Below are 54,636 nucleotides of genomic sequence, written 5' to 3'. Positions count from 1 at the left end.
AGCCCGGCGCGCAGGCACAGGTCTTCGACATCCCGCCAAGGGCGCTGCGCCCTCGCCTGCTCCAACCGGCGGGCATCCACCTCGCTGAAACCCCGGATCTGTCGCAGCCCAAGGCGGATAGCCAAGACACCGTGGCGATCGGGTTCCAGCGTGCAGTCCCATTCGCTGTGGAACACGTCCACCGGGCGTACCTCGATCCTTTGCCGCCGCGCCTCCTGCAGCAGTTGGTCCGGGCTGTAGAACCCCATCGGCCAGCTGTTGACCAGCGCGCAGGTGAAGATCGCCGGCTCATGGCACTTGAGCCAGCTGCTGGCATAGCACAGCAAGGCGAAGCTGGCCGCGTGCGACTCAGGGAAGCCGTAACTGCCAAAGCCTTTGATCTGCTCGAAAATACGCTCGGCGAACGCCAGGTCGTAACCGTTGCGCAGCATGCCCTCGACCAGCCGCTGGCGATGGGGTTCCAGCCCGCCATGGCGCTTCCAGGCTGCCATGCTGCGGCGCAACTGGTCAGCCTCGCCGGGGCTGTAGTCGGCGGCGACCATGGCCAGTTCCATCACCTGCTCCTGGAACAGCGGCACGCCCAGGGTGCGCTCGAAGACCTCCTTGAGTTTTTCCGAGGGGTAGGTCACCGGTTCCTGCTTGAGGCGCCGACGCAGGTACGGGTGAACCATGTCGCCCTGGATCGGCCCGGGGCGCACGATGGCGACCTCGATCACCAGGTCGTAGAAAGTGGTGGGCCTGAGCCGCGGCAGCATGGCCATCTGTGCCCGCGACTCGATCTGGAACACGCCCATGGTCTCGGCGCGGCTGATCATGGCGTAAGTCGCAGGGTCTTCACTGGGGATAGTCGCCAGGGTCAACTGCCGACCACGGTGGCGCTGCAGCAGGTCGAAGCAACGGCGCAAGGCGCTGAGCATGCCCAGGGCCAGCACATCGACCTTGAGCAGGCCGACCATGTCGAGGTCGTCCTTGTCCCACTGGATCACCGTGCGCTCGGCCATGGCGGCGTTTTCCACCGGCACCAGGTGGTCCAGCGGCTGTTCGGAAATGACGAAGCCACCCGGGTGCTGGGACAGGTGACGGGGGAAACCGATCAGTTCACCGGCCAGGACCAGGATGCGCCGCAGCGACGGACTGCCGGGTTCGAAGCCGGCCTCTGCCAGCCGCTGATCGTCCGGGATACGGTCGCTCCAGCGGCCGCAGCACTTGGCCAGGGCATCCACCTGATCGGCAGGCAAGCCCAGCACCCGGGCCACATCACGAACAGCGCCGGCAGCGTGATAGGTATTGACCACGGCAGTCAGTGCGGCGCGGTGCCGGCCGTAACGGCGGAACACATACTGGATCACCTCTTCGCGCCGGTCATGCTCGAAGTCCACGTCGATATCGGGCGGCTCGTTGCGCTCACGGGACAGGAAGCGCTCGAACAACAGGCGATGCGCCATCGGGTCGAGCTCGGTGATGCCCAGCACGAAACACACCACCGAGTTGGCTGCCGAACCACGGCCCTGGCAAAGAATGTGCTGGCTGCGGGCAAAGGCGACGATGTCATGCACGGTGAGGAAATAGCTCTCGTAGCCCAGCTCCTCGATCAACGCCAGTTCCTTGTCCAGCACCGCTCGTACCTTGCTGCTCGGCCCTGACGGCCAGCGCAGAGGCAAGCCCCGCTCGCACAATGCGCGTAGCCAGCTGGCAGGTGTATGGCCCTCGGGCACGAGCTCGCGTGGGTACTGGTAGCGCAGTTCACTCAGGTCGAACTGGCAACGCTCGGCGATGACCAGGCTCTCGGCCAGCAGGTCTGCCGGGTACAGCTCGGCCAGTTGCTCCAGCGCACGCAGGTGGCGCTCGCCATTGGCGAACAGATGGCGCCCTGCTTCGGCCACGTTGCAGTGCTGGCGGATGGCGGTGATGCAGTCCTGCAGGGCGCGCCGGCCGCGGACATGCATGTGCACGTCACCACAGGCCACGGCACGGATGCCCAACTGCGCCGCCAATTCGCGCATGCGGGACAGGCGCCGGTCATCATCACTGCCGCGGTGCAGGTGCACACCCAGCCACAATCGCTCGGCGAACAGGCCGCGCAGCCAGCGGCCGGTCGCCTGGTCATCGCAATCTTCGGCAATCCAGAGCGCCAGCAAACCCTCATGATATTGCTGCAGGTCGTCAGCGAACAACTGGTAGTCAACCTTCCCGGCCCGCCGACGGCCACGGGTAATCAAGGCGCAGAGGTTCTGGTAGCCCGTGAGGTTCTGCACCAGCAAAACCAGTTTGGGTCCATCCTGCAGGCGCACTTCGCTGCCGACGATCAGGCGCAACTGTTGCGCCTTGGCGGCCTGCCAGGCGCGCACGATACCGGCCAGGGTGCACTCGTCAGTGATCGCCAGGGCCTGGTAGCCCTGCTCGCGGGCGCGGCGGAACAGCTCTTCGGCGCTCGATGCACCGCGCTGGAAGCTGAAATTGGACAGGCAATGGAGCTCGGCATAGCCCGGCGCATAGCCTGGCGCGTTCATGCGAACCAACCCTGCAGCCACAGCGGGCCGGGTTGGGCCAGGTCCTGATAGGCCCAGCCACGCAGGCCATCGCGGGTTTCGATGCAGTAGTAGTCCCGGCGCACGTCGCCACCGTCCCACCAGCCAGACTCGATGCGCTCGGCATGCCCGAGCAGTATGTGATCAGTCGCTTCCAGGGCCTGCGGTGTGGGCAACAACCAGCCTGGGCGACTACCGGGCAAGGCTGGCAGGCTGCCCTGGGCGCCCTGCTCCGCTGGCTGCCAGGCGCACTCCGGGCGATGGTCGGCCTCGGCGCGCAGCCCTTTGACGGCTTCATCACCCAGGCGCGCGCGCAGCCGTTCGCGCAGTTGCTCCCAAGGCTGGGCCTGTTTGGCGCGAGGGTCGAACAGTGCCTGGTGCTGGGGCACGAAGGGCGGCAGGTCATCGGCGACCAGCCGCAGGTTACGCACCGGTGCCGGGATGCGCAGCGGCTCCAGGCGCCCACGGGCCAGCTCGAACAGCATGGCGGCGTCCCGCTCGGCGGCCAGCAGGCCTACCTGCAATTGAGTGTCCGGCCCTTCGACGTGCTCCAGGTACAGGCAAAAACGCTGCACGCCGCAGTCGCGTCCGGCGAGGAAGGCCGCCAGGTCATTGAGCATGCGCCGCAACGGGAACAGCAAGGCCTGGTGCGATTCGACGTCGAAGTTGAGTTCCAGGCGCGTTTCGAAGCGGTCCGGCGGCTGATAGAAGTTGAGCCCCATTGAGCGCAGCCCGAGCAACTGGTCCAGGTGCAATTGAACCTGGGCGGAAAAACGCCTGGCCAGCGCATCTCGCGGTAGGGTCAGCACCTGGCCCAACTGATGCAGACCCATGCGGGAAAAGGCTTCGGCAGCTTCCGCTGGCAACCCGACCCGCGCGATCGGCATGCGCGCCAGCGCCGCACGAGTCTGGTCGGCACAGGTCAGTGCCAGGCCATCATGGCCGTTGGCAAGCATGCGGGCCGCCACCGGGTTGGTCGCGAGCACGATGCGCTGGCGCAAGCCCAGTGCAGCCAGCTCCTCGCGCAGGCGGGCCTCGAACAGCGGCCAGGGGCCGAACAGCTGAAGGCTGGAGCCGACTTCAAGCAACAGGGCGCGTGGGTATTGAAGGCTCACCTGGGCACTGAAGCGGTAGGCCCAGGCCGCCAGCAACTGCTGCAACTGCTCGATGCGGGCCGGGTCGGCCTCGACACAGTGGAACCCGTCGGCCAGGGCCCGCGCGGCCGTCAGTGTCTGCCCCGCCCGCAGGCCAAGCGCCGCCGCGGCGGGATTGACGGCTTGCAGCAAGCGGCGCTGAACGGGGCCGCCGATCAGCACCAGTGGCGCATCGGCGTCGTCACGCTCGCGCAGGATCGAGTCCAGCGCCAGCTGGGGCAGGAGAATGCAGGCCCAAAGCATGATGCATCAGCCCCGCCCTGGGCAGGCGATTGGCATGGCCGGTGGCATGCCGCCACGGCACTTGAGGACGCGCCATTGCGCCGGGCGTGTATCCACGGCAATACGCAGCGCAGCGGGCGACGGGTTGTGTGCAGCCTGTTGCGGCCGACAGGCGAAGGCCAGTGCCTGCCCTGTCTCGGCGGCCACTTGCAGGCGACGCAGGGCGCGGTCATCGGCACGCTCCGGCCAGCACAGCACCGCTGCGCAGCTGCCGGAACGCAAGCACTGTTCAGCCGCCCACAGGGCATCGGCCTGCCCGGCATCGACCTGCACCAGCCAGCGCAGGTCCACGCCAGCGGCCTGCCAGGCCGGTGCATAGGGAATGAACGGCGGCGCCACCAGCACCACCCGCCCGCCTTCAACGGTCAGGCGTGACAGGGATGGCCAGAGCAGTTGCAACTCGCCACAGCCGGGGCTGGCCAACAGCAACTCGCTGAGAGCTGCGGCCGGCCAGCCGCCATCCGGCAGGCGCTGGTCGAGCATGGCATGGCCAGTGGGCTGCAACCCGGCCGGGCGCACCTGGCCCTGTCGTCCACGCCAGACCTGACGCTGGTCGAGCAGCCGATCGAGGTCGACCACCGCGCCCATCAGTCGCGCCTCAACAGGCCACAGAACACGCCTTCGATGAAGAACTCGCGCTCAGGCCCCACGTCGATCGGCGCATACGCCGGGTTGCGCGGCAACAACCGGTAACCGCCGGGCTGGCGCTGCAGGCGCTTGATGGTGACTTCGCCGTCCAGGCGCGCGACCACGATCTGGCCATCACCTGCCTCGCCCTGCTGGCGGATGCCGACTAGGTCACCGTCGAAGATGCCATCGTCGATCATCGAATCACCGCGCACCTTGAGCAGGTAGTCCGGTGTGCGACGGAACAGGCTGGGGTCGAGCAGCAATTGCTCGTGAATGCCCAGGTCCGGGCCGATCGGCGCACCGGCGGCCACCTGCCCCAGCACGGGAATTTCAAGGATTTCCGGCCGGCGCAGGGGCTCGGCCAGGCGAATGCCCCGCGCCTGATTGGGCGTGACGTCGATGTAGCCGGCCTGGCACAACGCGGTGATGTGCTTGCGCGCGACGCTGCGCGAGGCGAAGCCAAAGCGGCTGGCGATATCGGCCAGGCTTGGCGGCTGACCGTGGTCGGCAATGCGCTCGCGAATGTAGCCGAGGATTGCACGGCGTTTTGGGGTGAGTTTGTCCATGGAGTACATTTGTACTCTTTTCGGCGTACGCTGAACAGCCCCCTTTGTCGTCAGGTTTGGTTATCATCCCCGGGCTTTTGTTTTTTTGAATACCTGGATACCTGATGCTGACTGCCCTGCTGTTCGATCTCGATGGAACCTTGACCGACACCGACACCCTGCACTTGCAGGCCTTCCGTCAACTGCTGCATGACCATGACGGCCGCGAGCTGACACAGGAAAAATTCGATGCCCAGATCAGCGGCCGGGCCAATGGCGAACTGTTTGCCGAATTGTTTCCGCTTGCCGACACAATCGAGCGCCAAGCGCTGGCCGACCGCAAGGAAGCGCTTTTCCGTGTACTGTCACCTGTGCTGCAACCCATGCCTGGCCTGCTGCGCCTGATGGACCATGCGCGAGCCTGGGACATCGGCATGTGCGTGGTGACCAATGCGCCGCGGCTGAATGCAGAGCACATGCTCACGGCCATGGGGCTTGGCGAGCGCTTCGAACATGTGCTGGTGGCCGAAGAGCTGGAGCGGGCGAAGCCTGATCCGCTGCCCTATCTGACCGGCTTGCAGCGCCTGGAAGCTGTTGCGGGCGAGGCGCTGGCCTTCGAGGATTCGTTGCCGGGGGTGACTGCGGCGAGCGGGGCCGGGATCTTTACCGTGGGCGTTGCCACTACTCAGACACCGGAACGGCTGCTGGCGGCCGGGGCGAAACTGGTGGTGAAGGATTTCAATGATCCACAGCTGTGGGAGTTGATCGAGACCATGCACGGCTGAGGCAGCAATGTGTTCGCCGTGATTTTTTGATCAAGGCGGCAACCGAGCGCCGCCCGCGCGGCGCATCGCGAGCTACGCTCGCTCCTACGCTTGTTTCGGGCCAATTATTCCTGCGCGATTTGCGCGCGAACGCTTGGGCGCATGACGCGATATCGCGTCGTAGCAACAAGGCGGTCGCGCGCCGCTACCACAAGCGTTACTGGCCCGAAACAAGCGTAGGAGCGAGCGTAGCTCGCGATGCGCCGCGCGGGCGGCGCTCGATCTCGCAGGCGCCACAACCCTCCCGCCCTACACCCGCAGACCACTCGTCGGCCCTGCTCCAAGCCTGTCGATCCACCCCTCTTCGAATCGACCACTCACTGAATCCCCTCACGGAGTCAGCCCCAATGAGCACCCCCGATCCTAAACACCCGATCGCCTCGCGCGAGCAATGGCTGGCCGCCCGCCGTCAGCTGTGGCTGCACGAAAAAGCCTTCACCCACCAGCGCGATGAACTGGCCGTTGCCCGTCGTGCCCTGCCCTTGGTCAAGGTCGAGCAGCCCTACCGTTTCCAAGGCCCGGACGGCGAACTGAGCCTGGCCGACCTGTTTGCCGGGCGCAGCCAGCTGCTGGTCTATCACTTCATGTTTGCCGAGGGCTGGAGCGAAGGCTGCCCAGGCTGCTCGTTCCTTGCCGATCATTTCGATGGCGCCAACCTGCACCTGGCCCATCACGACGTCTCGCTGGTCGCCGTGTCGCGCGCGCCCTGCGCTGAATTCCAGGCTTTCCGCCAGCGCATGGGCTGGCGGTTCCCCTGGTATTCATCGAATGGCAGCGGATTCAACGAGGACTTCGGCGTCAGCGTCGGCACCGAGGGCCAACGCCAGTACAACTACGAGCCGTACACCGGCAACGAGGCCGAACTACCGGGCCTGAGTGCCTTCTACAAAGACCCGGATGGCACGCTCTACCATACCTACTCCACCTACGCCCGTGGCCTGGACATCCTGGTCAACACCTACAACTTCCTCGATATCGCGCCACTGGGGCGCAACGAAGCCGGGACCATGGATTGGGTACGGCACCACGATCGCTACGAGGGCCAGCCCGGCAAACCCCATTGCTGCCATGAGTGATCCGTCGCCGACGTGCCACTTGCAGCACAATGGCACGTGGGCAGCAGCCGGGCAAAAACCGGCCATACTTGAGCCCGTCGCCCTTGCCGGACAGGCCCGCCATGCCCAAGCGCTTACCCATGCTCGACCTGCGAACCCTGGTAGTCGGCATCGTCGTGCTGGCTTGCCTGGCCACCTTGTGCAACACCTTGTATGTCGCCTACCGGGTGCAACTGGCCACCCTGGTGCAGTTCTCCCTGCAAGCCAACCAGGCCTACGCCAGCAAGGTGGCCTCGAGCATCACCGAGTTCCTGCGCTCGGCCCGCAACCACCTGACCTACAGCGCCTGGCAGCTTGCCGCCGGTCTGGATGACCCGGCGTTACTGCAAGCCGAAGCCAGGCGCCTGCAAACCCAGGACGAGGACTTCAATTCGATCGTCATCGTCAATGCCCAAGGGCAAGTGCTGGTGGCGTACCCGGACATTCGCCAGATCGCCAGCCACCGCCAGCGTGCGTCGGAGATCCAGCAGGCCGTCGATGCCCGCAGGCCCCAGGTCAGCCCTGCCTATACCTCACGGGGTGGCGACCTGGTGGTGTTCATCTCCGAGCCGATCTTCGCCAAGGACGGCCGCTACCTGGGCATCGTCGGTGGCTCGGTGTTTCTCAAGAAAGAAAGCGAACTGCATACGGTGATCGGCCAGCACTACCAACATGACGGCACCTTTGCCTTTGTTGCCGACGCCAACGAACGCCTGCTCTACCACCCCAACCATGAACGCATCGGCGCCCTGGCCACCGGCAGCCCGACCATCGAGGCGGCGCTGCGCGGCGAAACCGGTAACCTGGATACGCCCAACTACATCGGCATCCCCATGCTCGCCGGTTTCGCCCCGGTACCTGGCGCGCACTGGGCCGTGGTCGCCCAGCAACCGCGCGCGCTGGCCCTGGCCCCCTTGCATGAGCTAATGCGCAAGGTGCTGCTGTACATTCTGCCGGCCAGCCTGATCGGCTTTGCGCTGATGCTGTGGACGACCTACCGGCTGATCAAGCCACTGCGCCAGCTGGCATACGGCGCCACGCACCTTTCAGCCAATGAGACCGCCGATGAACTGCGCGCCATCGCCGCCTGGTACGTGGAGGCCGCCGCCATTCGCCGCGCCCTGCTCACCGCCGAGCGCCTGATGCAGGAGAAATTCGGCAAGCTGCGCCAGGAAGCCCAGAGCGATGCGCTCACCGGCCTGGCAAATCGGCGGGCGCTGCAATTGGCACTGGCCGCCTTGATGGAAAGCCAGCAGGCATTCGCCGTGCTGGCCCTGGACATCGACTTCTTCAAACGGGTCAACGACACCTACGGGCATGACGCAGGCGATGACGTGCTAAAGCACCTGGCTGAAGTGCTGCAGCAGAACTCCCGCCTGCATGACCTGCCCTGCCGGGTCGGCGGCGAGGAGTTCACCATGCTGCTGCCGGACACCACCCTGGCCGATGCCCGGCGTATTGCCGAGCGCATCCGTGAGGCGGTCGAGCAGGCTGACACGCCCCACTGCGGCACCCTCACCCTGTCGGTCGGCGTGGCCTGCCGCCAGCCCGACACCGAGCTGGCCGAGACCGTGCTCAAGCAGGCAGACGAGATGCTGTACAAGGCCAAGCAGAATGGCCGCAACCGCGTCGAGATGCTGGACTTCAGCCCCTCACCCCCAGCATCCCCCGCTCCACGATGAAGTCGATCACCGCCTGCAAGCCTTCGCCCTTCTTCAGGTTGCTGAAGGTCCAGGGCCGCTGCGGGCGCATGCGCTGGGTATCACGCTCCATGACCTCCAGCGAGGCGCCGACGTATGGCGCCAGGTCGGTCTTGTTGATCACCAGGAAGTCCGACTTGGTGATGCCGGGCCCACCCTTGCGTGGGATCTTCTCGCCCTCGGCCACGTCGATGACGTAGATGGTCAGGTCGGCCAGCTCCGGGCTGAAGGTAGCGCTGAGGTTGTCGCCACCGCTTTCGACAAAGATCACTTCAAGGTTGCCAAACTTGCGCGCCAGCGCTTCGACGGCGGCCAGGTTCATCGAGGCATCCTCGCGGATGGCGGTGTGCGGGCAGCCACCGGTTTCGACACCGACGATACGCTCTGGCTCCAGCGCACCGGCTTCGGTCAGGATGCGCTGGTCTTCCTTGGTGTAGATGTCATTGGTTACCACGGCGATCTGGTAGTGATCGCGCATGGCCTTGCACAGGCATTCGAGCAGTGCGGTCTTGCCAGAGCCGACCGGGCCGCCGACACCGACGCGCAGGGGTTGCTGATAGCTTTGCATGGAGGCAGTCCTCAGGAACGGAACAAACGGGTGTATTGGGTTTCGTGACGCGAAGAAGCAATTGCCAGCAGCGGCAGGCCACCGCCGAGCTGGTCGTCGGCCAATGCCAGTGCCTGGTCCAGCACGCCGGGCAGTTCGGCGCCAAGGTCGCGCAGCAGGGTCTGCGCCGCCTGTTGGCCGAACGGCACCAGCTTGACCCCCGCCATCACCGCACCCTCAAGCCAGGCGAAGGCATGGCCGAGAGCGAGTTGACGCAGCGGGATGTGCCAGTGCGCGGCGAGCCAGGCCATGCCGCCGAGCTGGCTGAGTTCGAGGCTGGTGCGCCAGGCCGGGTCCTGGCCCAGCTGCCAGCCATCGAGCAGGCGCGCCAGGGCCGAGCCGCGCTGCTGTTCTTCCAGGCGCAGCTCGGCGGTTTCGCGGTTGGCCAGCAGAAAGTGGCTCCAGTGGCTGAACGCTTGTGCGTCGCCCGCCTCGCAGGCGCGGTACAGGCGCGCCAGCACCGGCCAGTCCAGGCAGGCCAGGGTGTCGTGCATCTGCTCGCGCTGCCAGGCGCTGAAGCCGGCAGTACCCTGCACCCAACCCGCCTCGACGGCCCACTCCAAACCTTGCGAGTAAGTGAAACCACCCACCGGCAGGCCGGGGCTGGCCAGCTGCAGCAGGCGCAGCAGTGCCAGGTCGCTGTTCATCAACCGGCCAGTACCAGTGCGGCGCCGGCCAGCATGCCGCCACCGAAGGCCTTCTGCAGGCCGCTGTGGCGGCGCAGCAGGCAGCCAACGCCAAAGCCGACGGCCAGCAGCAGGCCACTGACGGTGACGAAGCCAGCGCTGAACATCCAGAAGGCGCTCGGCGTGGCTTCCACACCGTGGGCCCAGCCATGGAACAGTGCGAACACCGGCATGGCCGCGGCCAACAGCAGCTGACGGCTTGGCAGCAGCACCGCAGTGGCCGCCACCAGCACGGACACGGCGATCAGGGTTTCCATGCCCAGCACATCGCCGAACAGGTGGCCGCACACGGCGCCGGCGAACATCGAGGCCAGGGTGGCCAGCGGCAGGGTCAGGTTGCGTCGGGTCAGTGCGGCCAGCACACCGGTACCCAGCAGCATCAGCAGGTGGTCGAGGCCGGTCAGCGGGTGCAGCAGGCCATCCTGCAACGGATTGCCGTCGTGACCAGGGTGGGCAAAGGCCGGCAGTGCGACCATCAGCAGGGCAACGGCGAAAATCTTTTTCATGGTGGGCTCCTTTGATGAAGGGTTCAGGAATGGGCTGGCAGGCGCACGAACGGATGGTCGTGGCCATGGCTGTGGCTGTGTGGCGCGCTCTGGTAGGCACCGGCTTCCGGCTCGAACGGTGCTTGCTCGGCTTCCACCGTCAGGCCCAGGCCGCGCAGCATGTCGTCGAGGACATGGTCATGCTGATAGCGCAGCAAGCCCGGATCGATTTGCAGGGGGACGTGGCGGTTGCCCAGGTGATAGGCGGCGCGGGCCAGCAAGTGCGGGTCGGCACAACGCACGGTCGATACCGCTTCAGCTGCAGCCAGCACGCGAATCACCTGGCCTGCCGAGGCATCGGCGAGCAGTTCGCCGCCGCGCAGCAGGTGGCCACGTTCGAGCATCAGCCCGGCTTCGCGGCCATCGTCCAGGGTCACGCGCAGGCGGCTTTTGATACGGCTGTCGACGTCCAGGGTCACGGTACCGGTGACGGTCTCGGATGCCTCGATCCGGCGGGTCAGGACAATCATCTTCACTCCTTCAGAACAGGAAATAGCGCTGGGCCAGCGGCAGCTCGCTGGCGGGCTCGCAGACCAGCAACTCGCCGTCGGCGCGTACCTGGTAGGTCTGCGAATCGACTTCGATCACGGGCTGCAAGGTGTTGTGAACCATGTCGGCCTTGCGCACCCGACGGCAGCCGTGGGCGACACCGATCAGGCTCTGCAGGCCCAACTCCTGATGCAGGCCGCGGTCCATTGCGGCCTGGGGCAGGAAGGTCATGCGCGTGGCGTGGCGGGCAGCCCCCATGGCGCCGAACATGGGCCGGTAGTGCACCGGCTGCGGGGTCGGGATCGAACCGTTGATGTCGCCCATCGGCGCAGTGGCGATCATCCCGCCCTTGATCACCAGGGCCGGCTTGACCGCGAAGAACGCCGGCGACCACAGCACCAGGTCGGCCAGCTTGCCGGCCTCGACCGAACCGACTTCATGGGCGATGCCGTGGGTCAGCGCCGGGTTGATCGTGTACTTGGCGATGTAGCGCTTGACCCGGAAGTTATCGCTGTAGCTCGTGTCCGGCGTCAGCGGACCACGGCGCAGCTTCATCTGGTGGGCGACCTGCCAGGTGCGCAGCACCACTTCGCCGACTCGGCCCATGGCCTGGGAATCGGACGAGGTCATGGCGAAGGCGCCCATGTCGTGGAGGATGTCTTCGGCGGCGATGGTCTCGCGGCGGATGCGCGACTCGGCAAAGGCCACGTCCTCGGCAATGCTCGGGTCTAGGTGGTGGCAGACCATGAGCATGTCCAGGTGCTCATCGACGGTGTTGACCGTGTAAGGCAGGGTCGGGTTGGTCGAGGACGGCAGCACATTGGCCTGCCCCGCCGCACGGATGATATCTGGCGCGTGGCCGCCGCCGGCACCTTCGGTATGGAAGGTGTGAATGGTGCGGTCGCCGATGGCGGCCAGGGTGTCTTCGATGCAGCCCGACTCGTTCAAGGTGTCGGTGTGGATCGCCACCTGGATATCCATTTCTTCGGCCACGCCCAGACAGCAGTCGATGGCAGCCGGGGTCGAGCCCCAGTCCTCGTGCAGCTTGAGGCCCACCGCGCCTGCGGCGATCTGCTCGCGCAGCGCTTCGGGGCGCGAGGCGTTGCCCTTGCCCAGCAGGCCGATGTTGATCGGCAGGCAGTCGGCAGCCTGGAGCATGCGCGCCAGGTACCAGGGCCCCGGGGTGCAGGTGGTGGCATTGGTGCCGGTGGCCGGGCCGGTGCCGCCGCCAATGAAGGTGGTGACACCGCTGGTCAGCGCTTCTTCCACCTGCTGCGGGCAGATGAAGTGGATGTGCGAATCGATACCGCCAGCGGTGACGATCTTGCCCTCGGCGGCGATCACTTCGGTGCCCGGGCCGACCGGCACGTTCACGCCCGGTTGCACATCGGGGTTACCGGCCTTGCCGATGACGGCAATGCGCCCGTGCTTGACGCCGATATCGGCCTTGACGATGCCCCAGTGGTCGATGATCAGGGCATTGGTCAGCACCAGGTCCATGGCCTCGGCCGCGAGCATCTGCCCTTGGCCCATGCCGTCGCGAATAACCTTGCCGCCACCGAACTTGACCTCTTCACCGTAGATTGTGAAGTCCTTCTCCACCTCCACCCATAGCGCAGTGTCAGCCAGGCGCACGCGGTCGCCGACGGTGGGGCCGAACATGTCGGCGTAGGCCCGACGAGAAATCCGGCTCATGCCCTGCCCTCCAGCGGGCCATTCACCTTGCCCTGGAAGCCGTACACTTCACGCTTGCCGGCATAGGCCACCAGCTGCACGGTGCGCGACTGGCCAGGCTCGAAGCGCACAGCAGTACCGGCTGGGATATCGAGGCGAAAGCCACGGGTTGGCTCACGCTCGAACACCAGCGCAGCGTTGACCTCGTAGAAGTGGTAGTGCGAACCGACCTGCACCGGCCGGTCACCATGGTTGGCCACGCTGACGCTGACCGTGTCACGGCCGACGTTGAGTTCGATGTCGCCGGCGGCGACCTGAATTTCACCTGGGATCATGCTGGGCTCCTGCTCCAGGTCAGACGATAGGGTCGTGCACGGTCACCAGCTTGGTGCCGTCGGGGAAGGTCGCCTCGACCTGCACGTCATGCAGCATCTCGGCGACGCCTTCCATGACTTGCTCGCGGCCGATCACTTCGCGGCCCAGGCTCATCAGCTCGGCCACCGTGCGGCCATCGCGGGCACCTTCGAGCACTGCGGCGCTGATCAGCGCGACCGCCTCCGGGTAGTTGAGCTTCAGGCCACGGGCCAGGCGCCGTTCGGCCAGCAGCGCGGCGGTGAACAGCAGCAGTTTGTCTTTCTCTCTCGGGGTCAGCTCCATGGCTCTCTCTCAAGTGGCCCAGATGCGCGGCGGGCATGCAGCCAGGCCGAGAACGGCCGGGCGAAGGGCATGCCAGAGGCGCTGCAGGGTGTGTTGCAGGTGTTGGTTGTCGTGGTCGAGCAGGCGGATCACCAGCAGCGAGCCGAGCAAGGTCGCGCCTGCGGGTGTGTCGAGTTCATCGAGTAGCGCGCGCACCTGCTCCAGCACAGCCGGGGTCGCCGGCGCTGCGCAGAAGGTGGCGACCAGCGGGTGGCCGCCGACCTTGGCCAGTTGCCCACCTGAAATGCGCAGCCGCTCGTGCAAACCGGGATCGCCCGGCAGGTCGATACGTAGGCGGCTATCCAGGGCGCCTTGCTCGAAACGCTCGTTCATCACCGGCCGGCCCAGACACAAGGTTTCCCAGGCCAGCAACTTCGCACCCGGCTCCAGCGTGAAGCGGCTGTCGAGGCTGGCGCGGGCGCCGTTGAAAAAGATGCTGTCCTGAGGCAGCCATTCCAGCGTGCTGCCAGCCTGCAGGTGAAAGCGCTGGGCCAGCCGCGCGGTGGGGCCGATGCTGCGGTAGAACTTGCTGGCCCCGGGCATGGTCAGTAACGCATGGCTGCCGGGTTCGAGGTGGATGTCCAGTTCCAGCCGGTCACCGGCAACGATGCCGCCGGGCGGGTGTAGCACATAAACGTGGCACGGAGCACCCTCCGGGTAGAACGGACGCTGCACCAAAAGCGGGCCAAAGTGACGACGCGCACCAAGGCGGGTCACGCCATTACGCTCGACGAAGCGCAATTGCAGGTGCGCACTCCAGCCTGCGTCCTGTTCCGTGGGTTCGATCTGCTCCGCGAGCGACATCCTGCGGCCCCTTGATATCTGTGGCCTGACGGCCGTTTAGAGGGTCATGTGCATCACCTGTGGGCGATAGCAGGCTGACCACTCGATCAAATTTCGCTGGCTGGATATAGCAGGTTGCGGGCCAACTACGCAGGTGAATGAAGATGAAACCTTCATGGCGATGGCTCTGGCATGGGGCATACGGGGTTGCAACGCACATTGCAGGGGCGGCACTTGGCCCTGTTTCGGTGCTGCGCTAAAGTCTTCGTTTGCCTTCGGCCAAGGAGTCGCCATGTCACTCGCCCCCGCCATCCCGATCCTGCGCATCTTTTCGGTCGACAAGGCCAAGGAGTTCTACCTCGACTTCATGGGCTTCAAACTCGACTGGGAACACCGCTTCAGTCCGGACCTGCCGCTGTACGCGCAGATTCACCGCGACGGCCTGATCCTGCATCTTAGTGAGCACCACGGCGATGCCTGCCCAGGCTCGACCGTGTTCGCCCGCACCGAAGACCTGCTGGCACTGGAGCGCGAACTGCTGGACAAGCAGTACGGCTATGCCCGGCCCCAGGCCGAACGCGTCGATTGGGGCCTGCAGATGCAGATCCGCGACCCGTTCGGCAATCTGTTGCGCTTCTGCCAGCAGATCGATGATGAGGATGCCCAGTGAAAGCCATGAGCAAGCGCGAGCTGGCGCGACTGGAGCGCGAGCTGGTCAGCTGCCTGACCGAAGCCTGCGAAACCGCAAAAGGCGAGATCGTCGGCTTCACCTGGCTGACCCATCAGCTGGACCCGGATGACTACCCGGCCAGCCTGCGCATTACCTGGGTGTTCGAGCGAGAAGCCGATAAAGCAGCGGCGCTGGCAGGTGAGGCCAAGGCGCGCATGCTGGCGTTGACGGCCCAGGCACTCGATGAAGCCGGTATGAAACTGGACCACGTTGCCTGGCATGTACGATTCGACAGTGAAGAAGCCTGCTCGCGCAGCCATGCAGGTGACTGGAGCAGGCGCTTGCGTTGAGCAGTGGCCTGCCGGGCCTTTACCCGCCCTCGCCGCTCGGTTAGGCTTTCACATCCACTTCCAAGAGGTATTCGTCCAATGCGCCATTGATGCCGCCGTCCTTTCGACGGCCAGTCTTCAGCCTCCGGCCCCCGGAGATGTCGCGGCATATGTGGAGTTGTGCATGACGAATACGTCGATTTTGACGCTGGACAGCGTCTGCCTGGCCTTGCCTGATGGCAGGCCCTTGTTTACCGACCTCAACCTGTCGCTCGACCAACGCTGTACCGGCCTGGTCGGGCGTAACGGCGTGGGCAAGAGCCTGCTCGGGCAGATACTGGCCGGCCGGCGCGAGCCCAGCAGTGGCCGCTGCCTGCGCCATGGGCGGGTCCATTACCTCGACCAGCGGGTGATCGAACACAGCCCGCGGCTGGCCGACCTGGCCCAGGTTGCCGGCGTGATCGCCGCGCTGGAGCGCATAGAGCAAGGCGGAGTCGACCCGGACGATTTCGAGGCCGTGGGCGAGCGCTGGAACATTCGCGAGCAGCTGCACCAGCACCTGCAACAGCTGGGCTTGGGGCACCTCGACCACCAGCACCCGATCACCCGCCTCAGTGGCGGCCAGGCCATGCGGGTCGCCCTGCTGGGTGCATGGCTCAGCGAGGCCGACTACCTGATCCTTGATGAACCCAGCAACCACCTGGACCGCGAGGGCCGCGCCGAACTGCTGCGCATGCTTCAGGCCTGGGACAAAGGATTGCTGGTCATCAGCCATGACCGCGAGCTGCTCAGGCACATGACGCGCATCGTCGAACTGTCTGGCCTGGGCCTGCAATCGTTCGGCGGCGATTACGACTTTTATGAACGGCACAAGGCTGAGCAGCGTGAGCAGGCCTTGCAGGCACTCGACCGCGCCAAACAGGAACGCCAGCACCAAGCCCGTGAAATGCAGCGCCAACGCGACCGCTTGGAACGCCACCAGGCACGCGCCAGCCGCCAGGCCAAGCATGCCAACCAGGCGAAAATTCTCGTCGACCGCCAACAGGAGCGCAGCCAGGCCACCGCCGGCAAGCAACGGCGCGACCATCGCACGGCCCTGCAAGGGCTGCAGACGCAGGTGTGCAAGGCGGCTCGCCAAGTCGAGCAGGACAGCCCGATCGTGGTTCACCCGCCAGCACCTCGACGCCATGCGGGAGGGGAAGTGTTGCGACTGAAAGGGGCGCGACTGCCCAGGGGCAGCGCCCAGGCGATTGACCTGCGCCTGTGCCTGGGCCAGCGGATGGCCTTGACCGGCGCCAATGGCAGCGGCAAGTCAACTTTGTTCAAGGTGCTGCTCGGCAATCTGCCGCTCACGGCGGGCGAGCTGTACCAAAACGGCGAAGTGGCGCTGCTCGACCAGCATTGCAGCGCCTTGCCGAGCCGGCACAGCGCACTTGACCACCTGTCAGCGGCCCATCCGGCGCAGGACCAGGCCACCCTGCGCACTCGCCTGGCCCAACTGGGCCTGGATGCTGCTCGCATCGAGCTCCCCAGCGGCCTGCTAAGCGGTGGCGAACGGCTCAAGGCCGCACTGGCAGCAATCCTGTATGGCGAACGACCGGTCGATCTGTTGCTGCTCGATGAGCCTGGCAATCACCTCGATCTGCCTTCGCTGGATGCCCTGGAGCGCATGCTGGATCAGTTCCAAGGGGCTTTGCTGGTCAGCTCCCATGATGCGGTGTTTCTCGAGCGCCTCAAACTTGACGGTTACCTGCATCTCGTTTGCAAGAGCGCCCCTGTGTCGCAATAGGGCTGCAACGTAGCCCTCCTGCCGGGGGGCTTCGCTGCCTTTCGCGACGCAAGGCCGCTGCCACGGTTCCCGATCCGCAAGGTTTGTATTATCGTGGCGTGGTGCGCATATAACAGCAGCCCGAGCGATCGGGCACTTGCAAGACAATCGAGGGTGTCATGAGTAACGAAAGCATTAACTGGGACAAGCTGGGTTTCGACTACATCAAGACCGACAAGCGCTACCTGTCCGTGTGGCGCAATGGTGAGTGGGACAAAGGCACCCTGACCGAAGACAACGTGCTGCACATCAGTGAAGGCTCCACCGCCCTGCACTATGGCCAGCAGTGCTTCGAAGGCCTCAAGGCCTACCGTTGCAAGGACGGCTCGATCAACCTGTTCCGCCCAGACCAGAACGCCGCCCGTATGCAGCGCAGCTGCGCGCGTTTACTGATGCCGCACGTGCCGACCGATGTGTTCATCGAAGCGTGCAAGCAAGTGGTCAAGGCCAATGAGAAGTTCGTCCCACCACACGGCAAAGGCGCCCTGTACCTGCGCCCATTCGTGATCGGTACCGGCGACAACATCGGCGTGCGCACCGCCCCCGAGTTCATTTTCTCGGTCTTCGCCATCCCGGTTGGCTCGTACTTCAAGGGCGGCATGAAGCCGCACAACTTCCAGATTTCCAGCTTCGACCGTGCCGCCCCTCAGGGCACTGGCGCAGCCAAGGTCGGTGGCAACTACGCCGCGAGCCTGCAACCAGGCGCTGAAGCCAAGAAGGCCAACTTCGCCGACGCCATCTACCTCGATCCGCTGACCCACACCAAGATCGAGGAAGTCGGTTCGGCCAACTTCTTCGGTATCACCGCCAACAACGAATTCGTCACCCCGAAATCGGCCTCGGTACTGCCAGGCATCACCCGCCTGTCGCTGATGGAACTGGCGCAATCGCGCCTGGGCCTGACCGTGATCGAAGGTGACGTCGAGATCAACAAGCTCGACCGCTTCATCGAAGCCGGCGCCTGCGGCACCGCCGCGGTGATCACCCCGATCGGTGGCATCGAGTACAACGGCAAGCTGCACGTGTTCCACGACCTGGAAAAAGTCGGCCCGGTCACCCAGAAGCTCTATAACGAGCTGACCGGCATCCAGAGCGGTGACGTCGAAGCACCGGCAGGCTGGATCGTCAAGGTCGCCTGAGCCGCTGCGCCACGCTGATCGACGGGGCATGCCAGACACTGGCATGCCCCGTTTTGTTTTACCCGGCGTAGATGAATTTTTCTTAAATCGCTGTTTGGCTATTCTTTGGCACAATCAAATCTCCAAATAGACGCCCAGGAACGAGCATGCCACGCGTACTGACCATCGAAGACGACGCCGTCACCGGCCAGGAAATCGTCGCCGAACTCTCCAGCCACGGCCTGGAAGTGGATTGGGCCGACAATGGCCGCGAGGGCTTGGCCAAGGCCATTGCCGGCGGTTACGACCTGATCACCGTAGACCGCATGCTGCCCGAGGTCGATGGCCTGACGATCGTCACCACCCTGCGCAACCTGAAGATCGCGACGCCAATCCTGATGATCAGCGCCCTGTCCGACGTCGACGAGCGCGTGCGCGGCCTGCGTGCCGGCGGCGACGACTACCTGACCAAGCCGTTCGCCTCGGACGAGATGGCGGCGCGGGTCGAAGTGCTGCTGCGGCGCAACAGCGTACCCATGACCCAGACCCGCCTGCAGGTCGCCGACCTGCAGCTGGACCTGATCAGCCACGAGGCCCGCCGCGGCGAACACACCCTCAACCTGCTGCCCACCGAGTACAAGCTGCTGGAATACCTGATGCGCCACAGCGGCCAGGTGATCACGCGGATGATGATCTTCGAGGAAGTCTGGGGCTACCATTTCGATCCGGGCACCAACCTGATCGACGTGCACATCGGCCGCCTGCGCAAGAAGATCGACTCCGCCGGCCAGTCGCCGCTGATCCGTACGGTACGGGGCTCGGGTTATGCCATTGCTGAACCCGTCTAAGGGCTGGAGTTCGTCGACCAGTCGCCTGTTGGCGCTGTACAGTTTCCTGTTCGTGGCTTGGAGCAGCATCCTCATGGGGGTGCTGTATTTCGAGGTCTCCAGCTACCTGAACAAGCTCACCCGCCACTCCATGCTGCAGCGCCAGCACCTGTTCGCGCACATGAGTGGCAAGCAGCTGGACGATGCCCTGATCGCCAGCCAGGCGTTCGAAGAGCGCAGTTTCGATGCCTACGGCCTGTTCGACGCCCAGTTCAACCCGGTGGGCGGGCGCATTCGCGCGATTCCCCCTGACCTTGGGCTGGACGGCAAGGTGCATGAGCTCAAGCGCTGCCTGGACGCTGACGACCCGCACATGCCACGTGACAGCTGTGATGCCGTGGCGATCCAAGTGCAGGATGGCCGCTGGCTGGTGCTGTTCCGCGACAATGGCTCGTTGTTCGTGGTCACCCGCATCATTCTGCATGCCTTGTTGTGGGGTATCTCGCTAACCCTGATTCCGGGGTTTGCCGGTTGGTACCTGCTGCGTCGCCGCCCGCTGAAGCGCATTCGTGCGATACAGGCCCAGGCCGAACTGATCGTCGCCGGCGACCTCACCCACCGTTTGCCGTTGTCGGCGCGCCGCGATGAGCTGGATATGCTCGCCGATATCGTCAACGCCATGCTCGACCGCATCGAACGGCTGATGCATGAAGTCAAAGGCGTTTGCGACAACATTGCCCACGACCTGCGCACCCCCCTCACCCGCCTGCGGGCACAGCTGTACCGTATTCGTCAGCAGAGCGCCCACGACTCGCCACAAGCCGAAGCGCTGGACCAGGCGATCGGCGAGACCGACACGCTGATGGCACGCTTCCGTGGCCTGCTGCGTATCAGCGAGCTGGAAGACCGCCAGCGTCGCGCCGGTTTCGTTCAGCTCGATCCGCACGACTTGCTGGTGGAACTGCACGATTTCTATCTGCCGCTGGCCGAAGATGGCGGCATCCGCCTGAATCTTGAACAGCCTGCCCAGTTGCCGGCGCTGCATGGTGATCGCGAGTTGCTGTTCGAAGCACTGGCCAATCTGGTGGGCAATGCCATCAAGTTCACGCCCGAAGAGGGTCGGGTTGCCATCAAGGCGACTCAGGATGAACTGGGTGTGCACATTGCCATCGAAGACAGCGGGCCGGGGATTCCCGAAGAGGAACGGACTGCGGTGTTGAAGCGGTTTTATCGTAGCGACGAAGGCCACCGCCATTCCGGGTTCGGCCTTGGGTTGTCGATCGTTGCGGCGATCGTCGACCTGCACGGGTTCGGGCTGGAGATTGGCGAGAGCGAGCTGGGTGGGGCGAAATTGGTGTTGCACTGCCCCCTGGCCGGTTTGGCCAAATAAAGTTGGGGCCGCTTTGCGGCCCCAATGACACCGATCAGTCAGCCAGGCGCCAGGTGGTGGCACCCTTGCTGTCTTCCAGCACCACGCCCATGGCAGTGATCTGGTCACGGATACGGTCGGATTCCGCCCAGTTCTTGTCCGCACGTGCCTGCAGGCGCGCCTGGATCAAGGCCTCCACCTCAGCCGCATCGACCTTGCCTTCCGCCCCTGCACGCAGGAAGTCGTCGGCCTCCAGCTGCAGCACGCCCAGCACATCACCCAGCTCACGCAGGCGACCGGCCAGGCCAGCCGCTGCGTCGACATCGCTGTCACGCAGGCGGTTGATCTCGCGCACCAGGTCGAACAGCACGGCGCACGCTTCCGGAGTACCGAAGTCGTCGTTCATCGCCACGCTGAAGCGCTCGACGAACGCTTCGCCACCCTTGGCGGCAACCCGCGGCAGGCCGCGCAGTGCATGGTAGAAGCGTTCCAGGGCGCCCTTGGCATCGCGCAGGCTGTCTTCGGAGTAGTTGATGGCGCTGCGGTAGTGGCTGGCCACCAGCAGGTAGCGCACCACCTCCGGGTGGTACTTGTCGAGCACGTCGCGGATGGTGAAGAAGTTGTTCAACGACTTGGACATCTTCTCGCCATTGATACGGATCATGCCGCAGTGCATCCAGCTGTTGGCGTACTGCTTGCCAGTGGCTGCCTCGCTCTGGGCGATCTCGTTCTCGTGGTGCGGGAACTCCAGGTCGCTGCCGCCACCGTGGATGTCGAAACTCTCGCCCAGGCAGCAGGTGGACATCACCGAGCACTCGATGTGCCAGCCCGGGCGGCCAGGGCCCCACGGCGAATCCCAGTAAGGCTCGCCCGGCTTGACGCCCTTCCACAGGACGAAGTCCAGTGGGTCCTGCTTGGCCTCGTCGACCTCGATGCGCGCACCAATGCGCAGGTCTTCGATCTTCTTGCGCGACAGCTTGCCGTAGCCGACGAACTTGCCGACCCGGTAGTACACGTCGCCGTTGCCCGGTGCGTAGGCATAGCCCTTGTCGATCAGGGTCTGGATCATCGCGTGCATGCCGGCGATATGGTCGGTGGCACGCGGTTCCAGGTCCGGCTTGAGGATGTTCAGACGGCGCTCGTCCTCGTGCATCGCGTCGATCATGCGCGCGGTCAGGGCGTCGAACGCCTCGCCGTTTTCGTTGGCGCGGTTGATGATCTTGTCGTCGATGTCGGTGATGTTGCGCACGTAGGTCAGGTCGTAGCCGCTTTTACGCAGCCAGCGGGTCACCAGGTCAAACGCCACCATGCTGCGGCCGTGGCCAAGGTGGCAGTAGTCGTACACGGTCATGCCGCACACGTACATGCGCACCTTGTTGCCATCGAGCGGCTTGAAGGCTTCCTTGGTCTTGCTCAGCGTGTTGTAGATGGTAAGCACGGCGGTTCCTTAGCTGCCCCAGGAGTCACGCAGGGTGACGGTGCGGTTGAACACCGGACGACCCGGCTGGCTGTCCTTGAGGTCGGCGCAGAAGTAGCCTTCGCGCTCGAACTGGAAGCGGTCCTCAGGCTGCGCCTGGCCCAGCGACGGCTCAGCGCGGCAGCCAGTCAGCACTTGCAGCGAATCCGGGTTGATGTTGTCGAGGAAGCTGCCGCCATCTTCGGTCTTCTCCGGATTGGCGGAGCGGAACAGGCGGTCGTACAGGCGTACTTCGCACTCGACGCTGCCTTCAGCGGGCACCCAGTGGATCACGCCTTTGACCTTGCGGCCTTCCGGGTTCTTGCCCAGAGTGTCCGGGTCGTACGAGCAGCGCAGCTCGACGATGTTGCCGTCAGCGTCCTTGATTGCCTCGTCGGCGCGGATCACGTAGCTGCCGCGCAGGCGCACTTCACCGGCTGGCTCCAGGCGCTTGTAGCCCTTCGGCGGCTCTTCCATGAAGTCGTCGCGGTCGATATACAGCTCGCGGGCAAACGGCAGCACGCGCACGCCCATGTCTTCCTTCGGGTGGCGCGGCAGTTCAAGCTGCTCGACCTGGCCTTCCGGATAGTTGGTGATGACCACCTTCAGCGGGCGCAGCACGCACATGGCGCGTGGTGCAGTGCGGTCGAGATCGTCACGGATGCTGAACTCGAGCATCGACATGTCGACCACGCCGTCGGAACGGTTGGTGCCGATCATTTCGCAGAAGTTGCGGATCGACGCCGGGGTGTAGCCACGACGGCGGAAGCCCGACAGGGTCGACATGCGCGGGTCGTCCCAGGCGCTGACGTGTTTTTCATCGACCAGCTGCTTGAGCTTGCGCTTGGAGGTGATGGTGTAGTTAAGGTTCAGGCGGCTGAACTCGTACTGGCGCGGGTGCGCAGGTACCGGCAGGTTGTCGAGGAACCAGTCGTACAGCGGGCGGTGGCCTTCGAACTCGAGGGTGCAGATCGAGTGGGTGATGCCTTCGATGGCGTCGGACTGCCCGTGGGTGAAGTCGTAGTTAGGGTAGATGCACCACTTGTCACCGGTCTGGTGGTGATGGGCATGGCGGATGCGGTACAGGATCGGGTCGCGCAGGTTCATGTTCGGCGAGGCCATGTCGATCTTGGCGCGCAGCACCCGTTCGCCGTCCTTGAACTCGCCGGCCTTCATGCGCGCGAACAGGTCGAGGTTTTCCTCGACGCCGCGCTCGCGGAACGGGCTGTTCTTGCCGGGTTCGGTCAGGCTGCCGCGGTATTCCTTGGCCTGATCAGGGGTCAGGTCGCAGACATAGGCCTTGCCACGCTTGATCAGTTCAACGGCCCAGTCGTGCAGCTGGTCGAAGTAGTTGGAGGCATAGCGCACTTCGCCGGCCCAGTCGAAGCCCAGCCACTTGACGTCGCTCTGGATGGCGTCGATGTATTCCTGGTCTTCCTTGGCCGGGTTGGTGTCGTCGAAGCGCAGGTGGCAGACACCGCCAAATTCTTTGGCCAGACCGAAGTTGACGCAGATCGACTTGGCGTGGCCGATGTGCAGGTAGCCGTTTGGCTCCGGCGGAAAGCGGGTGACGATGCTGCTGTGCTTGCCCGAGTCCAGGTCGGCCTGGATGATCGGCCGCAGGAAGTTCGCAGGAACAGCGGGGGCGCCTTTGGCAGCGGCGTTGGGCGCGTTGTCGGCAGTGGGCTTGCTCATAGGATCCTTGAATGCACGTGTCCGGCCTGGGTAGGCCGATTGAATCAAAGGGCCTATCATAGCCGAAGCAGTCAAGCTGCTGACAGCCGGGCACCGACAAACTGGCGCGTTTTATCGCGATCCGTGCAAAATGATCGCCGTGCAGCATGTGCCATGAACATGTGTCGCGGTTGCCCGATCTTGCGTCAGGTGACTACACGCGCCCTGCGCAACCTATTCCCGTATGCCTTGAAAGAGCGAATTTCAGCATGTCCAAAGTCAAACTGACCACCAACCACGGCGACATCGTCATTGAACTGAACGCTGAAAAAGCCCCGATTACCGTGGCCAACTTCATCGAATACGTCAAAGCCGGCCACTACAGCAACACCGTGTTCCACCGTGTGATCAACAACTTCATGATCCAGGGCGGCGGTTTCGAGCCAGGCATGAATGAAAAACGTGACAAGCGTGCCAGCATTCAGAACGAAGCCGACAACGGCCTGAAGAACAACAAGTACAGCATCGCCATGGCCCGCACCATGGAGCCGCACTCCGCTTCCGCGCAGTTCTTCATCAACGTCGCCGACAACGACTTCCTCAACCACAGCGGCAAGAACGTGCAGGGTTGGGGCTACGCGGTATTCGGCGAAGTGATCGAAGGTCGTGAAGTGGTCGACGCCATCAAGGGCGTTTCCACCGGCTCCAAGTCTGGCCACCAGGACGTGCCGAAGGAAGACGTGATCATCGAGAAAGCCGAGATCATTGAGTGATCCTGCTGATCTCCGATCTGCATTTGCAAGAAGAACGCCCGGACATCACCCGGGCGTTTCTTGATCTGCTCGACGGCCGCGCCCGTCACGCCAAGGCGTTGTACATCCTCGGTGACTTCTTCGAAGCATGGATCGGTGACGATGCCATGACCCCGTTCCAGCAGTCGATCTGCCAGGCCTTGCGCCAGCTCAGCGACAGCGGCACGGCGATCTACCTGATGCATGGCAACCGCGACTTCCTGATAGGCCAGGATTTCTGCAAGGCCGCCGGCTGCACGCTGCTGGCCGACCCGAGCGTGATCGAGCTGGGCGGTGAACAGGTGCTGCTGATGCATGGCGACACCCTGTGCACCCGCGACCTGGCCTACATGAAGATGCGCCGCTACCTGCGCAACCCGGTGAGCCTGTGGATCCTCCGGCATCTGCCGCTGGCCACCCGACAGAAACTGGCGCGCAAGCTGCGCAGCGAAAGCCGTGCGCAGACACGCATGAAGGCTACCGAGATTGTCGACGTCACGCCGGAAGAAGTGCCGAAAGTAATGGCGGAGCACGGCGTGCGCACGCTGGTGCATGGCCACACCCACCGGCCGGCGATTCACAAGCTGGTGGTGGATGGCGAACCGGCGCGGCGCATTGTGCTGGGGGACTGGGACCGAAGGGGCTGGACCCTGCAGGTCGATGGGCAAGGCTTTGCCTTGGAACCGTTCGAGTTCTCCTGAACGTCCAGGCCAACTTCTTCGCGGATAAACCCGCTCCCACATTAAGTACCGCACCAAAGCTACAGGCGGTGAGATTCCTGTGAGAACGGGTTTACCCGCGAAGAGGCCGTCGCAGGCTAAAGCTTCAAGGCCGGCTGACCACGGCCCCTTTGTCCCGCTCACTAATCACATACTGACGATACGCCGGGTCCGCCTTGATCTGCGCCTCGGTGAACGGCAGCGCTGCCAGCTGCTTGGCCGAAAATGCCTTGGTCTGGTCGTTGAAGTGCGCTGAGCCGGCTTCGCTGGACTGCGAGAACGCCAGCAGCCCACGCGCCTGTGGCCCATTTTCAGTGAAACTCACCACCTGCAGGTAGCTGGTACCGCTGACCACCAGACGCTTGCCCGGCCCGTGCGGCACGCTGAACATCGCATTGTAGACCCCCAGCTGCTGCGGCCCGCCAGGCACCGGCGTGCCATCGGCGGCCTGCTGGATCTGCCCCCAACGGCTGCCCTCCTCCACGCCCGCCTTGGCCACTTGCTGCAGTGACGCCAAGGCCGCCTCGCGCAACAGTTTGCGTACCGCCCCCTGCTCCACCGCCAAGCCACGCGGAGTGTGCTGAGGGTCTGCCGGGTCGAAGGCCACGCGCCAGCTTTGCGGGTGCTTGGCCATCGCTTCGACCATGTTCTGGAAATGCACCAGGCCGACACCACTGTTCAGATCGGCCTTGCCATTCCACTCGGCGAGGCTGGCGCACACGGCCTGCAGGTCTGCCTCGGCCCCTTTGCACCACTGCAGCAGATCGGGTAGCACCAGGCTGGCCAGGTACACGTCGTCATCCAGCACCATGCGCTGCAGGTCATCGACGCCCAACTTGGCGTTGCCTTGCAGGCGCTCGAGGGCGAAACGCCCGCGCATGCCCAGCGGCTGGTCGTTACGACTGATCAAGGGCGAGAACCCGGTCAACGGCTGGGCCGGGTTGGCCATCCAGGCCGGGTCGTTGGAATTCTGCACGAAGTCGTTGCGCTCCAGGCTTGGCAGCATCCGCGCCGGGAAGATACCAGGCTGTGCGGCCTGGGCATCGACCTTCCACTGGCAGGCGCTGCGCGACCCGTCAAGCACCACCAGAGAGCCTTGCGCCGCCGGGTTGCTGCATTCGCTCAGCAGTTGCTGATCGACATAAGGCACCACGGACTGGTTCAGGTACAGCGCCTTGCCTGCGGCATCGACCGCCAGGGTGTTGACCCATGGGATGCCCTGCAATTGCTCGATGGCCCCCTTGAGGGCATCCAGGCTGTCGGCTTGGTTGATGCGGAACCACTGCTGCAGCACACGCGTGTTGTCCAGGTTGGCATCGCGCAGGCTATAGGCCGCCTGGGTATCCCAATCCAGTCGACCGGGCCACTGCACCACCGGCCCGAAACTGGAGCTGTAGACCTGGCGCTCGACCTGGCTGAGCGAGCCATCGGCGGCCTTGACCGTGACGCTCACGGCCTGCTGTGCCATGGGGATCGACTTGCCATCCTGCAGGTAGTGGGTCGGGTCCTTGGGGTCCAGTTGCAGGCGATACAGGGTAAAGTGCTTCGAGGTGTCCACCGTGTGGGTCCAGGCCAGGTGGCGGTTGAAGCCGATGTTCACCACAGGCAGGCCAGGCAAAGCGGCCCCCATCACATCCAGCTTGCCTGGAATGGTCAGCTGCATCTGGTAGAAACGCATGCCTCCCACCCACGGGAAGTGCGGGTTGGCCAGCAGCAGGCCACGGCCGTTGGCCGAGCGCTGCGCCCCCACGGCCACGGCGTTGCTGCCGCGCTCGGAGGCAAAGCGCTGCTGCTGGGCCAGTGCCACGTCAAAGGCCGGGGCTGCTTGCTGGGCAGCCAGCTTGGGGGGCTGGGCGCCCGCCAGCGCTTCGGCGAACTGGCCCACACCGCCTTCGGCCAACAGGCGACGGGTCAGTTTGACCAGGTCCTGGCTGGTGATCGGGCGTACCCACTGGCCATCGCCACATTCCGCTGGCAGGCCTTGGCTGCGTCGCTCGGCCAGGGCGCGGTTGAAACCGCTGGCATACCCCTCCAGCAGTTCACGCACCTGCGTTGGCTGGGCCTGCATGAAGCCACTGACTGCCGCCGGCGTGTTGAGCCAGGTAAAGAACAGGTCGCTGGCCAGGTTATCGCGCTGTTCGACAGTCTTGCCCTGGGCGCCGAAATAGCGCGAGCGCTCACCGTTGACCGTCAACACTTCGTTGGCCAGCAGGCACAGGTTGTCCTGGGCATAGGCATAACCAATGCCATAGCCCAGGCCACGCTCGTCCTTGGCGACGATATGCGGCACGCCAAAACTGGTACGGCGGATCTGCGCACTGGCATCAGCGCTGGGTTCCCGCGCCTGCACGGCTACGCTGGAAGCGATCAGGGCAGCCGCCAAGCTGGCACAGGTCAAGGGACGCGAAATTGGCAACACGGGCACTCCTCGGATTCAGGGGGTCATTCCCGATCAGACGAATGGCTGGATGAAAATTTTACGCGCACGCGCGCCGCGAACCGTCTTTAAGGAAAACCGGCAGAAATCTTTTTTCAGGCGCAAGCTGCAGATTTGCCGTTCTCATTCGTCCTAATCAGTGAGGCACCCATATTTCGGGACAGTCCACGAAAAGGAGCATTCACATGTACAACCCGCAACCCTCAGTGCAGACCGGACGCGCCCCGGGCAAAGCAGCCGACGGAGCGGCCGCTTGCGTGGACGAGCGTGCCGGCAACGTGCAGATTCGCGAACTGCTGCGCGGATACGGCCTGCGCACCAGCCTTATTCGCCTGAAGGTGATCGATGCGCTGTACAGCGCAGACCGCACCGGGCGCAGCATTGGCGTACGCGGCGTACATGCGCAGCTGGAACAACTGGACATACCGCTGTCGTTCCTGAGCGTACGCGAGGTGCTCAAGCGGCTGTGTACGGAGGGTGTGATCAGCCTTGGCAGCGACAAGTGCTACAGCCTCAAGCCAGAAGCACGCGCCGTGCTCGAGCAGCCGTTGCCGCGCTGACTGAAGGCCGCCTGGCGTGGCCGGCCGGCAGGCGTCAGGGCTTGACCTTGCGCCGCAGAATCCCGTTGATCACCACCACGACCACCGCAATGGCAATGGCCAACATCTGGAAGGTCTGCTCACTGATCGTGCCTTGCTTCTGCAGATGCGACAGGCCCAGCATGAGGCCCAGCACCACCAGGATGATCAGAAGCGAGTATTTGAGGCGCTGCACGTGTGTCATCGAAAATTCCTTCAACATCGGGGGCATTTGGCTCGCAATGAGCAGGCGCAATGATACAACGGCCATGGCTTGCAGCGCTGTATTTCCTGCTTAGCGTGGCGAGCCAAGCCTGAAAGCATGGATTTCCCCAATCCATGCTGGAGGCACCATGCGCAATTTCGCGCTGTTCATCATGCTCCTCACACCCTCTTTTCCCATTCATGCCCTGGACACCCGTCAGGCCTCGCCTGAACAATTGCTCAAGCTAGGTAGCCAACTGGCGACTCACGCAGGCAGCAGCCAATGGCAACAACTTTGGCAAAGAACCCGTGCTGCAGGGCACCTGCAAGTCACATCCGGGAAAGCCCACTTCACGATCCCCCAGCCGCTGCTACCGGAATTGGCTCGTCAGACGCTGGTGCAAGCGGATCAGGTAGAAACCGTGGAGCGCACCTTCGCACGCTATCGGCGGACTTTCCCCGGCAGGGTCATCGGCCAGCTCGATGGTCAACCCTTGAACAGCCTTTGCCTGATCATCGACTGGCGCACCTTGCCGCAGGAGCAGGCCGATAAAGCCCATGCCTACCTCGGCAGTGCAAGCCTGATGAACAGCTATCCATGCAAGTAAGGGGGGTGGCACTTACAGACACGGTAGACAATGCAACCCTATGTGACATCGGGCCTGTACGGCAGCGCTGAGGCATCTTCCTACACCGCTAGGCATCGTTGCCTGCAAGCCCTGCTCATCAAAGCTACAACTGCCAGCCCACTTGGCGCCTAGCGACAGCGTTCGTCGCTCACCGAGAATTCCTCCATGCCAACGACAGGCATCGCGCTCCACCCACCGCGAGGAAGTCTCATATGGAACTGCCAGATCTCACAGCCATCGACATCGGCCAGTTACCGCATTCGTTGCAGGCCCTGATCGAATGCATCGGCCTTGAAAACGCCTACCAGCTGACTTGCGCCTACGGCGGCAGGCCCAAGTACATTCCCAAGCACCGAACGCGCACCAAGCTCGCCGACGTACTCCCAGCCGACGCCCTCGACGCCTTGATCAAGCGCTTCGCCGGTGTCGCTCTGGAAATTCCCAAGGCCGACCATTTCCTGAGGCAATTGCGCAACCTGCAAATCCAGAAAGAAAGCGCCGACGGTTTGTCACGCAGCCTGCTGGCGAACAAGTACGGCCTGAGCCTGCGCCAGATAGGCAACATTCGCCGTCAGGAGCATTGCGCTCGCTGAAGGTGCTCACGCGCGGCCACCCTGAGCGGCCGCCTCCGCTACCTTGCCAAAAGAGATAACCATCATGTCTATCAACAACAGCCTTATCGGTTCGGTCATCAATGCGCTGCCCATGGACCGCATGATCGCCGCACCGCTGCAAGCGATGGTCCAGGCGCAGGTCACTGCCAGCAAATCCTATGCAGACCCTCATGCAGGTCTGCGTGCAGGATGGAAAAGCGGTCGCCATCCAGTTCGACTACGACGAAACCATCGTTGACGAACAAGGCGAGTACAAAGGCATCGTCAGCAAGTCCACGCAAACCCGCAAGACCGATACCCGGGCACGCTATGCGTTCAATACCTCGCTGCGTAGCCAGGACCCGCCGGAAGCCATGATGCGGGTGATCGACTTCCTCACCGAAGCCGCCACCAAGCCGACCGTAATCAAGACTTCAACGCTGGAAAGTCAGGACACCCTCTCACAGGCCGAAACTCTGAAACCCACGCCCGCCGTAGAAAGCGACACTGGCAAGGGTTCCACTGATGCCTGATTGTCAGCGCGATGCTTGATTGCTCGCCCCGCACCTGCCAGCGGGGCCTCTTCCTGCCTCAGAAGCCAGCCCCTTGGACAACCCACCCGCGCCCATGACCGCAATCGACCTGCGGGATATCACTCGCGGCCTTCAGGAGGCCGCTGCTGCCGAATTCGTCGAGGCCGCCACCGTACGCTGACGCCCCCTCAGAAGTCTCGCTTGTAGAAGATATCCAGCGAGCTTGCCAGCCCGCTGGCGGCTTCCAGATACACCTTCTTACTCAGTTTGTAACGCAGCGCAACGGTATTGGCCGGCTCGAACACCCCGACCCCGTAGCGCAAGCTGAGCTTCTCGGTCAGGTTGCCACTGGCCACCACACTGGTGCTGTTACCGGAGTCTTCGGTGTCCAGCTGGAAGTCATCGATCCCCAGCCCCGATGCCAGGCTGCCGGTAATCCCGGCACTGCCTGCCAGGCCCAGGCCCAATGCCGCTTCGGCAAGCATGTTGTTGTCCTCACCGGAAGTCCCCAGTGGGCGCCCGAGCACCAGATAGGACAACGCCTGCTCCTGGCTCATGGCCGGTTCCGAGAATACGCTGGTGGTCGGCTGCTCGGCACTGCCACTCAGGCGGATACCGGCAATCACATCGTCGACCTTACGGATGGCCTCGATATCCAGATAGGGCTGGTCGATCGGCCCGGCGAACAACAGCCGTGCGCGGCGAATGGTCAGGCGCTGGCCATAGGCACGGTAGCGACCATCAGACAGGCTCAATTCGCCACGGGTGTCCATGTTGTCACCGATGTGCACATGGCCAAGCAGGTTGGCGGTCAGGCCAAAGCCGCTGAACGACAGGGTGTCCTGCCCTACGACCACGTCGATATCCATGGCCATTGCCATGGGCGGTTTGCCCTCTTCGGTCTGGTGGCCGACTATGACGGTGTCGTCCGAGACCTTGACTGTAGAGGGTGGCAACTCGCGCACAACGATCTTGCCCTTGGGCACCAGCACTTTACCGGACACCGCCAGCTTGTCATCAATCAGGCGCAGGTTCAGGTCTGGCGCGACTTCTAGCGTGGCGTAGGGCTCGACGGTCACCGGCAACTGCTGGCCCTGCAGGCGCAGGTCCATGCCCAGGGCCTGGCCCCAGGTCAGGTGGCCGTTGAGCTTGCCGCGGCCGGCTGCCCCGCTGCGCCAGCCGCCGTTGAGCTGCACCTGATCGCCGGCGATCAAGGCCTGCAGTGAAAAGTCCTGCAGGCTGACCGGCAACTCGGCACCACTGACCTCACCGCCACTGAGCATCAGGTTGCCGTTGACCTGTGGCGCCAGCAAGGTACCGCTCAAGCGCCCGCTGCCATTCAACTGCCCGGCCAGGCGTTCGACCATCGGCATGAACGGACGGGCGATCGACAGGTCCAGCCCGGCAAGGCGGAAGTCGCCGGACAGCGGCTTGTCCTTGCCCAGTGGATCGATACGCGTGTTCAGGCTCAGTTCGCCCAGGCGTTCACCACGAAAATCCAGACGTGTATCGACCCGGCGTGGCGCCAGGGTGCTGTCAAGGCGCAGGGCCTGGTAAGGGAAGTCGATCCAGCGGCCCTTGTCGCGAACGCGCAACGTACCGCCACTGGCATCGACACGCACGCTGCCTTTCGGGCCGCTGGCCGGGATATCGAGGTTCACGTCGGCATTGAGCATGCCCTGCCAGGCGAAGTCCTTCGGCAGCCATTGCGCCAGGCTCTCCAGCGGGAACTGCTTGAGGTGATAGCGCAGGCGCGGCTCGGGCGCCAGGCGCTGGTCCTCGCCGCACAGGCTGGCCTGGCCGGAGCGCCAGCAGTGGGCGCCGAAATCCATTTGGCCACTGGCCAGTCGCTGCAGCCGGGCGGGTGCCTGCAGTTGCCAGTCTTGGCCACCGGCCTGGATCCTGCCGCTGGCCAGGCGGCCACGCCAGTCACCTTTGCTCAGCTGGCCATCCAGACCCAGGTCGAGCTTGAGTTGAGGGCCGTCCAGCGCCAGGGTCAGCGCCTGTTGGCGGATGTCGCCCTTGCCATTGGCCTGCAAGGTGCCCAGCACCGTGTCGCCCAGGCGGATGCCGTTGGCCTTGAGGTCGATTACACCCCGCTGAGCGCTGTCCAGTCGGGCCTCCAGGTCGAGCCGCTGAAGGCGGTTTTCTTCCTGTGCCAGCTGCTGGCCCTGCAGGGTCAGGTTGCCTTGCGGCGCGTTCAGCGTGCCGCTGACGTCCAGGCGCCCCTTGACCTGCCCTTGCAGCCTCGGCCACAGCTGGCCGAGCCGCGGCAAGTCGAGGTCGACTCGCCCGGCCAGGCGCTGCTGCAGGCTGCCGCTGCCGTTGATACGGTTATCGCCCAGTTGCACGGCCAGCGCACCAAGCGTCCAGCTCTGCCCGGCCCCTTGTGCCTCGACCTTGAGCACCGCCGGCTGCCCGCGCAGGCGCCCCTTGAGGTCGAGCTGGGCATCCAGGCTGAGCTGCTCGCCTTTCATTTCACCTTTGCTGCGCAAGGGCCCGGCCAAGGTACCAGGCAGCTCGGCCAGCCAGTACGCCGGGTCCAAGGCCGACAACTGCAGGTCGACATCCCAGGCCAGGGTCTCGGCGAAGCGCACCGCGACACTGCCCGCCGCCTTGCCCTGCCCGGCCGTCAGCGCCAGCTGCGGCAGGCGTACCTGGCCCAGGTCACCTGCGAACGGGCTGGCCAGGGTGAAGGCCCCGGCCGGGCCGTCGAGGTCACCGTTGAAGGTGCCTTGGTAATTGCCATTCTGGTATTGGACCTGGGCATTGAAACGCTTGAGGGTCACCTGCGGCGGTGTTTCCAGCGGGTACAGGCGCAGCCACGGAAAATCCTGCCACTCCAGCTGGGCATCAGCCTTCAACGCCTGCTGCCAGTCAGCGCTGCCCTGCAGCTTGACGCGCTGGGTGTCGCTGGCCGCCAGGTCCAGGGCATCCAGCCTGGCGCCCTTGGCGTCCACCTTGCCGGTCAGTGCCAGTGCGATCGGTGCCTGTTCGGCCGGCAGGCTGGCACTACCCGACAGTTGGTAGCCCTTGAGCAGATCGCCCTGGGCATCCAGCACGAGCTGATTGAGCTGCAACGTGTCGGGCAACGATGCCGTTGGTTTGAAGGCATCGGCGCGAATCTGCAGTTTTGCCGGCAGGTGTTCGGCGAGGGCCTGAACCGTCCCGCTCAGGCGGGCATCAAGGTAGCCGCTGCTGGTGGCGTCGAGCGATAGGGTTTTCTGCAATTCACCCTTTGCGTTCAGCGCCAGCTGCCAAGCTTTGCCCTCCACCGCAGGCAACTGTACCTGGCCTTGAAGTTGTACCGGCCAATCGCCCTCAGGCTGCAAGTCGCCCTGCACTTGCACGTGCACATCGTCACGCTGCAGCTGCAGGCTCTCGATACGCAGCCCGCTAGCGGTCCAATGCGCCGCCAGGTGCAGATCGCCGAGCAGATCGCTACCATCCAAGCGCAACTGGCCCACCTTTACCTCACCGACCTCGATCGCCACCGGCAAGTGCAGCGCGGGTAACTGCAGCGGGCCACTTTCGGCCGGTTGATCGCTTGGCGCGAAGGCCATGTCGACCCGCTGAGCCTGCAACTGGTCGATACACAGCGTGGCGCGCAGGAGGCAAGCAGGCGACCAGCTCAGTAGCGGCGCCTCCACTTGCACATTGTTGCCGCCGTCGATCCAGCTCAAATGGCTGGCTTTCCAGGTACCCGCCAGGCGGCCCTGGAAGTCATCGATAGTCAGCCCTGGCACCCGGCCCAGCGCCCAGCGGCTACCCCCTTCGGTCCCCAGCAACATGCCCAGGGTCAGGACCACCAGCAACACACTGCCGAGCACACCCAGCAGAATGAATTTCAACACACGCATCACAGCTCAGGCCCCATGGAGAAGTGCAGGCGAATACCGCCGTCGTCATCGAGTGCCTTGGCCAGGTCCAGGCGCAGCGGCCCGACCGGCGACACCCAGCGCACACCGATACCGACCCCGGTCTTGAGGCTGGGCAGCTCCAACGTGTTGAAGGCGTTACCTTGGTCGATGAAGGTCGCTACTCGCCATTTTTCGGCCAGCGAATACTGGTACTCGACACTGCCCGCAACCAGGTAGCGGCCGCCGATGCGATCGCCGTCGCTGTTCTTCGGCGACAGGGTCTGGTAGTCGTAGCCGCGCACGCTCTGGTCGCCACCGGCGAAGAAGCGCAGCGACGGCGGAATGTTGTTCTTGTATCCATTGGTGGCACTGCCACCGAATTGCACCCGCCCGAGAAAGCGGTGGTTGTGGCCGAGGGTGGTCAGGCCCTTGAGCAGGACATTGCCATGCAACAGATTGGTGTCGGACATCAGCCCTTCCTTGGCCACCTGGGTGTCGAACTGCAAACGGTAGCCGTTGTGCGGGTCGATGCGGTTGTCACTGCGCAGGTAAGAAAAACTCACGCCAGGCATCAGCAGGTGGCTCAGCCCCGAATCATCGCCCAGGCGATACTCTTCGCGCTGGTACTTGAGCGAGATCACCCGCTGCCAACCGCTGGCCAGCTTGCTGTGCCACTCCGGGCCGACGGTCAACAGCTTGCTGAGGGTGTCGGTGCCGGCGATTTCTTCGTTCTGGTAGCCGCCAGCGAAGCGCAGCTTGTCGGTCAAGGGTGGATCGAGGGGCACGTCATACCACAGGCCGACGTTCTGCCGCGGTGCCGAAAGCTCGGTTTCCCAGCCATAACTGTGGCCTTGCGGGTTGACCCAGTGCCGCGTCCAGTTGGCCTTGCCACGCGGGCCCACGTCGGTCGAGAAGCCCAGGCCCAGGCCCATGGTGCGGGGCTTGCGGGTGTCCAGGCGGACGTCCACCGGGATGTCTTCGCCTACCGCCGCAGTGGGTGCGGCATCGACCCGCACGCCTTCGAAATAGCCGCTCGATTGCAGGTCGTTGTTGAGTTGGGCGACCAGTTCGGAATCGTAGGGCGTACCGGGTTTGAACGAAACCATGCGCTGCAGCAGGTCTTGGTCGAGCGGCGTGTCGCCACTGAACTTCACCGCCCCGAGGCGATAACGCGGCCCGCTCTGGTAAACCAGCTCGATATCGGCCACGCCGGCCTGAGGGTCGACCGCCAGGCGCTGGCGCGTGAAGTGGCCACTGAAGAAGCCATAACGCGAAGCCTGGTTCTGGATCAGCCGCTTGGCATCTTCGTACAGGCCGTGGTTGAGCTGTTCGCCCGCACGCAGGGCGCGGCTGTCAGGCACGCGAAAGGCTTTCATCTCGCTGGCCGGCCCTTCGATGCGCACAGTCACGTTGCGCAGGCGCACCGGCTCGCCGGGGTCGATCTTGATGATCAGTTGTGGGTGCTGATCGGCCTTGGCAGGCGGCTTGACCTCGGTGTCGATCTGCGCCTGATAGTAGCCAAGTGCCTGCGCGGCCTTGCGCGCCTGCTCCTGTGCCCCGCGACTGAAACGCAGCAGCGCTTCTTCATCGCGGTCGCCAAGGGTACCGATATAGCCTTCGACATTGGCCTTGAGCTCCTTGTTGGCAGGTTTTACCTTCACCAGCAACTCGCTCTGGCCCCATGCTGCAAAACTGGCGGCCCAGAAAACCAGGCCCCAGGTTAGTCTTCCTGAATACGTCATGCGGCGCATGCTACCAGAGCCATGCGCTCAAGGGAGGCGCCTGGCGGCCTTCATCAAGCAATTGATGACATGGATGACACTGGATTTGGATGAAAGAACACCCTTTCCCGGATTGGCCCTACAGCCACCTCGCCTATCTCTTCATAACCCTGGCGAGCGTAAAAGGCCAGGTAATGCTCGTTGCCAGAGTCCAGCACCACGCCCTGGGTATTGGGGTCTTCCGCGCACCAGTCGTGAACAGCTTGTAACAATTGTTCGCCGTAGTGACAGCCACGAAATTGCGGATGCACCCCCAGCAGCGGCAGCATATGCACCTGCCCGGTCGGCAGGCAGCTGGCCAGCGCCGCCTGGTAATCCATGTAACGCCGGGTGCAATGCTGGCCGGTGCCCAGCAGCATGCGCAAACGCCAGGCCCAGCTGTCGGCCACCCCGAGCCGGCGTTGCGGCGGCACGATCAGGGCCAGGGCGATCAGGCGGTCTTCCAGCAGCAGGCCGATGGCCGGCAATTGCAGATAGAAGTGCTGCCGTACCCACTCGCGCACCATCACCCGCAGCCGGCGTTCGTAGCCTGGGCGCTGGGCCTCGAAGATATAGGCGAAGGTCGGTTCGTGGCGATAGGCGTTGTATAGCAGCGAACGCGCCTCACGGCTGTAGCCGTCATCTAGTGTGCAGATGCGCGCCTGGGCGGCAGTGGCTTCGAGCATGGCGGGTCGTCCTCCTGGAAAGGGCATGTCAGTGCCTTGGAGGTGCTCCACAGCGCATCGTTCACCTCATTCAGCACGTTAGCAGCGCCTTGGCCAAGCCGCCATGCTGGTGATGAACGCCGATGTCGGCTAGCATCCGGCCTTTTATCAGGATTGTCTTTCCATGAAGATCGTCTGTTTCAACATCAACGGCCTGCGGGCCCGCCCGCACCAGCTGGCGGCGCTGATCGAAAAGCACCAGCCGGACGTGATCGGCCTGCAGGAAACCAAGGTCAGCGACGATCAGTTCCCCCTGGCCGATGTCCAGGCATTGGGCTACCACGTGCACTACCACGGCCAGAAAGGCCATTACGGGGTCGCCCTGCTCTCGCGCCAGGCGCCGCTGAGCCTGTTCAAGGGCTTTGCCACGGATGAAGAGGATGCCCAGCGCCGCTTCATCTGGGGCACCTTCGCCGATGCCGACGGCAACCCTATCACTGTCATGAACGGCTACTTCCCGCAGGGCGAAAGCCGTGACCACCCCACCAAGTTCCCGGCCAAGCAGCGCTTCTACAGCGACCTGCAAGCGTTGCTCGAAGGGCAGTTCAACAACGACCAGCCGGTACTGGTCATGGGCGACATGAACATCTCGCCCCAGGACTGCGACATCGGTATCGGCCCGGACAACGCCAAACGCTGGCTGAAGACCGGCAAGTGCAGCTTCCTGCCGGAAGAGCGCGAGTGGATGGAGCGCCTCAAGGGCTGGGGCCTGGTGGACAGCTTCCGCCACCTGTACCCGGACGTGGCCGACCGCTTCAGCTGGTTCGACTACCGCAGCCGCGGCTTCGAGGACGACCCCAAGCGCGGGCTGCGCATCGACCTGATCATGGCCTCCCAGGGCCTGGTGCCACGGATCAAGGCGGCCGGCGTGGACTATGAGCTGCGCGGGATGGAAAAGCCTTCCGACCATGCGCCGATCTGGCTCGAATTGAGTTGAATTGTCTGGGTGCATGGCGCGAGCGGTGTGTCGCCTTTGAGACCGAGCGCCGCGCGGGCGACGCTCGATCTCAAAGGCTCTGCATGCCTCAAGCCCTGCACTCCCGCTACAACCCCAACCGCAGCGCCTCCCCTACCCCCGCCCCACGCCCGTCGTCCGCCGCACTGACCAGGGCAAAGTTGTACGCCCCATGCGACCAGTACCGCGCCTCCAGCTGCCCGTCGACCCGCTGCCCCTGCGGCATACGCTCATAGCGGTCACCGGGCGAGCGCAGGAACAGGCTGATGCGCTGGCCGTTGCGGTCCTGGAACACCAGCAGCGCCGCCGGCCCCTGCTCGTTACTGAGCAACCGCGCGCCCACCGGCTGAAAGCCGTAACCCGCCAGGTCCGGCAGTTGCCCCACACGGCTGAAATGCCGGCCCAGCCAATCGCGCAGTTGCGCCGGGTCGCTGGCCTGGATATCCAGTGCCTCACTGCTGGCGAACAGCCGATGAGCCTGTACCGCATCGGCCATCGGCAGTTCATTGCTGGCCAAGGTCACCTGTCGTGCCTGCCAGCCACCCAACCCACCGACGCCCATGGCCAGCAACAACACCGCCGCCGAAGCCAGCCGCCGCTGCCGGCGCTGGCGCACCCGCTGCTGCACTTGGCGCAGGTCGAGCGTGGCCGCCCCAGGTTGCTCGGCAAACCCTGCCAAGGCCGCACGCAGGCGCCGGGCATCGTTGCGCCAGGCTTCGACCCGCGCCGCTTCCTGCGGGTTGGCCGTAAGCCAGGCCTGTATCTCAGCGCGCCGCGCCGGCTCCAGGCGGTCGTCGATGTAGGCGTGCAGCTCGTCTTCACCAGGGTTCAGGCGTGTCATTTGAGTCTCCGCAAGGCCGGCGGCTGGGGGTTGCCCTCGGTCAGTTCGCGCAAAGCAGCACGGGCGCGCGACAGGCGCGACATCACCGTGCCAATTGGGATTTCCAGGGCTGCGGCCGCTTCCTTGTAACTCAGCCCCTCGATGCTGACCAACAACAGCAGGGCCCGCTGCTCGGTCGACAGCTGGGCGAAGGCCTGCAAATCAGCCTGGGCCAGGACGATGTCCTCGGTATTGTCGCCCACCGCTTCGTGTTCCACGGCGCCGCGGCCGAACCACGACAGCCAGCGAGCATGCAAGCGCTCGCGGCGCTTACCGTCGAGAAACAGTCGATAAAGAATGGTGAACAGCCAGGCGCGCAGGGCCTCGGCTTCGCGTTGCTGGCCACGGCGGCTCAAGGCGCGCTCGACCGTGGCCTGGACCAGGTCATCGGCGCTGCCGGGCTCGCGGGTCAGCCACAAGGCAAAGCGGCGCAGGCGCTGCAGCAGCTCACGCCACTGCTGTTCGTCCAGATCGTGCATGGTCAGGTACCGGGCGCTGGGGTTGTCAGTGTATGGGGCAGACGCCTGGCGAGAAAATCTATTCCCGCCGAGGGAATAAGTTTTTCCCTGCTCCGTCGTACCGGCACCTTCACTGAACCGGAAGACGACCATGAACTCACCCTTGCAAGGCCCCGCCAAGGCACTGCGCCTGGCCGGCATCGGCGCCGTGATGCTGGCGCTGGGCGCCGGGTTCGCCTATGCCGCTGGCTGGGTCGGCGGGCCGCAGCTGACACCGCAACGCATCATCGACACCTTCGAGGCCCAGGCCGGCCACCACCCGGGCTACCGCAAGAACCACGCCAAGGGCCTGTGCATCAGCGGCTACTTCCAGCCCAGTGGCCAGGCCGCGAACTTGTCGACTGCACGAGCCTTCAGCCAGGCGCGGGTGCCGGTGATCGGCCGCTTCGCCATCGGCGGTGCCAACCCGTTCGCCCCGGACACCGGCGTACCGGTGCGCAGCCTGGCGATCCAGCTCAGTACCGATGACGGCCAGATCTGGCGTACCGGCATGAACAACCCACCAGTGCTGGCGGTCAGCACCCCGCAAGGCTTCTACGATCAGGTACTGGCCGGCGCGCCAGACCCGGCCACCGGCAAGCCGGACCCGGCCAAGCTGCAGGCATTCTTCGCCGCCCATCCGGAAAGCGCGGCGTTTCGCCAGTGGGCAGCGGGCTACAAGCCTAGCGACAGCTTCGCCAGCACCCAGTACCACAGCATCAACGCCTTCCGCCTGATCGATGCCAGCGGCACGGCGCACCCGGTGCGCTGGCAGCTCGAACCGCAAACGCCATTCACCGCCCTGCCCGGCCAAGTCGACGACAAGCAGTTCCTCCAGCACGACCTGCAACAGCGCCTGGCCCAAGGGCCGCTGCGCTGGACCCTGCGCCTGGTGCTGGCCGACCAGGGCGATGCGGTGGACGACCCGGCCCGCCCATGGCCAGCCGAGCGCCGCAGCGTCGATGCTGGCACCTTGGTGGTCGAACAGGTCGACGCCCCCGAGCAAGGTGCCTGCCGTGACCTGAACTTCGACCCGTTGATCCTGCCCAGCGGCATCGAGCCGTCCGCCGACCCGATCCTCGCCGCCCGTTCGGCGGCCTATTCGGAATCCTTCAACCGCCGCAGCCGCGAGTCTCTCGGCGCAGGAGCACAGCGATGAAACCTGAAGTCTTCCACCCCTTGGCGCGCCTGGTGCACTGGCTGATGGCGATCCTGATCATCAGCATGCTGTTCATCGGCGTGAGCATGGTCGGCGACCTGTCACCGCGCCACCCGCTGCTGGTCGAACTGCACAAGGCCACGGGCCTGGCATTGCTGGTACTGGTGATCGTGCGCATAGGCCTGCGCCTGACCTTGCCGCACCCGCCACTGCCCGCCGACCTGCCGGCGCTTCAGCGCCTTGCCGCCGGCGCCTCGCATCTGCTGCTCTACGGCCTGATGCTGGCCATGCCGCTGCTGGGCTGGGCGATGCTGTCGGCAGGCGGCTACCCACGCCCCCTGCAACTGCCGGCGATCGCCCCGCACGACCTGCAACTGTATGCCGTACTGCGCCAGGCCCATGGCTGGGCCGGCTACCTGTTGTTCGCCACCGTGCTGGTGCACCTGGGGGCGGCGTTGATGCATGCCCTGGTGCGTCGGGACGGCGTGTTGCGTAGCATGTGGCCAGGCCCCGTGCGGCGCAGCGATTGACAGGCTGATGCCCGGGCGGGCTCGACACACAACAATTATTCTCATTAAGTTCGACAGTTCTCTTGTCGACCTGCCCTGGACTGCCTTATGAACGTCGCAAAGGACCCTGCATTACTGACACCCGCCAACACCCTGGACATGCGCCCGCTGCTGTTGGCCAACATGGCCTGCACCATGTCGATGATGGCTTTCGTCGCACTGATCGGGCCGATCTCGCGCCTACTGGGCATGGCCACCTGGCAAGCCGGGGCGGCGGTGACCGTGGCCGGCGTGGTCTGGGTGCTGCTGGCGCGCCCGTGGGGGCGGTTGTCCGACCGCCTGGGGCGCCGCCGTATCCTGCTGCTGGGCAGCGCCGGCTTCACCCTGGCCTACTGGCTGCTGTGCCTGTTCGTCGAAGGGGCGCTGCGCTGGCTGCCGGGGGCGGGCCTGGCGTTCGTCGGCCTGATGCTGGCACGCGGTTGCATCGGTGCCTTCTACGCCGCCATCCCGGTGGGCTGCAACGCATTGATCGCCGACCATGTCGAGCCTCAGCGCCGGGCGCGGGCCATGGCTTCGCTGGGCGCGGCCAATGCCGTGGGCCTGGTGGTGGGGCCGGCGCTGGCGGCCGTGCTGGCACAGCACAGCCTGAGCCTGCCGTTCCATATCATGTCGCTGTTGCCGGCCAGCGCATTTCTGGTGCTGCTGTTCAAGCTCAATCCGCAGCCCCTTGCGCAAAGCCATGCGCCCAGCCCCGTCCGACTCAGCGACCCTCGCCTGCGCCGGCCACTGTTGGTGGCGTTCAGCGCCATGCTCAGCGTCACGGTGTCGCAGATCGTCGTCGGTTTCTTCGCCCTCGACCGCTTGCAGCTGACGCCGACCGATGCCGCGCAGGCTGCTGGCATTGCCCTGACCACTGTCGGGGTAGCGCTGATCATGTCGCAGGTGCTGCTGCGCCAGTTGGAGTGGCCGCCGTTGAAGATGATCCGGGTCGGCGCCAGTGTGTCGGCACTGGGCTTCGCCTGTGGCGCGCTGGCCACCACGGCGCCCTGGCTATGGAGTTGCTATTTTGTCGCCGCAGCCGGCATGGGCTTTGTGTTCCCGGCGTTTTCCGCGCTGGCGGCCAATGCCATGCAAGCCTCGGAACAAGGTGCCACCGCTGGCTCGATTGGCGCCGCCCAGGGCATGGGCGCGGTGATCGGCCCGCTGGCCGGAACGCTGGTCTACGCCCTGGACCCACGCCTGCCGTTCCTGGCGGTAGCAGCGCTTTTGCTGCTGGTCGGGCTGTGGCCGCTGCCGCGTGATCAACGCGTCTGAAAGCACAGCGCGCAAGCGTGCAGAGTGTGTTTTAATGCGTCGCTAATTATTTTAAACACCTCTGATTACAAGGCGGCTATGGACACGGGGACGCGACTCAAACTGGTGCGTGAACGCAACAACCTCTCCCAACGGGAACTGGCCCGCCGCAGCGGATTGACCAACTCGACGATCTCGCAGATCGAACAGAACCGTGTCAGCCCATCGGTCAGTTCCCTGAAAAAGCTGCTCGAAGGGATCCCCATGACCCTGGCCGAGTTCTTCAGCTTCGACGAACCGGTGCGCGAAGAGCGCTTCGTGTTCCGCGCCAGCGAGCAGCCGGACCTGGGCCGTAATGGCCTGCGCATGCTGCTGGTCGGCGCCAGCGTTGAGGCCCGGCAGATGCGCATGCTGCGCGAGCTGTATGCCCCGGGTGCCGATTCGGGCGAGCCGATCGTGCATGCCGAAGGCGAAGAATGTGGCCTGGTCACCCGCGGCACCGTGGAGCTGTGGGTCGATGGCCAGGTGAGCATCCTCAACTCGGGCGATGGCTACTACATCCCCACCACCCTGCCGCACAGCTTCAAGAACATTGGCCAGGACGAGGCGGAAATCATCAGCGCCAACACCCCGGCCAATTTCTGAGCCCGGCTTGGCCTCGCCCATGGCGAGGCCATGCAGCCTCAACGGCTCAGCGCTTCTTCGACGAAATCCAGGCGATCCTGGCCGAAGAACATTTCCCCGTCGACAAAGCAGGTCGGCGCACCGAACACACCCCGCGCAACCGCTTCTTCGGTCACCCGCTTGAGTTCGGCCTTTACCTCGCCATCTGCCGCCAGCGCATGAAACGCCGCAGGGTCGAAGCCGGCCTGGCTGAGTGTTTTATCCAATGCCGAGCCATCGCTCAAGTTGCGCCGCTGTTCCCACAGCCCCTTGAACAGCGCGGCCAACAACGCTTCGAACTGGGCTGACGCGCGAAGCTGCATGCCGATGGCTCCGCGCATCAGGGGCAGGGTGTTCACCGGGAACCCCGGCGGCAGGCCGAATGGCACGCCATACCGGCGGGCATAACGGCCAAGGTCGGTGAACATGTAGCGGCCCTTGGCAGGGATCATCGCCGGCGAAGCATTGCCGGTGGCCTGGAATACTCCGCCAAGCAGCATGGGCCGGTAAACCAGGGTCGCGCCATGCCGGGCGCAGATAGCAGGCAGCTGGGTCCAGGCCAGATAGCTGGCCGGGCTGCCCAGGTCGAAGTAAAACTCCACGGTCTTGCTCATGCATCACACTCCTTGGTCAGTCAGGCTTACCAACGCTCCATCCACGGGCGCAGGTCCAGTTCGAAGGTCCAGGCATCACGGGGCTGGGCGTGCAGGAACCAGTAGCTGTCGGCGATGTGTGCCGGGTCGAGAATGCCGTCCTGATCCTTCAGCGCGTAGCGTTCCGGGAAACTGTCGCGGATGAACGCCGTGTCGATGGCACCATCCACCACCACATGGGCAACGTGAATGTTCCGCGGGCCGAGCTCCCGCGCCATGCTCTGGGCCAGGGCGCGCAACCCGTGCTTGGCCCCGGCGAAGGCAGCGAAACCGGCAGCGCCACGCGTGCCTGCGGTGGCGCCGGTGAACAGGAGGGTACCGCGCTCACGGGTGACCATGCGCCGGGCCACGGCCTGGGCGGTGAGGAAGCCGGCGAAGCAGGCCATTTCCCAGATCTTGAAGTACTTGCGTGGTGTCTCCTCGAGGATGCTGCACGGCACATTGGCGCCGATATTGAAGACAAACGCCTCGATCGGGCCGATATCACGCTCGATGGTTTCCACCAGCTCGGCAACCTCCTCCTCCTTGCGCGCATCCGAGCCGAAGCCATGGGCCTGGCCACCTGCAGCGCGGATCTCATCGATCAGCGGCTGCAGCTTTTCAGCCTGGCGGCGGGTAACACACGCCACATAACCCTCACGGGCGAAGCGTTTGGCGATCGCGCCACCCGTGGCGTCCCCAGCCCCGATCACCAGCACCACTTTTTGTTGTTCTGCCATGCCTGCCTCCATTGGTGAATGATCGTTTAGTAAACGAACGCTATGTTATGATCGCCGCCATCGTCAAGCAGCGCGAAGAGGCCGTGCATGCGCTACTCCACCGAACACAAGCAGCAGACCCGCGACAAGCTGCTGGCCAGCAGCGGCGCGCTGGCCAAGCGCGGGGGTTTTTCCAGCACCGGCGTGGCCGGGCTGATGAAGGCCATCGGCCTGACTGGCGGCGCCTTCTACAACCACTTCCCGTCCAAGGACGACCTGTTCACCGAAGTAGTCCGCCAGGAACTGTGCAACAGCCCGCTGGCCCGCCTGGCCAACCAGGGTGCCAGCCGCGAACGTTTGGCCCGCTGCCTGCAGCAGTACCTGAGCCTGGCACACCTGCATAATGCCGAGGGCGGCTGCCCGCTGCCGCCCTTGGGGGTGGAAATCGCCCGCGCCGAACAGCCTGTGCGCGAAGAGGCCGAGCACTGGCTGGTGGGGCTGCATGCCGCATGGAGCGAAACCTTGAAAGACCCGGCGCTGGCCTGGGTGCTGATCAGTCAGTGCGTCGGCGCACTGGTGGTCGGGCGCATGCTGGCCAGTGAAGAGGTGCAACAGCAGTTGCTCGATGCCAGCAAGGGCTTTGTCGACAGGGCGTTGAATGAAGCGGATTAACCTGCTGTTGGGGCTGTTGCTGGCAGCGCCTGCCTTGGCCGACCAGGCCTGCCCGCCTGGTCAGTACCAGGTGTGCCTGATGGGCTGTTTCTGCGCACCGATCGACCCCGGCCAGGCCGGGCAGGTGCTCAAGGATGTCGAGACCGTGGCGTCCAGCAGCCTGGCGTTTGCCTTGCAACAGGCTCGCGACGAGGCCACTGCCAGCGGCACTCAACCGATCCCTTTGCACATCCGCGCGCAGCTGGAGCCCTGGTATGACTTCGCCGTGCTCGATGCCGCGCGCTACCGGGTCGGTGACGAGCAGCAGGTCACGGCGGCCAACGCCATGCTGCAGAACCCGGACGTGAACGCGGTGACGCTGATCGACACCATCATCTTCCGCCACGCCAGCGATGCCGAGGACAACGTGGCACTGTGGGCCCATGAGCTCAAGCATGTGCAGCAGTATCAGCAACTGGGGGTGAATGAATTTGCCCGGCGCTATACGCGCAACTACGAGGAGCTGGAAGGGCCGGCCTACAAGATCGAGGCCGAGGTGGGGAAGGCATTGCGCGAGCGCAGTTCCGGGCAGGCACGATAGCCTGCACCGGCAACACACATCTTTCAGGAAGAAGCAGTAGCCCCCTCACCCACCTGCTCGCGACTGGCATAGCGCTGCGCCAGCACCGCACACACCATCAACTGGATCTGGTGGAACAGCATCAGCGGCAGGATCATCGCGCCAATGCCGCTCCCCACGAACAGCACCTGAGCCATCGGCACCCCGGTGGCCAGGCTCTTCTTGGAACCGGCAAACAGAATAGTGATGCGGTCTTCCAGGCTGAAGCCCAACACCTTGCCCAGCATGCGTGTACCGAACAGCACCACCGCCAGGAGGATACCGCAGACCGCGAACAGCCCGGCCAGGTGCTGCGGCGACACGGTGTGCCACAGGCCGGTAACCACGGCCTCGCTGAACGCGGTGTACACCACCAGCAGGATCGAGCCTTGGTCCACCATCTTGAGCCAGCGGGCATTTTTCTTGACCCAGGCACCGATCCAACGGCGTGCGACCTGCCCGGCCACGAACGGCACCAGCAACTGCATGGTGATCTTCAATACGGCATCCAGCCCCGAACCGGTGTCACCACTGGCGCCCAGCAGCAGCATCACCAGCAGCGGTGTCAGGAAGATGCCGATCAGGCTGGAAGCCGCCGCGCTGCAGATGGCGGCCGGCACATTACCGCGGGCCAGCGAAGTGAAGGCGATGGCCGACTGCACGGTGGCAGGCAGCGCGCACAAATACAGCACGCCCAGATACAGCTCGTTGCCTACCAGAGGCACGAACAGCGGCTTGAACGCCAGGCCCAGCAGCGGGAACATCACAAAGGTGCAGGAGAACACCAGCAGGTGCAGACGCCAGTGGCCAGCACCGGCGATGATCGCCTCGCGCGACAGCTTGGCGCCGTGCAGGAAGAACAGCAGGCCGATCGCCAGGTTGGTCAGCCAGCCGAAATACACCGCGCCGTCGCCCGAGCAAGGCAGCACGGTGGCGATCAGCACCACCCCTAGCAGGCACAGGGTGAAGTTGTCGAACAACATGCGCAAATACTTCATAACAGTTTCCATCTTGTGGTTGTGCAGGGCCAGACGATAAGGTCCTCGGTTTTTTCCCGCTAACGCCGGAACCCCCATCGGTGTCGCTCAACGGACACTCCCTCGACGGCCACACCCAAAAAAGGAACCTCGCATGCCGCTCGTACGTCTTGCACCACTGCTCATCCTGCTCGGCTTAACCAGTGCGCAAGCTGCCGAACCCTTGCAAGCCCAGGTGGACGAGGTCATCCGGCCCCTGATGAAAGAGCAGGACATCGCCGGCATGGCCGTGGCGGTCTACACCAATGGCCAGGCCTACTATTTCAGTTATGGCGTGGCCAGCAAGGCCGACGGCAGCGCGGTAACCGCCGATACGTTGTTCGAGATCGGCTCGCTGAGCAAGACCTACACCGCTACCCTCGCCGCCCTGGCCAGTGCCGAAGGCAAACTCGACCTCCAGGCACCCGCCCGGCGCTACCAGCCCGCGCTGGCCGGCGCGCCCTTGGGCGAGGCCAGCGTGCTGGAGTTTGGCGCCTACAGCGCCGACTGCCTGCCTTTGCAGTTCCCCGACGAAGTTCAGACGCCGGAGCAGACGCTGGCGTTCTTCCGCAACTGGAAGCCGCACACCGAGCATGGCACCCAGCGCTGCTACTCCAACCCGAGCCTGGGCCTGTTCGGCGACCTCGCGGCGCGTGCGCAACACGCGCCATTCGCCGCCGTCATGACTCAGCACCTGCTTGCGCAGATGGGCCTGCAGCACACCTACCTGCAGGTGCCTCAGGCTGCACAGGCGCTGTACGCACAGGGCTACGACGCGCAGAACCACCCTGTGCGCGTCAGCCCTGGCCCCTACGCCGACGAAGCCTACGGCATCAAGACCAGCGCCAGCGACCTGCTGCGCTACGTGCGCCTGCACATGCAGCCTGACGAATTGCCACCGGCCCTGCGCAAGGCCACCGCCATCACCCAGGCCGGCTACTTCAAGGTGGGCGCCATGACCCAGGGCCTGGGCTGGGAACGCTACCCTTACCCGGTCACGCTGGAGACACTGGTCGATGGCAACAGCCCGCGCATGATTCGTGACCCCCATGCAACCCAGCGCCTCAACCCGGCGCTCCCGGCCCTGCCCGCCGCGTGGTACAACAAGACCGGGGCAACCAGCGGTTTCGGCGCCTACGCCGCCTTCATCCCGTCCGAAGGCAAGGCCATTGTCCTGCTCGCCAACCGCAATTACCCCAACGAAGCCCGGGTGCGCGCGGCCTTCCAGATCCTGTCCAACCTCGACCGCTGAGTCACCGCTGAATGAATTGCCAGACAATATGACAAAAATGTAGTGCCTGAAAATATTCACTACAAAAGCATTGACGCCGTTCATCAGCCTTGTGCATGATGAAGCCGTCTCCCTGATCGGGAGCGGTGGCAAGGGTGTTCCAGACGGCTTGCGCGGTAACGCAGGCCGTCCGTGGAGAGGGAATCTGTCCAAAAGGCAGCGTGAGAAAGCCCCTGTTGCGATGCTGCTGTAGCAGCCTTGGTAGTGCGCTACAACCTGTGGCGCCAACTGTGAGAATCAACAACAAATAGGTGATGGGGGCTTTATGATGAACTTGAACAACAATCCGACTATCGACCAATTGGCCCAGCTGTTCGCGGTACGCAAGGACAGCCTCGACGACCACCTGCTGTGGGTCAGCCAGACCGGCGAGGTGCGCATCGACCGCCTGCCGCCGAACACGGTCGAAGATGAATTCGAAGCGCACCTGCCCAGCATGCGCGCCCGCTTCAAGGTCTACCGCCGTGGCCAGGGCTACGTCGGCAAGAAGGCCGCCGCCGATACCGAGTTCGTCGGCCGCGTGCTGCAGACCCTGCAACAAGAATGGCCCGCCGCCCGTGAGCGGCAGGCAGTCAAGGTGATCGAACCGCTCAACTGAGGGTTCGCCGCCACTTATGAAGCCCGGCCTGCATAGGCCGGGCTTTTTCATGCCCGCCGGCGCTGCCGCGGCATGGGCAATGCCCCCGTGGCCAGCGCCCGGGCCCGGTCGACACCCCACACCAACGCACGGGTCATGGTCTCGCCAGGCCGCGACGCGTAGTACTCCTCCAGCAGTGCCCGCCCGTCCTGCCCATACAACCCAAGAAACAGTTGCGTCGCGCCGAGACGCGACAGGCGTACCTGAATATCCAGCGAAGTGCCGTCGCTGAGCACTTCCTCATGGCAGCGGCTGTGCAACTGTGTGTCGGCCCACTGCCAATAGGTCTCGTCCCTGACTCGCATGAAAGATCAATCCTCGCTTTCCTGGATGCCGCGCCAGAAGACCACAACTGCGCCGCCATCGCGAGGGCAACCCACCGATACCATGAGCAGAGTCAAGCAACACCCACAAAAAACCCCGCCATCGGGCGGGGTAGTGTGAGCAGGTTCACTTTTTCGAGGCCTACTTCCTGGCTGGCACCCGTGGCGTGAAACGGCCCTTCTTGATGCGCTGCAGGTGTGCAGGCTTGAGGTTTTCCGAGTCGTCCAGGGTCATGTGGGCAAAGCCCAGATTGAATGCCGCCTGACCGCAACGTACCTGGCTGTTGATCGGGAATGAATCGTTCGTGTCTTCGAAAAAGGTGTCGCTCATGCCTGTCTCCATTCCGTGGCGCCCGCGTCGGTCAGCAATGGGCTGACCTGAAAAACGCGACCTATGCCAGTGAGACTAGCCGGTCACAAGCGGACTGCCCGGACGAAACCTGCAGACCCGACCAGTGGCATTTGGCTACTTCAGCCGCACGGCGGTACCGGTGGCGAACACCACGACCATGCCGCCTTGCACCGACGGCATGCTGATCTCGAAGTCCACGCCTACCACGGCATCGGCTTGCAACTGCCGTGCCCGCGCAATGAGTTCCTCGGTAGCCTGCTCGCGGGCCTCGCGCAGGGCGCTTTCCAGGGTCTGCGAACGGCCACCGAAGACGTCGCGAACGCGTGTGAAGAAATCGCGCACGAAGTTGATGCCTTGCACCGATTCGGAGCTGACCACGCCAAGGTACTCGGCGATCGGGCGGCCTTCGAGTTGGCTGGTGGTGGAGATGATCATGTTGCGCTCCTTGGCCTTGCGAAAAAGGCCAAGTCTAACAAATGCGCCGGCCGCTTCCGCTACTGCGCACTGGCCGCCCGCAGACGCTGCCCCAGCTTCGGCCCGAACACATTGACCAACAGGCCGAGCATCACCAGCAGCGCGTCCCAGCCCTGCACCGCCGTCAACCGTTCACCCAGCAACCACGCCGACGAACTCAGGCCGATCACCGGCACCAGCAGCGAGAACGGCGCTACCTTGCCCGCCGGGTGGCGCGACAGCAGCTTGCTCCACAGGCTGTAGCCGATCATGGTGGCGACGAATGCCAGGTACGCCAGCGCCAGCACCGAACTCCAGCTGATATTGGCCAGTGCATGGCCGATGCGCTCCGGCCCTTCCAGCCGCCACGACAAGGCCAGGAACGGCAGCGGCGGAATCAAACCGCCCCAGATCACCAGCGCCACCAGGTCCACCGAGCCAAAGCGGCGGGTGATGATGTTGCCCATGCCCCACATGGCCCCGCCACACAAGGTCAGCAGCAGTGCCACCAGCGGCACATGGCCGCTGTCTTCACTGCCGATCAGCGCCAGGCCGCTGGCAGCCACCGCCAGCCCCAGCACACTGGCCAGGCGCAGCCGCTCACCCAGGAACAGCGCGGCAAAACCGAGGGTGAAGAACGCTTGCGACTGCAGCACCAACGACGCCAGGCCGGGAGGCATGCCGCTGTACATGGCCTGAAAGAGGAAGGCGAACTGGCCCAGGGAAATGGTAGCGCCGTATGCGATCAGCCAGCGCCACGGCAGCTTCGGCCGCTTGACCAGGAGCACGGCCGGAAACGCCACCAGCAGAAAGCGCAATGCCCCCAGCAGCATCGGCGGCAGGCCATCGAGGCCCACCTTGATGACCACGAAATTGACTCCCCAGGCGATAATCACCACCAGGGCGATCAGCAGGTCCTTGAGCGGCATTGCTGCTTCCTTCTTCAGGCTTTCTAGACATATTTGGTAACAGCATAAGGCCATTTTCCGACGATGGACCAGCACAGTTGCAGCCAACCCTTGCGCAACAGATGGTCTGTTACGGCCTGCAAGCTTCACTTGACCCTACTTGTATAGACATGCTGATATCAGGCAGACGCCACCCGCGCAGCGTGCCGGCGATGGCCCTCTCCCTGACACAAAAACAATCAAGTGGAGCCCTCAATGTCCCGCAAATCCGTGCTCGAACGGCGCTCTATCGACTACATTCCAGAAGCCGAGCGCCATGGCAAGCTGTACAGCCAGTTCACCCTCTGGCTCGGCGCCAACCTGCAAATCACCGCCATCGTCACCGGTGCCCTGGCCGTGGTGCTCGGCGGCGACGTGTTCTGGTCGCTGATCGGCCTGCTGCTGGGCCAGCTGATCGGTGGCGCGGTCATGGCCCTGCATGCGGCCCAGGGCCCGCGCCTGGGCCTGCCGCAGATGATCTCCAGCCGCGTGCAGTTCGGTGTGTACGGCGCGGCCATCCCGATGGTGCTGGTCTGCCTGATGTACCTGGGCTTCACTGCCACCGGCACGGTGCTGTCCGGGCAAGCCATCGGCCAGTTGCTGAGCGTCAGTGACAGCACCGGCATCCTCATCTTCGCCTCGGTGATCGTGCTCGCCACTCTGGCCGGCTACCGGGTAATCCACTGGATCGGCCGGATCGCCAGCGTGCTGGGCATCATCGCCTTCGTCTACCTGTTCAGCCGCATCCTGATGCTCGCCGACATCGGCCAGCTGCTGGAAAACCGCCACTTCAGCTGGGCCACCTTCCTGCTCTCGGTGTCGCTGGCAGCCTCCTGGCAGATCGCCTTCGGCCCCTACGTGGCCGACTACTCGCGCTACCTGCCGAGCAGCACCTCGCCGGTGAAGACCTTCTTCGCTGCTGGGCTGGGTTCGGTCGTCGGTGCGCAAGCGTCGATGATTCTCGGCGTGTTCGCTGCGGCAATCGCCGGCGGGCAGTTCAGCGGGCGTGAAGTGGCCTACATCGTCGGCCTCGGCGGCGCCGGTACCACCGCAGCGTTGCTGTACTTCAGCATCGCCTTCGGCAAGGTGACCATCTCGACGCTGAACTCCTATGGCAGCTTCATGTGCATCGCCACGATCATCAGCGGCTTCCGTGGGCACCTGGCGATCAGCCGCGTGCAACGCCTGGTGTTCGTGCTGGCCATCGTCGGTGCCGCCACCCTGGTCGCCCTGCTCGGCCAGCACTCGTTCCTCAGTGCGTTCAAGTCGTTCATCCTGTTCCTGCTGACCTTCTTCGTGCCCTGGAGCGCGGTCAACCTGGTGGACTACTACTTCATCACCAAGGAGCGCTACGACATCCCGGCCCTGGCCGACCCGCAGGGCCGCTATGGCCGCTGGAACTGGCCTGGCATCAGTGTCTACACCCTTGGCGTGCTGGTGCAGATGCCGTTCATCGACACCAAGCTGTACACCGGCCCCATGGTCGCGCACCTGGGCGGCGTGGATGTGTCGTGGCTGATCGGGCTGGTAGTGCCGAGCGTGCTGTACTACTGCGTAGCGCACCGACGTGCCGCCGAAGCCCCCGCCAGCATGATTGTGCCGGAGTCGCTCTGACCACTTAACCCTCTGATTCAAAAAGACCTGTGGCGAGGGGCCTGCCCCGTCCCACAGGTCTTTTTTTCGCCTGCAGAAAACTCCCCGTTGACAACATTTCGCGCCCGGACCCAAGCGGAATACATCGCTGCACACATCACAACACTCACTACAGCACACAGCGATCCAGCTTTGCCCTTGTGCCTACAAGAACAAGTTCCAACGGAGAGGTCAAAAATGCGCGTTTCAGTCCCCGCGCCCATCCGCAATACACTGGCCAGCGCTGTCGTCATGGGCCTGGTTATCAGCGCCCAGGCCGCTAAAGCCCTAGTGGCAAGCCATCCAGAAAGCCTGCGTGCTGCGCTGCGGCGCCGCCGTCGCCGCGCCCTACGTAATGCCCGCGAAAAGGCCGGCAAGTCAGTCGCGATAGTCCGACACCTATTTGCTGGCCCAGGCATTGAAGCGCTGTTCCAGCTCTTCACCATGGTCGACCCAGAACTCCACATTCATCGCCAAGGCACCCTGCAGGTTCTCCGGTGAGGTCGGCACCCAACTGGCCAGCGCCGGGTCAAGCTTGGCCGCTGCCTGGGTATTGGTCGGCCCATAAGGGATCTGCTCGACGTAACGCACCTGGGTATCCGGCTGGTTGGCATAGCTGATCAGGCGCTTGGCCTGGTCGACATGTTTCGAACCCTTGATGATCGCCCAGTAATCCATGCCATACAGGCTACCGGGCCACACCACCGCCAGCGGGCTGCCTTGCTGGGCGGCCACGGCGATGCGGCCGCTGTAGGTCGAGGTCATCACCACGTCGCCTGCGGTCAGCCACTGCGCCGGTTGCGCGCCGGCATCCCACCACTGGATATACGGCTTGAGCTCGGTGAGCTTGGCAAAGGCACGCTCGACACCCGCCGGGGTCGACAAGACCTTGTACACGTCCTCGACCTTGACCCCGTCGGCCAGCAAGGCAAACTCCAGGTTGTACACCGCACGCTTGCGCAGGCCGCGCTTGCCTGGGTATTTCTGCACATCCCAGAAATCGGCCCACGAGGTCGGCGCCTGGGCCAGCTTGTCGCGGTCGTAGGCGATTGCCACGCTCCACACCAGCGCCGCCGAGCCACAGTCCTGGGCCGCAGCGGGGATCAGTTCGGCGGCATGCCCCAGGCGCTGCCAGTCGAGGTGCTCGTAGATGCCCTCGTCGCAGCCGCGCATCAGATCCGGCCCCTCGATCTGCACCACGTCCCAGTCGACATTGCCGGTATCGGCCATCACCTGGATGCGCGCCATCTCGCCGTTGTATTCGCTCTGGATCAACTTGCTGCCGTCCTGGGCGCTGAAAGGCTGGAAGATCGCCACATCCTGGGCTTTCTGACCGGCGCCGCCATAGCCGACCACGACCATCTGCGGCGCCGCTTGCGCACTGCCCAGGCCCAAGGCCAGCAGTGCTGCGCAAAGGCCGGTACTGCGAGGAAATGCCTGCATCGAGTTGCCTCCTGTCGGTACCTTCCAGCATCAGCTCGAAGGCCCGTTTCTTGTTGTAGTGAGGTCACGCGCCACTGCCGTGGCTGGGAAAAAGCTAGTCGGGCACTAGTAAAAAAACAAGTTGATTTTTTACTGAGGCTACACTTTCATGAGAAAAACAAGAACGACACTGTACCGGAGCTGCCCGCATGACGACCGCCTTCGCCCACCTGTTCGAGCCCCTGCAGATCCGCGGCAAACGCCTGAAAAACCGCATCATGTCGACCGGCCACGACACCTGCCTGCCCACCGACAACCTGGTCAACGACAAGCTCATCGCCTACCAGCGCGCCCGCGCCGCCGGCGGTGTCGGCCTGATCGTGCTGCAGGTGGCCGGGGTGCATGACAGCGCCCGCTACACCTCGCACGTGCTGATGGCCACCGACGACGCCTGCATCGACGGCTACCGGCGTTTGGCCGAGGCCTGCCACGCCCACGGCACGGTGGTGCTGTCGCAACTGTTTCACCCGGGGCGGGAGATCATGGAGTCGGCGGACGGCCTGCTGGCGGTGGCCTACTCGGCCTCGTCGGTACCCAACGAGCGCTTCCGCGTGATGCCACGGGCGCTGGACCAGGCGATGATCGACGAGATCGTCCAGGGCTATGCCAGCGCCGCCCGGCGCCTGCACCAGGCAGGCCTGGACGGTGTCGAGGTGGTGGCCAGCCATGGTTACCTGCCTGCGCAGTTCCTCAATCCGCGGGTCAACCAGCGCAACGACGGCTACAACGGCGACCTGGAACAGCGCCTGCGCTTTCTGCGCGAGGTGCTGGCAGCGGTCAGGGCGGCCACCGACGAGCAGTTCATCGTCGGCCTGCGCATCAGCGCCGACGAGCGCGACAGCGAGGGCCTGAGCGAAGACGAATCGCTCGCCGCCGCCCAGGCCGTGCAAGACCAGGTCGACTACCTGCACATCGTCGCCGGCACCTCGGCGTCGCTGGGTGGCGCCGTGCACATCGTGCCGCCCATGGCCATCGCCCCGGCCTACTTGGCGCGCGAGGCCGGAACCTTCAAGCAGCACCTGGACATCCCGCTGTTCGTCACCGGGCGCATCAACCAGCCGCAGGAAGCCGAACAAATCCTGGCGCGTGGCCAGGCCGACGTCTGCGGCATGACCCGCGCACTGATCTGCGACCCGCAGATGCCGGCCAAGACCGAGCGCGGCCAGGTCGAAAACGTGCGCGCCTGCATTGCCTGCAACCAGGCCTGCATCGGCCATTTCCACCGGGGGCTGCCGATCTCCTGTATCCAGCACCCGGAAACCGGCCGCGAACTGCAGTACGAAACCCCGGCACCCGCTACCGCGCGCAAGCGCATCCTGGTGGCGGGTGGTGGCCCCGCCGGCATGAAGGCCGCAGCCGTTGCCGCTGCCCGGGGGCATGACGTCACGCTGTACGAAGCCAGTACACAACTCGGCGGCCAGATACAGCTCGCGCAACTGCTGCCCCGACGCAGCGAATTCGGCGGAGCCAGCACCAACCTGCAGCGGGAAATGGAATTGGCCGGTGTACGCGTAGTACGTAATACGCGAGTGGATCGCACCCTGGTCGAACGCGAACGCCCCGACCTGGTGATCGCCGCCACCGGCGCC

At 64.5% G+C, this 54,636-nt stretch carries 54 protein-coding genes and 2 pseudogenes (2 of these 56 only partly in view); 27 read left to right on the top strand and 29 right to left on the bottom strand.

The features are described from left to right. The 4 genes in view from ACOKS3_RS12980 to lexA are tightly spaced (at most 6 nt apart) and all read right to left on the bottom strand, a layout consistent with a single transcriptional unit that may run on beyond the window. Window positions 1-2,531 carry the 5' portion of an error-prone DNA polymerase gene (locus ACOKS3_RS12980; RefSeq protein ID WP_422763152.1) on the bottom strand. 583 nt of this gene lie to the left of the window's left edge, so only the first 2,531 of its 3,114 coding nucleotides appear in the window; it begins with the start codon at window positions 2,529-2,531; its stop codon lies beyond the left edge, outside the window. Next, the gene (locus ACOKS3_RS12975; protein WP_422763151.1) at window positions 2,507-3,925 is read right to left on the bottom strand and encodes a Y-family DNA polymerase; all 1,419 of its coding nucleotides are present in this window, start codon (window positions 3,923-3,925) and stop codon (window positions 2,507-2,509) included. The genes ACOKS3_RS12980 and ACOKS3_RS12975 overlap by 25 nt, the downstream gene beginning before the upstream one ends. A 6-nt stretch (window positions 3,926-3,931) precedes the next feature. Then, window positions 3,932-4,552 carry a translesion DNA synthesis-associated protein ImuA gene (gene imuA, locus ACOKS3_RS12970; protein WP_103447082.1) on the bottom strand — a complete coding sequence of 207 codons (621 nt, stop codon included), beginning with the start codon at window positions 4,550-4,552 and terminating at the stop codon, window positions 3,932-3,934. Next, entirely contained in the window at window positions 4,552-5,160 is a 609-nt protein-coding gene (lexA, locus tag ACOKS3_RS12965; protein ID WP_103448238.1) for a transcriptional repressor LexA, read from the bottom strand. The genes imuA and lexA overlap by 1 nt, the downstream gene beginning before the upstream one ends. Before the next feature lie 104 nt (window positions 5,161-5,264). On the opposite strand from lexA, the gene ACOKS3_RS12960 reads away from it, so the two are divergent. The 3 genes from ACOKS3_RS12960 to ACOKS3_RS12950 all read left to right on the top strand — a co-directional run bounded on the left by ACOKS3_RS12960 (window position 5,265) and on the right by ACOKS3_RS12950 (window position 8,739). Beyond that, window positions 5,265-5,924: an HAD family hydrolase gene (locus ACOKS3_RS12960; protein WP_422763150.1), complete on the top strand. Its 660-nt coding sequence runs from the start codon at window positions 5,265-5,267 to the stop codon at window positions 5,922-5,924. A gap of 386 nt (window positions 5,925-6,310) precedes the next feature. Beyond that, a complete protein-coding gene (locus tag ACOKS3_RS12955) occupies window positions 6,311-7,039 on the top strand; it encodes a DUF899 domain-containing protein (RefSeq protein WP_422763149.1) in 729 nt (242 codons plus the stop codon). A gap of 101 nt (window positions 7,040-7,140) precedes the next feature. Beyond that, window positions 7,141-8,739: a GGDEF domain-containing protein gene (locus ACOKS3_RS12950; protein WP_422763148.1), complete on the top strand. Its 1,599-nt coding sequence runs from the start codon at window positions 7,141-7,143 to the stop codon at window positions 8,737-8,739. On the opposite strand, the gene ureG is transcribed toward ACOKS3_RS12950, so the two are convergent. Genes ureG through ACOKS3_RS12910 form a run of 8 tightly spaced genes read right to left on the bottom strand, consistent with a single transcriptional unit; the run spans window position 8,702 to window position 14,258 of the window. After that, window positions 8,702-9,325: an urease accessory protein UreG gene (gene ureG, locus ACOKS3_RS12945; protein WP_027916761.1), complete on the bottom strand. Its 624-nt coding sequence runs from the start codon at window positions 9,323-9,325 to the stop codon at window positions 8,702-8,704. The two genes, ACOKS3_RS12950 and ureG, sit on opposite strands and share 38 nt — an antisense overlap. Window positions 9,326-9,336: 11 nt before the next feature. Further along, window positions 9,337-10,011, bottom strand: a complete 675-nt coding sequence (locus ACOKS3_RS12940; protein WP_422763147.1) for an urease accessory protein UreF — start codon at window positions 10,009-10,011, stop codon at window positions 9,337-9,339. Beyond that, a complete protein-coding gene (locus ACOKS3_RS12935) occupies window positions 10,011-10,556 on the bottom strand; it encodes a HupE/UreJ family protein (RefSeq protein ID WP_422763146.1) in 546 nt (181 codons plus the stop codon). Before ACOKS3_RS12935 ends, ACOKS3_RS12940 begins: the two co-directional genes overlap by 1 nt. 23 nt (window positions 10,557-10,579) lie before the next feature. Then, window positions 10,580-11,065 carry an urease accessory protein UreE gene (ureE, locus tag ACOKS3_RS12930; protein WP_103447076.1) on the bottom strand — a complete coding sequence of 162 codons (486 nt, stop codon included), beginning with the start codon at window positions 11,063-11,065 and terminating at the stop codon, window positions 10,580-10,582. A gap of 10 nt (window positions 11,066-11,075) precedes the next feature. Beyond that, complete coding sequence (gene ureC / locus ACOKS3_RS12925; protein ID WP_103447075.1) at window positions 11,076-12,779, bottom strand: urease subunit alpha; 1,704 nt, start codon at window positions 12,777-12,779, stop codon at window positions 11,076-11,078. Then, window positions 12,776-13,093: an urease subunit beta gene (locus ACOKS3_RS12920; RefSeq protein WP_103447074.1), complete on the bottom strand. Its 318-nt coding sequence runs from the start codon at window positions 13,091-13,093 to the stop codon at window positions 12,776-12,778. Before ACOKS3_RS12920 ends, ureC begins: the two co-directional genes overlap by 4 nt. A 19-nt stretch (window positions 13,094-13,112) precedes the next feature. Next, entirely contained in the window at window positions 13,113-13,415 is a 303-nt protein-coding gene (locus tag ACOKS3_RS12915) for an urease subunit gamma (RefSeq protein ID WP_027916767.1), read from the bottom strand. A gap of 9 nt (window positions 13,416-13,424) precedes the next feature. Continuing rightward, complete coding sequence (locus ACOKS3_RS12910; protein WP_103447073.1) at window positions 13,425-14,258, bottom strand: urease accessory protein UreD; 834 nt, start codon at window positions 14,256-14,258, stop codon at window positions 13,425-13,427. 271 nt (window positions 14,259-14,529) lie between these two features. On the opposite strand from ACOKS3_RS12910, the gene ACOKS3_RS12905 reads away from it, so the two are divergent. The 6 genes from ACOKS3_RS12905 to ACOKS3_RS12880 all read left to right on the top strand — a co-directional run bounded on the left by ACOKS3_RS12905 (window position 14,530) and on the right by ACOKS3_RS12880 (window position 20,399). Continuing rightward, a complete protein-coding gene (locus ACOKS3_RS12905; protein ID WP_422763145.1) occupies window positions 14,530-14,907 on the top strand; it encodes a glyoxalase superfamily protein in 378 nt (125 codons plus the stop codon). Next, a complete protein-coding gene (locus ACOKS3_RS12900; RefSeq protein WP_103447071.1) occupies window positions 14,904-15,257 on the top strand; it encodes a hypothetical protein in 354 nt (117 codons plus the stop codon). Before ACOKS3_RS12905 ends, ACOKS3_RS12900 begins: the two co-directional genes overlap by 4 nt. 163 nt (window positions 15,258-15,420) lie before the next feature. After that, window positions 15,421-17,025 carry an ABC-F family ATP-binding cassette domain-containing protein gene (locus tag ACOKS3_RS12895; protein WP_103447070.1) on the top strand — a complete coding sequence of 535 codons (1,605 nt, stop codon included), beginning with the start codon at window positions 15,421-15,423 and terminating at the stop codon, window positions 17,023-17,025. A 158-nt stretch (window positions 17,026-17,183) separates the two neighbouring features. Next, window positions 17,184-18,203, top strand: coding sequence for a branched-chain amino acid aminotransferase (locus ACOKS3_RS12890; protein WP_012272061.1), 1,020 nt, complete (start codon window positions 17,184-17,186; stop codon window positions 18,201-18,203). 146 nt (window positions 18,204-18,349) lie between these two features. Next, window positions 18,350-19,030 (top strand): response regulator transcription factor, encoded by a 681-nt coding sequence (locus ACOKS3_RS12885; protein WP_103447069.1) that lies wholly within the window; start codon window positions 18,350-18,352, stop codon window positions 19,028-19,030. Beyond that, window positions 19,008-20,399, top strand: coding sequence for a sensor histidine kinase (locus ACOKS3_RS12880; protein ID WP_103447068.1), 1,392 nt, complete (start codon window positions 19,008-19,010; stop codon window positions 20,397-20,399). The genes ACOKS3_RS12885 and ACOKS3_RS12880 overlap by 23 nt, the downstream gene beginning before the upstream one ends. Window positions 20,400-20,433: 34 nt before the next feature. On the opposite strand, the gene cysS is transcribed toward ACOKS3_RS12880, so the two are convergent. Both cysS and ACOKS3_RS12870 read right to left on the bottom strand, forming a co-directional pair. Then, complete coding sequence (cysS, locus tag ACOKS3_RS12875; RefSeq protein WP_103447067.1) at window positions 20,434-21,816, bottom strand: cysteine--tRNA ligase; 1,383 nt, start codon at window positions 21,814-21,816, stop codon at window positions 20,434-20,436. Window positions 21,817-21,825: 9 nt separating this feature from the next. Beyond that, complete coding sequence (locus tag ACOKS3_RS12870; protein WP_060507419.1) at window positions 21,826-23,529, bottom strand: glutamine--tRNA ligase/YqeY domain fusion protein; 1,704 nt, start codon at window positions 23,527-23,529, stop codon at window positions 21,826-21,828. Window positions 23,530-23,777: 248 nt separating this feature from the next. Here ACOKS3_RS12870 and ACOKS3_RS12865 point away from each other — a divergent pair, with 248 nt between their 5' ends. Together ACOKS3_RS12865 and lpxH are read left to right on the top strand one after the other, a co-directional pair. Next, a complete protein-coding gene (locus ACOKS3_RS12865) occupies window positions 23,778-24,281 on the top strand; it encodes a peptidylprolyl isomerase (protein WP_103447066.1) in 504 nt (167 codons plus the stop codon). Next, window positions 24,278-25,000, top strand: a complete 723-nt coding sequence (lpxH, locus tag ACOKS3_RS12860) for a UDP-2,3-diacylglucosamine diphosphatase (RefSeq protein ID WP_422763144.1) — start codon at window positions 24,278-24,280, stop codon at window positions 24,998-25,000. Before ACOKS3_RS12865 ends, lpxH begins: the two co-directional genes overlap by 4 nt. Window positions 25,001-25,124: 124 nt before the next feature. Here lpxH and pvdQ read toward each other — a convergent pair whose 3' ends face one another. Continuing rightward, window positions 25,125-27,437: a bifunctional acylase PvdQ gene (gene pvdQ / locus ACOKS3_RS12855; protein ID WP_422763143.1), complete on the bottom strand. Its 2,313-nt coding sequence runs from the start codon at window positions 27,435-27,437 to the stop codon at window positions 25,125-25,127. 203 nt (window positions 27,438-27,640) lie between these two features. Here pvdQ and ACOKS3_RS12850 point away from each other — a divergent pair, with 203 nt between their 5' ends. Then, window positions 27,641-28,015 (top strand): fe2+ zn2+ uptake regulation protein, encoded by a 375-nt coding sequence (locus ACOKS3_RS12850; RefSeq protein ID WP_103447063.1) that lies wholly within the window; start codon window positions 27,641-27,643, stop codon window positions 28,013-28,015. 34 nt (window positions 28,016-28,049) lie between these two features. Here ACOKS3_RS12850 and ACOKS3_RS12845 read toward each other — a convergent pair whose 3' ends face one another. Continuing rightward, window positions 28,050-28,238, bottom strand: a complete 189-nt coding sequence (locus tag ACOKS3_RS12845; RefSeq protein WP_003248064.1) for a hypothetical protein — start codon at window positions 28,236-28,238, stop codon at window positions 28,050-28,052. Window positions 28,239-28,386: 148 nt separating this feature from the next. On the opposite strand from ACOKS3_RS12845, the gene ACOKS3_RS12840 reads away from it, so the two are divergent. The 4 genes and pseudogenes from ACOKS3_RS12840 to ACOKS3_RS12825 all read left to right on the top strand — a co-directional run. Then, the gene (locus ACOKS3_RS12840; RefSeq protein ID WP_422763142.1) at window positions 28,387-28,845 is read left to right on the top strand and encodes a hypothetical protein; all 459 of its coding nucleotides are present in this window, start codon (window positions 28,387-28,389) and stop codon (window positions 28,843-28,845) included. A 233-nt stretch (window positions 28,846-29,078) separates the two neighbouring features. Then, on the top strand, window positions 29,079-29,459 hold the full coding sequence (locus tag ACOKS3_RS12835) for a Mor transcription activator family protein (protein WP_103447061.1): 381 nt from the start codon (window positions 29,079-29,081) through the stop codon (window positions 29,457-29,459). A gap of 64 nt (window positions 29,460-29,523) precedes the next feature. After that, window positions 29,524-29,992 (top strand): annotated as a pseudogene (locus ACOKS3_RS12830) (hypothetical protein). Between the two features lie 73 nt (window positions 29,993-30,065). Next, window positions 30,066-30,143, top strand: a pseudogene (locus ACOKS3_RS12825) (DUF2589 domain-containing protein); the annotation flags it as partial. Between the two features lie 37 nt (window positions 30,144-30,180). Here the strand turns inward: ACOKS3_RS12825 and ACOKS3_RS12820 are convergent. From ACOKS3_RS12820 to ACOKS3_RS12810, 3 genes are read right to left on the bottom strand one after another with little or no spacing between them, the layout of a single operon-like run. Next, window positions 30,181-33,855: a translocation/assembly module TamB domain-containing protein gene (locus ACOKS3_RS12820; RefSeq protein ID WP_422763141.1), complete on the bottom strand. Its 3,675-nt coding sequence runs from the start codon at window positions 33,853-33,855 to the stop codon at window positions 30,181-30,183. Then, a complete protein-coding gene (locus ACOKS3_RS12815; protein WP_103448237.1) occupies window positions 33,852-35,594 on the bottom strand; it encodes an autotransporter assembly complex protein TamA in 1,743 nt (580 codons plus the stop codon). Before ACOKS3_RS12815 ends, ACOKS3_RS12820 begins: the two co-directional genes overlap by 4 nt. Window positions 35,595-35,647: 53 nt before the next feature. After that, window positions 35,648-36,298 (bottom strand): GNAT family N-acetyltransferase, encoded by a 651-nt coding sequence (locus ACOKS3_RS12810; RefSeq protein WP_103447059.1) that lies wholly within the window; start codon window positions 36,296-36,298, stop codon window positions 35,648-35,650. Between the two features lie 163 nt (window positions 36,299-36,461). Here ACOKS3_RS12810 and xthA point away from each other — a divergent pair, with 163 nt between their 5' ends. Continuing rightward, on the top strand, window positions 36,462-37,274 hold the full coding sequence (xthA, locus tag ACOKS3_RS12805) for an exodeoxyribonuclease III (protein WP_103447058.1): 813 nt from the start codon (window positions 36,462-36,464) through the stop codon (window positions 37,272-37,274). A gap of 106 nt (window positions 37,275-37,380) precedes the next feature. Here xthA and ACOKS3_RS12800 read toward each other — a convergent pair whose 3' ends face one another. Together ACOKS3_RS12800 and ACOKS3_RS12795 are read right to left on the bottom strand one after the other, a co-directional pair. After that, window positions 37,381-38,133: an anti-sigma factor family protein gene (locus tag ACOKS3_RS12800; RefSeq protein ID WP_422763140.1), complete on the bottom strand. Its 753-nt coding sequence runs from the start codon at window positions 38,131-38,133 to the stop codon at window positions 37,381-37,383. After that, window positions 38,130-38,651: a sigma-70 family RNA polymerase sigma factor gene (locus ACOKS3_RS12795; RefSeq protein WP_103447056.1), complete on the bottom strand. Its 522-nt coding sequence runs from the start codon at window positions 38,649-38,651 to the stop codon at window positions 38,130-38,132. The genes ACOKS3_RS12800 and ACOKS3_RS12795 overlap by 4 nt, the downstream gene beginning before the upstream one ends. Before the next feature lie 130 nt (window positions 38,652-38,781). Between ACOKS3_RS12795 and ACOKS3_RS12790 the strand changes: the two genes are divergently transcribed. The 4 genes from ACOKS3_RS12790 to ACOKS3_RS12775 all read left to right on the top strand — a co-directional run bounded on the left by ACOKS3_RS12790 (window position 38,782) and on the right by ACOKS3_RS12775 (window position 42,275). Further along, on the top strand, window positions 38,782-39,828 hold the full coding sequence (locus ACOKS3_RS12790; protein WP_422763139.1) for a catalase family peroxidase: 1,047 nt from the start codon (window positions 38,782-38,784) through the stop codon (window positions 39,826-39,828). Next, window positions 39,825-40,358 carry a cytochrome b gene (locus ACOKS3_RS12785; protein ID WP_422763138.1) on the top strand — a complete coding sequence of 178 codons (534 nt, stop codon included), beginning with the start codon at window positions 39,825-39,827 and terminating at the stop codon, window positions 40,356-40,358. The genes ACOKS3_RS12790 and ACOKS3_RS12785 overlap by 4 nt, the downstream gene beginning before the upstream one ends. An 87-nt stretch (window positions 40,359-40,445) precedes the next feature. After that, on the top strand, window positions 40,446-41,651 hold the full coding sequence (locus ACOKS3_RS12780) for an MFS transporter (RefSeq protein WP_422763137.1): 1,206 nt from the start codon (window positions 40,446-40,448) through the stop codon (window positions 41,649-41,651). Between the two features lie 78 nt (window positions 41,652-41,729). Continuing rightward, on the top strand, window positions 41,730-42,275 hold the full coding sequence (locus ACOKS3_RS12775) for a cupin domain-containing protein (protein WP_027916793.1): 546 nt from the start codon (window positions 41,730-41,732) through the stop codon (window positions 42,273-42,275). A 38-nt stretch (window positions 42,276-42,313) separates the two neighbouring features. On the opposite strand, the gene ACOKS3_RS12770 is transcribed toward ACOKS3_RS12775, so the two are convergent. Both ACOKS3_RS12770 and ACOKS3_RS12765 read right to left on the bottom strand, forming a co-directional pair. Then, complete coding sequence (locus tag ACOKS3_RS12770; protein ID WP_103447052.1) at window positions 42,314-42,907, bottom strand: 2-hydroxychromene-2-carboxylate isomerase; 594 nt, start codon at window positions 42,905-42,907, stop codon at window positions 42,314-42,316. Window positions 42,908-42,933: 26 nt separating this feature from the next. Then, a complete protein-coding gene (locus tag ACOKS3_RS12765) occupies window positions 42,934-43,665 on the bottom strand; it encodes an SDR family oxidoreductase (RefSeq protein WP_103447051.1) in 732 nt (243 codons plus the stop codon). 87 nt (window positions 43,666-43,752) lie between these two features. On the opposite strand from ACOKS3_RS12765, the gene ACOKS3_RS12760 reads away from it, so the two are divergent. Together ACOKS3_RS12760 and ACOKS3_RS12755 are read left to right on the top strand one after the other, a co-directional pair. Beyond that, window positions 43,753-44,316 carry a TetR/AcrR family transcriptional regulator gene (locus tag ACOKS3_RS12760; RefSeq protein WP_422763136.1) on the top strand — a complete coding sequence of 188 codons (564 nt, stop codon included), beginning with the start codon at window positions 43,753-43,755 and terminating at the stop codon, window positions 44,314-44,316. Next, on the top strand, window positions 44,303-44,896 hold the full coding sequence (locus tag ACOKS3_RS12755; protein ID WP_103447049.1) for an eCIS core domain-containing protein: 594 nt from the start codon (window positions 44,303-44,305) through the stop codon (window positions 44,894-44,896). Before ACOKS3_RS12760 ends, ACOKS3_RS12755 begins: the two co-directional genes overlap by 14 nt. A gap of 23 nt (window positions 44,897-44,919) precedes the next feature. Here ACOKS3_RS12755 and ACOKS3_RS12750 read toward each other — a convergent pair whose 3' ends face one another. Further along, window positions 44,920-45,912, bottom strand: coding sequence for a bile acid:sodium symporter family protein (locus ACOKS3_RS12750; protein WP_374755300.1), 993 nt, complete (start codon window positions 45,910-45,912; stop codon window positions 44,920-44,922). Window positions 45,913-46,045: 133 nt separating this feature from the next. On the opposite strand from ACOKS3_RS12750, the gene ampC reads away from it, so the two are divergent. Next, entirely contained in the window at window positions 46,046-47,182 is a 1,137-nt protein-coding gene (gene ampC, locus ACOKS3_RS12745; RefSeq protein WP_422763135.1) for a class C beta-lactamase, read from the top strand. A 304-nt stretch (window positions 47,183-47,486) separates the two neighbouring features. After that, window positions 47,487-47,819, top strand: a complete 333-nt coding sequence (locus tag ACOKS3_RS12740) for a hypothetical protein (protein ID WP_027916800.1) — start codon at window positions 47,487-47,489, stop codon at window positions 47,817-47,819. 47 nt (window positions 47,820-47,866) lie between these two features. Here the strand turns inward: ACOKS3_RS12740 and ACOKS3_RS12735 are convergent, their stop codons facing one another. The 4 genes from ACOKS3_RS12735 to ACOKS3_RS12720 all read right to left on the bottom strand — a co-directional run bounded on the left by ACOKS3_RS12735 (window position 47,867) and on the right by ACOKS3_RS12720 (window position 49,915). After that, a complete protein-coding gene (locus ACOKS3_RS12735) occupies window positions 47,867-48,163 on the bottom strand; it encodes a hypothetical protein (protein ID WP_103447046.1) in 297 nt (98 codons plus the stop codon). 160 nt (window positions 48,164-48,323) lie between these two features. Further along, window positions 48,324-48,512, bottom strand: a complete 189-nt coding sequence (locus tag ACOKS3_RS12730) for a hypothetical protein (protein WP_103447045.1) — start codon at window positions 48,510-48,512, stop codon at window positions 48,324-48,326. A gap of 135 nt (window positions 48,513-48,647) precedes the next feature. Next, window positions 48,648-48,968, bottom strand: a complete 321-nt coding sequence (locus tag ACOKS3_RS12725; protein ID WP_103447044.1) for a YbjQ family protein — start codon at window positions 48,966-48,968, stop codon at window positions 48,648-48,650. 59 nt (window positions 48,969-49,027) lie between these two features. Beyond that, window positions 49,028-49,915 carry an EamA family transporter gene (locus tag ACOKS3_RS12720; RefSeq protein WP_422763134.1) on the bottom strand — a complete coding sequence of 296 codons (888 nt, stop codon included), beginning with the start codon at window positions 49,913-49,915 and terminating at the stop codon, window positions 49,028-49,030. A 234-nt stretch (window positions 49,916-50,149) separates the two neighbouring features. On the opposite strand from ACOKS3_RS12720, the gene ACOKS3_RS12715 reads away from it, so the two are divergent. After that, complete coding sequence (locus ACOKS3_RS12715) at window positions 50,150-51,547, top strand: purine-cytosine permease family protein (protein ID WP_103447042.1); 1,398 nt, start codon at window positions 50,150-50,152, stop codon at window positions 51,545-51,547. 417 nt (window positions 51,548-51,964) lie between these two features. Here the strand turns inward: ACOKS3_RS12715 and ACOKS3_RS12710 are convergent, their stop codons facing one another. Further along, complete coding sequence (locus ACOKS3_RS12710; RefSeq protein ID WP_103447041.1) at window positions 51,965-53,008, bottom strand: ABC transporter substrate-binding protein; 1,044 nt, start codon at window positions 53,006-53,008, stop codon at window positions 51,965-51,967. Between the two features lie 188 nt (window positions 53,009-53,196). Here ACOKS3_RS12710 and ACOKS3_RS12705 point away from each other — a divergent pair, with 188 nt between their 5' ends. Beyond that, window positions 53,197-54,636: the 5' portion of an oxidoreductase gene (locus tag ACOKS3_RS12705; RefSeq protein ID WP_422763133.1), read on the top strand. It continues 513 nt past the right edge of the window; the window shows 1,440 of its 1,953 coding nt (coding positions 1-1,440); its start codon is at window positions 53,197-53,199; its stop codon lies beyond the right edge, outside the window.

The organism is Pseudomonas sp. HS6-2 (genome assembly GCF_049325675.2).
Taxonomy (GTDB): Bacteria; Pseudomonadota; Gammaproteobacteria; order Pseudomonadales; family Pseudomonadaceae; genus Aquipseudomonas; species Aquipseudomonas putida_N.
Note: the sequence above shows the minus strand (reverse complement) of the source record. Positions and strands in the feature narration are given on the sequence as shown.

What these genes read in the sequence shown, in the direction of transcription:
- xthA (WP_103447058.1), top strand. Translation starts at nt 36,462, where the DNA reads ATGAAGATCGTCTGTTTCAACATCAACGGCCTGCGGGCCCGCCCGCAC.
- ACOKS3_RS12890 (WP_012272061.1), top strand. Translation starts at nt 17,184, where the DNA reads ATGAGTAACGAAAGCATTAACTGGGACAAGCTGGGTTTCGACTACATC.
- ACOKS3_RS12885 (WP_103447069.1), top strand. Translation starts at nt 18,350, where the DNA reads ATGCCACGCGTACTGACCATCGAAGACGACGCCGTCACCGGCCAGGAA.
- ACOKS3_RS12780 (WP_422763137.1), top strand. Translation starts at nt 40,446, where the DNA reads ATGAACGTCGCAAAGGACCCTGCATTACTGACACCCGCCAACACCCTG.
- ACOKS3_RS12935 (WP_422763146.1), bottom strand. Translation starts at nt 10,556, where the DNA reads ATGAAAAAGATTTTCGCCGTTGCCCTGCTGATGGTCGCACTGCCGGCC.
- ACOKS3_RS12775 (WP_027916793.1), top strand. Translation starts at nt 41,730, where the DNA reads ATGGACACGGGGACGCGACTCAAACTGGTGCGTGAACGCAACAACCTC.
- ACOKS3_RS12840 (WP_422763142.1), top strand. Translation starts at nt 28,387, where the DNA reads ATGCGCAATTTCGCGCTGTTCATCATGCTCCTCACACCCTCTTTTCCC.
- ureC (WP_103447075.1), bottom strand. Translation starts at nt 12,779, where the DNA reads ATGAGCCGGATTTCTCGTCGGGCCTACGCCGACATGTTCGGCCCCACC.
- ACOKS3_RS12835 (WP_103447061.1), top strand. Translation starts at nt 29,079, where the DNA reads ATGGAACTGCCAGATCTCACAGCCATCGACATCGGCCAGTTACCGCAT.
- ureG (WP_027916761.1), bottom strand. Translation starts at nt 9,325, where the DNA reads ATGCAAAGCTATCAGCAACCCCTGCGCGTCGGTGTCGGCGGCCCGGTC.
- ACOKS3_RS12865 (WP_103447066.1), top strand. Translation starts at nt 23,778, where the DNA reads ATGTCCAAAGTCAAACTGACCACCAACCACGGCGACATCGTCATTGAA.
- ACOKS3_RS12960 (WP_422763150.1), top strand. Translation starts at nt 5,265, where the DNA reads ATGCTGACTGCCCTGCTGTTCGATCTCGATGGAACCTTGACCGACACC.
- ACOKS3_RS12815 (WP_103448237.1), bottom strand. Translation starts at nt 35,594, where the DNA reads ATGACGTATTCAGGAAGACTAACCTGGGGCCTGGTTTTCTGGGCCGCC.
- ACOKS3_RS12915 (WP_027916767.1), bottom strand. Translation starts at nt 13,415, where the DNA reads ATGGAGCTGACCCCGAGAGAGAAAGACAAACTGCTGCTGTTCACCGCC.
- ACOKS3_RS12740 (WP_027916800.1), top strand. Translation starts at nt 47,487, where the DNA reads ATGATGAACTTGAACAACAATCCGACTATCGACCAATTGGCCCAGCTG.
- ureE (WP_103447076.1), bottom strand. Translation starts at nt 11,065, where the DNA reads ATGATTGTCCTGACCCGCCGGATCGAGGCATCCGAGACCGTCACCGGT.
- ACOKS3_RS12730 (WP_103447045.1), bottom strand. Translation starts at nt 48,512, where the DNA reads ATGAGCGACACCTTTTTCGAAGACACGAACGATTCATTCCCGATCAAC.
- lexA (WP_103448238.1), bottom strand. Translation starts at nt 5,160, where the DNA reads ATGGACAAACTCACCCCAAAACGCCGTGCAATCCTCGGCTACATTCGC.
- ACOKS3_RS12975 (WP_422763151.1), bottom strand. Translation starts at nt 3,925, where the DNA reads ATGCTTTGGGCCTGCATTCTCCTGCCCCAGCTGGCGCTGGACTCGATC.
- imuA (WP_103447082.1), bottom strand. Translation starts at nt 4,552, where the DNA reads ATGGGCGCGGTGGTCGACCTCGATCGGCTGCTCGACCAGCGTCAGGTC.
- ACOKS3_RS12785 (WP_422763138.1), top strand. Translation starts at nt 39,825, where the DNA reads ATGAAACCTGAAGTCTTCCACCCCTTGGCGCGCCTGGTGCACTGGCTG.
- ACOKS3_RS12765 (WP_103447051.1), bottom strand. Translation starts at nt 43,665, where the DNA reads ATGGCAGAACAACAAAAAGTGGTGCTGGTGATCGGGGCTGGGGACGCC.
- ACOKS3_RS12850 (WP_103447063.1), top strand. Translation starts at nt 27,641, where the DNA reads ATGTACAACCCGCAACCCTCAGTGCAGACCGGACGCGCCCCGGGCAAA.
- ACOKS3_RS12715 (WP_103447042.1), top strand. Translation starts at nt 50,150, where the DNA reads ATGTCCCGCAAATCCGTGCTCGAACGGCGCTCTATCGACTACATTCCA.
- ACOKS3_RS12750 (WP_374755300.1), bottom strand. Translation starts at nt 45,912, where the DNA reads ATGAAGTATTTGCGCATGTTGTTCGACAACTTCACCCTGTGCCTGCTA.
- ampC (WP_422763135.1), top strand. Translation starts at nt 46,046, where the DNA reads ATGCCGCTCGTACGTCTTGCACCACTGCTCATCCTGCTCGGCTTAACC.
- ACOKS3_RS12755 (WP_103447049.1), top strand. Translation starts at nt 44,303, where the DNA reads ATGAAGCGGATTAACCTGCTGTTGGGGCTGTTGCTGGCAGCGCCTGCC.
- ACOKS3_RS12795 (WP_103447056.1), bottom strand. Translation starts at nt 38,651, where the DNA reads ATGCACGATCTGGACGAACAGCAGTGGCGTGAGCTGCTGCAGCGCCTG.
- ACOKS3_RS12720 (WP_422763134.1), bottom strand. Translation starts at nt 49,915, where the DNA reads ATGCCGCTCAAGGACCTGCTGATCGCCCTGGTGGTGATTATCGCCTGG.
- ACOKS3_RS12955 (WP_422763149.1), top strand. Translation starts at nt 6,311, where the DNA reads ATGAGCACCCCCGATCCTAAACACCCGATCGCCTCGCGCGAGCAATGG.
- ACOKS3_RS12725 (WP_103447044.1), bottom strand. Translation starts at nt 48,968, where the DNA reads ATGATCATCTCCACCACCAGCCAACTCGAAGGCCGCCCGATCGCCGAG.
- ACOKS3_RS12905 (WP_422763145.1), top strand. Translation starts at nt 14,530, where the DNA reads ATGTCACTCGCCCCCGCCATCCCGATCCTGCGCATCTTTTCGGTCGAC.
- ACOKS3_RS12940 (WP_422763147.1), bottom strand. Translation starts at nt 10,011, where the DNA reads ATGAACAGCGACCTGGCACTGCTGCGCCTGCTGCAGCTGGCCAGCCCC.
- ACOKS3_RS12810 (WP_103447059.1), bottom strand. Translation starts at nt 36,298, where the DNA reads ATGCTCGAAGCCACTGCCGCCCAGGCGCGCATCTGCACACTAGATGAC.
- ACOKS3_RS12895 (WP_103447070.1), top strand. Translation starts at nt 15,421, where the DNA reads ATGACGAATACGTCGATTTTGACGCTGGACAGCGTCTGCCTGGCCTTG.
- ACOKS3_RS12770 (WP_103447052.1), bottom strand. Translation starts at nt 42,907, where the DNA reads ATGAGCAAGACCGTGGAGTTTTACTTCGACCTGGGCAGCCCGGCCAGC.
- ACOKS3_RS12845 (WP_003248064.1), bottom strand. Translation starts at nt 28,238, where the DNA reads ATGACACACGTGCAGCGCCTCAAATACTCGCTTCTGATCATCCTGGTG.
- ACOKS3_RS12950 (WP_422763148.1), top strand. Translation starts at nt 7,141, where the DNA reads ATGCCCAAGCGCTTACCCATGCTCGACCTGCGAACCCTGGTAGTCGGC.
- ACOKS3_RS12880 (WP_103447068.1), top strand. Translation starts at nt 19,008, where the DNA reads ATGCCATTGCTGAACCCGTCTAAGGGCTGGAGTTCGTCGACCAGTCGC.
- ACOKS3_RS12920 (WP_103447074.1), bottom strand. Translation starts at nt 13,093, where the DNA reads ATGATCCCAGGTGAAATTCAGGTCGCCGCCGGCGACATCGAACTCAAC.
- ACOKS3_RS12710 (WP_103447041.1), bottom strand. Translation starts at nt 53,008, where the DNA reads ATGCAGGCATTTCCTCGCAGTACCGGCCTTTGCGCAGCACTGCTGGCC.
- ACOKS3_RS12735 (WP_103447046.1), bottom strand. Translation starts at nt 48,163, where the DNA reads ATGCGAGTCAGGGACGAGACCTATTGGCAGTGGGCCGACACACAGTTG.
- ACOKS3_RS12800 (WP_422763140.1), bottom strand. Translation starts at nt 38,133, where the DNA reads ATGACACGCCTGAACCCTGGTGAAGACGAGCTGCACGCCTACATCGAC.
- ACOKS3_RS12910 (WP_103447073.1), bottom strand. Translation starts at nt 14,258, where the DNA reads ATGTCGCTCGCGGAGCAGATCGAACCCACGGAACAGGACGCAGGCTGG.
- ACOKS3_RS12790 (WP_422763139.1), top strand. Translation starts at nt 38,782, where the DNA reads ATGAACTCACCCTTGCAAGGCCCCGCCAAGGCACTGCGCCTGGCCGGC.
- ACOKS3_RS12760 (WP_422763136.1), top strand. Translation starts at nt 43,753, where the DNA reads ATGCGCTACTCCACCGAACACAAGCAGCAGACCCGCGACAAGCTGCTG.
- ACOKS3_RS12870 (WP_060507419.1), bottom strand. Translation starts at nt 23,529, where the DNA reads ATGAGCAAGCCCACTGCCGACAACGCGCCCAACGCCGCTGCCAAAGGC.